This window comes from Brachybacterium zhongshanense (assembly GCF_055385755.1).
The window spans coordinates 1,525,242-1,581,800 of sequence record NZ_AP043790.1; the positions used below are offsets into that span (position 1 = coordinate 1,525,242).

Annotated in this window: 51 protein-coding genes (2 of these 51 running past the window's edge); 8 read left to right on the forward strand and 43 right to left on the reverse strand. The window is 70.3% G+C overall.

Going from position 1 to position 56,559, the window contains the following annotated elements; translation table 11 throughout:
• The 28 genes from pyk to ACZ5AJ_RS07065 form a co-directional block, all read right to left on the reverse strand.
• Positions 1–831, reverse strand: partial view of a pyruvate kinase gene (pyk, locus tag ACZ5AJ_RS06930; protein ID WP_464138286.1) — the 5' portion only. Its footprint begins 639 nt before the window's first position; the window shows 831 of its 1,470 coding nt (coding positions 1–831); it begins with the start codon at positions 829–831; its stop codon lies off the left edge, out of view.
• A gap of 120 nt (positions 832–951) precedes the next feature.
• Positions 952–2,430, reverse strand: coding sequence for a glutamate synthase subunit beta (locus tag ACZ5AJ_RS06935; RefSeq protein WP_464138287.1), 1,479 nt, complete (start codon positions 2,428–2,430; stop codon positions 952–954).
• The gene (gene gltB, locus ACZ5AJ_RS06940) at positions 2,423–7,003 is read right to left on the reverse strand and encodes a glutamate synthase large subunit (protein ID WP_464138289.1); all 4,581 of its coding nucleotides are present in this window, start codon (positions 7,001–7,003) and stop codon (positions 2,423–2,425) included. The genes ACZ5AJ_RS06935 and gltB overlap by 8 nt, the downstream gene beginning before the upstream one ends.
• Before the next feature lie 120 nt (positions 7,004–7,123).
• Complete coding sequence (gene lgt, locus ACZ5AJ_RS06945; protein WP_464138290.1) at positions 7,124–8,053, reverse strand: prolipoprotein diacylglyceryl transferase; 930 nt, start codon at positions 8,051–8,053, stop codon at positions 7,124–7,126.
• A gap of 5 nt (positions 8,054–8,058) precedes the next feature.
• Complete coding sequence (trpA, locus tag ACZ5AJ_RS06950) at positions 8,059–8,883, reverse strand: tryptophan synthase subunit alpha (RefSeq protein ID WP_464138291.1); 825 nt, start codon at positions 8,881–8,883, stop codon at positions 8,059–8,061.
• Positions 8,880–10,241 (reverse strand): tryptophan synthase subunit beta, encoded by a 1,362-nt coding sequence (gene trpB / locus ACZ5AJ_RS06955; protein ID WP_464138708.1) that lies wholly within the window; start codon positions 10,239–10,241, stop codon positions 8,880–8,882. Before trpB ends, trpA begins: the two co-directional genes overlap by 4 nt.
• A 41-nt stretch (positions 10,242–10,282) precedes the next feature.
• Entirely contained in the window at positions 10,283–11,113 is an 831-nt protein-coding gene (gene trpC / locus ACZ5AJ_RS06960) for an indole-3-glycerol phosphate synthase TrpC (RefSeq protein ID WP_464138293.1), read from the reverse strand.
• Positions 11,114–11,153: 40 nt separating this feature from the next.
• Positions 11,154–11,549 carry a DUF2752 domain-containing protein gene (locus tag ACZ5AJ_RS06965; protein ID WP_464138295.1) on the reverse strand — a complete coding sequence of 132 codons (396 nt, stop codon included), beginning with the start codon at positions 11,547–11,549 and terminating at the stop codon, positions 11,154–11,156.
• A gap of 68 nt (positions 11,550–11,617) precedes the next feature.
• Positions 11,618–11,857, reverse strand: a complete 240-nt coding sequence (locus ACZ5AJ_RS06970; protein WP_464138298.1) for an HGxxPAAW family protein — start codon at positions 11,855–11,857, stop codon at positions 11,618–11,620.
• Positions 11,858–12,007: 150 nt separating this feature from the next.
• Positions 12,008–12,700 (reverse strand): Trp biosynthesis-associated membrane protein, encoded by a 693-nt coding sequence (locus ACZ5AJ_RS06975; protein WP_464138300.1) that lies wholly within the window; start codon positions 12,698–12,700, stop codon positions 12,008–12,010.
• Positions 12,697–14,304, reverse strand: a complete 1,608-nt coding sequence (locus ACZ5AJ_RS06980; protein WP_464138301.1) for an anthranilate synthase component I — start codon at positions 14,302–14,304, stop codon at positions 12,697–12,699. Before ACZ5AJ_RS06980 ends, ACZ5AJ_RS06975 begins: the two co-directional genes overlap by 4 nt.
• Positions 14,304–14,681 (reverse strand): phosphoribosyl-AMP cyclohydrolase, encoded by a 378-nt coding sequence (gene hisI / locus ACZ5AJ_RS06985; protein ID WP_464138302.1) that lies wholly within the window; start codon positions 14,679–14,681, stop codon positions 14,304–14,306. Before hisI ends, ACZ5AJ_RS06980 begins: the two co-directional genes overlap by 1 nt.
• Positions 14,678–15,886 carry a methionine adenosyltransferase gene (gene metK, locus ACZ5AJ_RS06990; protein WP_464138304.1) on the reverse strand — a complete coding sequence of 403 codons (1,209 nt, stop codon included), beginning with the start codon at positions 15,884–15,886 and terminating at the stop codon, positions 14,678–14,680. Before metK ends, hisI begins: the two co-directional genes overlap by 4 nt.
• On the reverse strand, positions 15,883–17,157 hold the full coding sequence (gene coaBC / locus ACZ5AJ_RS06995) for a bifunctional phosphopantothenoylcysteine decarboxylase/phosphopantothenate--cysteine ligase CoaBC (protein WP_464138305.1): 1,275 nt from the start codon (positions 17,155–17,157) through the stop codon (positions 15,883–15,885). The genes metK and coaBC overlap by 4 nt, the downstream gene beginning before the upstream one ends.
• Before the next feature lie 28 nt (positions 17,158–17,185).
• Entirely contained in the window at positions 17,186–17,548 is a 363-nt protein-coding gene (gene rpoZ, locus ACZ5AJ_RS07000) for a DNA-directed RNA polymerase subunit omega (RefSeq protein WP_464138306.1), read from the reverse strand.
• An 83-nt stretch (positions 17,549–17,631) separates the two neighbouring features.
• On the reverse strand, positions 17,632–18,237 hold the full coding sequence (gene gmk / locus ACZ5AJ_RS07005; RefSeq protein ID WP_464138308.1) for a guanylate kinase: 606 nt from the start codon (positions 18,235–18,237) through the stop codon (positions 17,632–17,634).
• Complete coding sequence (gene mihF / locus ACZ5AJ_RS07010) at positions 18,234–18,560, reverse strand: integration host factor, actinobacterial type (protein WP_464138309.1); 327 nt, start codon at positions 18,558–18,560, stop codon at positions 18,234–18,236. Before mihF ends, gmk begins: the two co-directional genes overlap by 4 nt.
• 214 nt (positions 18,561–18,774) lie before the next feature.
• On the reverse strand, positions 18,775–19,620 hold the full coding sequence (gene pyrF / locus ACZ5AJ_RS07015) for an orotidine-5'-phosphate decarboxylase (RefSeq protein WP_464138311.1): 846 nt from the start codon (positions 19,618–19,620) through the stop codon (positions 18,775–18,777).
• Positions 19,617–22,976, reverse strand: coding sequence for a carbamoyl-phosphate synthase large subunit (gene carB, locus ACZ5AJ_RS07020; protein ID WP_464138313.1), 3,360 nt, complete (start codon positions 22,974–22,976; stop codon positions 19,617–19,619). Before carB ends, pyrF begins: the two co-directional genes overlap by 4 nt.
• Complete coding sequence (carA, locus tag ACZ5AJ_RS07025) at positions 22,976–24,157, reverse strand: glutamine-hydrolyzing carbamoyl-phosphate synthase small subunit (protein ID WP_464138315.1); 1,182 nt, start codon at positions 24,155–24,157, stop codon at positions 22,976–22,978. The genes carB and carA overlap by 1 nt, the downstream gene beginning before the upstream one ends.
• Positions 24,154–24,669 carry a PH-like domain-containing protein gene (locus ACZ5AJ_RS07030; protein ID WP_464138317.1) on the reverse strand — a complete coding sequence of 172 codons (516 nt, stop codon included), beginning with the start codon at positions 24,667–24,669 and terminating at the stop codon, positions 24,154–24,156. The genes carA and ACZ5AJ_RS07030 overlap by 4 nt, the downstream gene beginning before the upstream one ends.
• Complete coding sequence (locus ACZ5AJ_RS07035) at positions 24,669–25,997, reverse strand: dihydroorotase (protein ID WP_464138319.1); 1,329 nt, start codon at positions 25,995–25,997, stop codon at positions 24,669–24,671. The genes ACZ5AJ_RS07030 and ACZ5AJ_RS07035 overlap by 1 nt, the downstream gene beginning before the upstream one ends.
• On the reverse strand, positions 25,994–26,950 hold the full coding sequence (locus ACZ5AJ_RS07040; RefSeq protein ID WP_464138321.1) for an aspartate carbamoyltransferase catalytic subunit: 957 nt from the start codon (positions 26,948–26,950) through the stop codon (positions 25,994–25,996). The genes ACZ5AJ_RS07035 and ACZ5AJ_RS07040 overlap by 4 nt, the downstream gene beginning before the upstream one ends.
• The gene (gene pyrR / locus ACZ5AJ_RS07045) at positions 26,947–27,543 is read right to left on the reverse strand and encodes a bifunctional pyr operon transcriptional regulator/uracil phosphoribosyltransferase PyrR (RefSeq protein WP_464138323.1); all 597 of its coding nucleotides are present in this window, start codon (positions 27,541–27,543) and stop codon (positions 26,947–26,949) included. The genes ACZ5AJ_RS07040 and pyrR overlap by 4 nt, the downstream gene beginning before the upstream one ends.
• Positions 27,544–27,728: 185 nt before the next feature.
• Positions 27,729–28,265: a transcription antitermination factor NusB gene (nusB, locus tag ACZ5AJ_RS07050; protein WP_464138325.1), complete on the reverse strand. Its 537-nt coding sequence runs from the start codon at positions 28,263–28,265 to the stop codon at positions 27,729–27,731.
• 1 nt (position 28,266) lies between these two features.
• On the reverse strand, positions 28,267–28,824 hold the full coding sequence (efp, locus tag ACZ5AJ_RS07055) for an elongation factor P (protein ID WP_464138328.1): 558 nt from the start codon (positions 28,822–28,824) through the stop codon (positions 28,267–28,269).
• A 154-nt stretch (positions 28,825–28,978) separates the two neighbouring features.
• Positions 28,979–29,590 (reverse strand): MarR family transcriptional regulator, encoded by a 612-nt coding sequence (locus tag ACZ5AJ_RS07060; RefSeq protein WP_464138329.1) that lies wholly within the window; start codon positions 29,588–29,590, stop codon positions 28,979–28,981.
• Positions 29,591–29,704: 114 nt separating this feature from the next.
• A complete protein-coding gene (locus tag ACZ5AJ_RS07065; protein WP_464138331.1) occupies positions 29,705–31,309 on the reverse strand; it encodes an ABC-F family ATP-binding cassette domain-containing protein in 1,605 nt (534 codons plus the stop codon).
• Between the two features lie 191 nt (positions 31,310–31,500).
• Between ACZ5AJ_RS07065 and ald the strand changes: the two genes are divergently transcribed.
• Entirely contained in the window at positions 31,501–32,631 is a 1,131-nt protein-coding gene (ald, locus tag ACZ5AJ_RS07070; RefSeq protein WP_464138333.1) for an alanine dehydrogenase, read from the forward strand.
• A gap of 82 nt (positions 32,632–32,713) precedes the next feature.
• On the opposite strand, the gene ACZ5AJ_RS07075 is transcribed toward ald, so the two are convergent.
• From ACZ5AJ_RS07075 to ACZ5AJ_RS07100, 6 genes are read right to left on the reverse strand one after another with little or no spacing between them, the layout of a single operon-like run.
• Positions 32,714–33,043 carry a metal-sulfur cluster assembly factor gene (locus ACZ5AJ_RS07075; protein ID WP_464138334.1) on the reverse strand — a complete coding sequence of 110 codons (330 nt, stop codon included), beginning with the start codon at positions 33,041–33,043 and terminating at the stop codon, positions 32,714–32,716.
• A gap of 31 nt (positions 33,044–33,074) precedes the next feature.
• Positions 33,075–33,833 (reverse strand): Fe-S cluster assembly ATPase SufC, encoded by a 759-nt coding sequence (gene sufC / locus ACZ5AJ_RS07080; RefSeq protein WP_464138336.1) that lies wholly within the window; start codon positions 33,831–33,833, stop codon positions 33,075–33,077.
• 49 nt (positions 33,834–33,882) lie between these two features.
• Positions 33,883–34,224, reverse strand: coding sequence for a non-heme iron oxygenase ferredoxin subunit (locus ACZ5AJ_RS07085; protein ID WP_464138337.1), 342 nt, complete (start codon positions 34,222–34,224; stop codon positions 33,883–33,885).
• Positions 34,224–35,540: a Fe-S cluster assembly protein SufD gene (gene sufD / locus ACZ5AJ_RS07090; RefSeq protein ID WP_464138339.1), complete on the reverse strand. Its 1,317-nt coding sequence runs from the start codon at positions 35,538–35,540 to the stop codon at positions 34,224–34,226. The genes ACZ5AJ_RS07085 and sufD overlap by 1 nt, the downstream gene beginning before the upstream one ends.
• Entirely contained in the window at positions 35,540–36,967 is a 1,428-nt protein-coding gene (sufB, locus tag ACZ5AJ_RS07095; RefSeq protein ID WP_464138340.1) for a Fe-S cluster assembly protein SufB, read from the reverse strand. The genes sufD and sufB overlap by 1 nt, the downstream gene beginning before the upstream one ends.
• Positions 36,964–37,728 (reverse strand): helix-turn-helix transcriptional regulator, encoded by a 765-nt coding sequence (locus tag ACZ5AJ_RS07100; protein WP_464138342.1) that lies wholly within the window; start codon positions 37,726–37,728, stop codon positions 36,964–36,966. The genes sufB and ACZ5AJ_RS07100 overlap by 4 nt, the downstream gene beginning before the upstream one ends.
• Before the next feature lie 369 nt (positions 37,729–38,097).
• On the opposite strand from ACZ5AJ_RS07100, the gene ACZ5AJ_RS07105 reads away from it, so the two are divergent.
• From ACZ5AJ_RS07105 to map, 5 genes are all read left to right on the forward strand, one after another.
• Complete coding sequence (locus ACZ5AJ_RS07105) at positions 38,098–39,144, forward strand: glutathione S-transferase family protein (RefSeq protein ID WP_464138343.1); 1,047 nt, start codon at positions 38,098–38,100, stop codon at positions 39,142–39,144.
• Between the two features lie 67 nt (positions 39,145–39,211).
• The gene (locus tag ACZ5AJ_RS07110; RefSeq protein WP_464138345.1) at positions 39,212–40,144 is read left to right on the forward strand and encodes an ABC transporter ATP-binding protein; all 933 of its coding nucleotides are present in this window, start codon (positions 39,212–39,214) and stop codon (positions 40,142–40,144) included.
• Entirely contained in the window at positions 40,141–40,935 is a 795-nt protein-coding gene (locus tag ACZ5AJ_RS07115; RefSeq protein ID WP_464138347.1) for an ABC transporter permease, read from the forward strand. Before ACZ5AJ_RS07110 ends, ACZ5AJ_RS07115 begins: the two co-directional genes overlap by 4 nt.
• A 160-nt stretch (positions 40,936–41,095) precedes the next feature.
• Positions 41,096–42,169, forward strand: a complete 1,074-nt coding sequence (locus ACZ5AJ_RS07120) for a COX15/CtaA family protein (protein ID WP_464138348.1) — start codon at positions 41,096–41,098, stop codon at positions 42,167–42,169.
• Entirely contained in the window at positions 42,166–42,987 is an 822-nt protein-coding gene (gene map, locus ACZ5AJ_RS07125) for a type I methionyl aminopeptidase (RefSeq protein WP_464138349.1), read from the forward strand. Before ACZ5AJ_RS07120 ends, map begins: the two co-directional genes overlap by 4 nt.
• Before the next feature lie 117 nt (positions 42,988–43,104).
• Here map and ACZ5AJ_RS07130 read toward each other — a convergent pair whose 3' ends face one another.
• The 6 genes from ACZ5AJ_RS07130 to dut all read right to left on the reverse strand — a co-directional run bounded on the left by ACZ5AJ_RS07130 (position 43,105) and on the right by dut (position 52,160).
• The gene (locus ACZ5AJ_RS07130; protein ID WP_464138351.1) at positions 43,105–44,964 is read right to left on the reverse strand and encodes a 1-deoxy-D-xylulose-5-phosphate synthase; all 1,860 of its coding nucleotides are present in this window, start codon (positions 44,962–44,964) and stop codon (positions 43,105–43,107) included.
• A 319-nt stretch (positions 44,965–45,283) separates the two neighbouring features.
• Positions 45,284–48,088: an aconitate hydratase AcnA gene (gene acnA / locus ACZ5AJ_RS07135; RefSeq protein WP_464138353.1), complete on the reverse strand. Its 2,805-nt coding sequence runs from the start codon at positions 48,086–48,088 to the stop codon at positions 45,284–45,286.
• 396 nt (positions 48,089–48,484) lie between these two features.
• The gene (locus ACZ5AJ_RS07140; RefSeq protein ID WP_464138354.1) at positions 48,485–49,807 is read right to left on the reverse strand and encodes a class I SAM-dependent RNA methyltransferase; all 1,323 of its coding nucleotides are present in this window, start codon (positions 49,805–49,807) and stop codon (positions 48,485–48,487) included.
• 209 nt (positions 49,808–50,016) lie between these two features.
• Complete coding sequence (locus ACZ5AJ_RS07145; protein WP_464138356.1) at positions 50,017–50,808, reverse strand: DUF3159 domain-containing protein; 792 nt, start codon at positions 50,806–50,808, stop codon at positions 50,017–50,019.
• On the reverse strand, positions 50,805–51,623 hold the full coding sequence (locus ACZ5AJ_RS07150; RefSeq protein ID WP_464138357.1) for a DUF3710 domain-containing protein: 819 nt from the start codon (positions 51,621–51,623) through the stop codon (positions 50,805–50,807). Before ACZ5AJ_RS07150 ends, ACZ5AJ_RS07145 begins: the two co-directional genes overlap by 4 nt.
• A 3-nt stretch (positions 51,624–51,626) precedes the next feature.
• Positions 51,627–52,160, reverse strand: a complete 534-nt coding sequence (gene dut / locus ACZ5AJ_RS07155; protein ID WP_464138358.1) for a dUTP diphosphatase — start codon at positions 52,158–52,160, stop codon at positions 51,627–51,629.
• Positions 52,161–52,232: 72 nt separating this feature from the next.
• Here dut and ACZ5AJ_RS07160 point away from each other — a divergent pair, with 72 nt between their 5' ends.
• A complete protein-coding gene (locus tag ACZ5AJ_RS07160; protein WP_464138359.1) occupies positions 52,233–52,907 on the forward strand; it encodes a DUF3093 domain-containing protein in 675 nt (224 codons plus the stop codon).
• A gap of 115 nt (positions 52,908–53,022) precedes the next feature.
• On the opposite strand, the gene ACZ5AJ_RS07165 is transcribed toward ACZ5AJ_RS07160, so the two are convergent.
• Positions 53,023–53,322 carry a DUF4193 domain-containing protein gene (locus tag ACZ5AJ_RS07165; RefSeq protein ID WP_464138361.1) on the reverse strand — a complete coding sequence of 100 codons (300 nt, stop codon included), beginning with the start codon at positions 53,320–53,322 and terminating at the stop codon, positions 53,023–53,025.
• A gap of 285 nt (positions 53,323–53,607) precedes the next feature.
• Between ACZ5AJ_RS07165 and sepH the strand changes: the two genes are divergently transcribed.
• A complete protein-coding gene (gene sepH, locus ACZ5AJ_RS07170; protein ID WP_464138362.1) occupies positions 53,608–54,969 on the forward strand; it encodes a septation protein SepH in 1,362 nt (453 codons plus the stop codon).
• A 45-nt stretch (positions 54,970–55,014) separates the two neighbouring features.
• Here the strand turns inward: sepH and ACZ5AJ_RS07175 are convergent, their stop codons facing one another.
• Together ACZ5AJ_RS07175 and ACZ5AJ_RS07180 are read right to left on the reverse strand one after the other, a co-directional pair.
• On the reverse strand, positions 55,015–56,157 hold the full coding sequence (locus ACZ5AJ_RS07175; RefSeq protein WP_464138363.1) for an alkaline phosphatase family protein: 1,143 nt from the start codon (positions 56,155–56,157) through the stop codon (positions 55,015–55,017).
• Between the two features lie 6 nt (positions 56,158–56,163).
• A protein-coding gene (locus tag ACZ5AJ_RS07180) for a DUF5998 family protein (RefSeq protein WP_464138365.1) crosses the window boundary here: on the reverse strand, positions 56,164–56,559 show its 3' portion. It continues 186 nt past the right edge of the window; the window shows 396 of its 582 coding nt (coding positions 187–582); its start codon lies off the right edge, out of view; the stop codon is at positions 56,164–56,166.

Below are 56,559 nucleotides of genomic sequence, written 5' to 3' on the forward strand. Positions count from 1 at the left end.
CACCTGGGTCGCGACGATGACCGGCTTGGCATTGCGGCGGGCGAGCTCGATCGCGCGCTTCTGCACCAGCGGGACCTGCTCGAGCGGCAGCTCGACGCCCAGGTCGCCTCGCGCCACCATGATGCCGTCGAAGGCGCCGACGATGGACCGCAGGGCACGCACCGCCTGCGGCTTCTCGATCTTGGCGATGACGGGGACGCGACGTCCCTCCTCCTGCATGATGCTGAGGATGTCGTCCATGTCGTGGGCGTCGCGCACGAAGGACAGCGCGATCAGATCCGCACCGAGGCGCAGGCCCCAGCGCAGGTCGTCGATGTCCTTCTCGCTCATGGCGGGGACGGACACGGCGACACCGGGCAGATTGATGCCCTTGTTGTTGGAGACCGGGCCGGGGACCTCGACGACCGTGGTGACCTCCGTGCCGGACACGTCCGTCACGCGCACGGAGACCTTGCCGTCGTCGATCAGGAGCACGTCACCGGGACGGCAGTCTCCCGGCAGGCCCTTGAAGGTCGTCGAGACGCGCTCGCGGGTGCCGACGATGTCCTCGGTGGTGATCACGAAGGTGTCGCCGACCTCGAGCTGATGCGGACCGTTCTCGAACCTTCCGAGGCGGATCTTCGGGCCCTGCAGATCCACGAGGATCGCGACGTTCCTGCCCAGGTCCTCCGCCGCCCGGCGGATGTTCGCATACACCTGCTCGTGGTCCTCGTGCGAGCCGTGGCTCAGGTTCATCCGAGCGACGTTCATCCCCGAGTCGATCAGCGTGCGGATCTGCTCGTAGGTGTTCGTCGCGGGACCGAGAGTGCAGACGATCTTCGCTTTGCGCATGTCAACCCATCTGTAAATAGTGCGTGCTTCGTGCGGACAGGGGCCGCGGCTCCCCCGAAGGGGCACGGCGAGCGGGCCCTTCCAGGGGGACGCGGCGTCGCGTGTTCAGGACACAGTCTTTCACACTGTGAGGGCATGATCACCCGAGCGCACGGGCGCCGGGAGCGATGTGCCGCCCATCAGGTGGGCGTCCACGGCGGCGGCGCAGGAGCGCCCCTCCGCGATCGCCCACACGATCAGGCTCTGACCTCGGGCGCAGTCGCCGGCGGTGAAGACCCCGTCCACGTTCGTCGCCCAGTTCCCGTCGTGCTCGATGTTGCCGCGGGATGTCATCGTCACGCCCAGCCTCTCGAGCAGGCCGCCCTGCTCGGGACCGGTGAAGCCCATCGCCATGAGCACCAGCTGAGCGGGGATCACCGTCTCGGTCCCCGGGGTGGGGAGGCGGCGGCCGTCCTTGTACTGGGTGCGAGCGACCTTCAGCCCGTTGACCCTGCCCGCCTCATCGATCTCGAACCCGGTGGTCGACGCGAGGTACGACCTCTCGCCCCCCTCCTCATGGGCCGTGGAGATCTCGAACAGCACCGGGTGCGTGGGCCAGGGCTGGCTCTCGTCGCGCTCGCTGGGAGGCTGGGTGCCGATCGCGAGGGTGGTGACGGAGCGCGCTCCCTGGCGCAGCGCGGTCCCCAGGCAGTCAGCGCCCGTGTCACCGCCTCCGATGATGACGACGTCCTTGCCCGCCGCGTCGATGGCATCCTCCAGGACGTCGCCCTCGACCAGGCGGTTGGCCTGGGTGAGGTACTCCATCGCGGGATGGATGCCCTCCGCGTCGCGTCCGGGCACGGGGAGGTCGCGCGGCATGGTCGAACCGGTGGCCAGGACGACCGCGTCGTAGCGCGAGCGCAGCTCCTCCACGCTCACCGCTCCCTCGCCGCTCCCTCCGACGTCGACCCCCGTACGGAAGCGGGTGCCCTCGGCACGCATCTGCTCCAGGCGTCGATCGACATGGCGCTTCTCGAGCTTGAACTCGGGGATGCCGTAGCGCAGGAGACCGCCGAGACGGTCGTCGCGCTCGAGCACGACCACCGAGTGCCCCGCCCGGGTCAGCTGCTGGGCGGCGGCGAGCCCGGCAGGGCCGGAGCCGACGACGGCCACCGAGCGGCCGGTCTGGCGAGTCGCCTCGACCGGCTCCACCCACCCCTCCTCGAAGGCCCGATCGACGATCGAGACCTCGATGTTCTTGATGGTCACGGGCGGCTGGTTGATGCCGAGCACGCAGCTCGACTCGCACGGCGCGGGGCATGCGCGGCCGGTGAACTCCGGGAAGTTGTTCGTCGCATGGAGCCGCTCGCTGGCCTCCCGCCAGTCGTCGCGGTACACCAGGTCGTTCCACTCCGGGATCAGGTTGCCCAGCGGACAGCCCTGATGGCAGAACGGGATGCCGCAGTTCATGCAGCGTCCGGCCTGGCGCGACACCACGCTCAGGGTGCCCTTCTCCCGAGCTTCGTAGACCTCGCGCCAGTCCATGAGGCGCACCGGCACGGGGCGGCGCTGAGGGAGCTCGCGCTCGCGGTAGCGGAGGAATCCGCGGGGATCAGCCATGGGTGGCCTCCATGATGGTGTTCCAGATCTCGTTCGAGTTGGGGTCGATGCCGTCCGCGAGCGCCTGCTCGCGGATGCCGGTGATGCGCAGGAACGCGCGGGGGACGATCTGGCTCAGGCGTGCGAACAGCTCGTCCTCGTCGGCCAGCAGCGCCGCGGCGCGGTCCGACCCGGTGCGGCGGGCATGGTCGCGGATCGCCTCCAGCACGAAGCCGCGGTGCTCCTCCCTCACGGGGGTGATGTCGAAGGTGGCCGCGTCGTTCGCATTCAGTCGCGAGCGATCGAGGTCGAGGACGAACAGGGTGCCTCCGCTCATACCGGCGCCGAGGTTGCGTCCCGTCGGACCGAGGATGACGATCGCCCCTCCCGTCATGTACTCCGCGCCGTGGTCGCCGATGCCCTCGACGACCAGGGTCGCGCCGGAGTTGCGCACACCGAACCTCTCCCCTGCCCGGCCCGCCAGCAGCAGGCGGCCGCTGGTGGCGCCGTAGGCGCAGGTGTTGCCGGCGATGGTCGCAGAGGCGAGCGATGCGGCGCTGCCGGCGCCGTGGCCGATCGCCACGATGCCGCCCGACAGGCCCTTGCCGACGTAGTCGTTGGCGTCGCCCGTCAGATGCATGCTCACGCCCGCCGGCAGGAACGCGCCGAAGGACTGGCCGCCGGTGCCCTCGAGGTCCACGACGATCGTGTCCTCGGCGAGCCCCGCTCCGTCGGTGCGGCGGGTGACCTCGTGACCGAGCAGCGTGCCGGAGCTGCGCTGGACGTTTCTCACCGTGCCGGTGATCCGCACCGAGTCCTCACGGCCCGAGAGCACCGCATCGGCCTCGGCGATCCACGGGTGATCGGCCGCAAGGTCCAGGTGATGGTCCTGGCCGCGCAGGCGACGCACGTGGTCGCCCTCCTTGATCTCGGGGGCGGCGAGGATCGCGGCGAGGTCCAGGCCGTCCCGCTTGGCCGCGGCCAGCGCGCTGACCGCCTCCGAGCTCTCGGCGAGACCCAGCAGATCCGTCCTGCCCACCGCCTCGTCGATCGAGCGCAGTCCGAGTGCGGCGAGGTGCTCGCGCACCTGCTGAGCGATGAACTGGAAGAAGTTCACCACGTGATCGGCATGGCCCGTGAAGCGAGCGCGCAGCTCCGGGTTCTGAGTGGCCACGCCCACCGGGCAGGTGTCCAGGTGGCAGACGCGCATCATGACGCAGCCCGTGACCACGAGCGGTGCTGTGGCGAAGCCGAACTCCTCCGCGCCCAGCAGGGCGGCGATCACGACGTCCCGACCGGTCTTCATCTGCCCGTCGACCTGGACGGTGATGCGATCGCGCAGACCGTTCAGCAGCAGCGTCTGCTGGGTCTCCGCCAGCCCGATCTCCCACGGAGTGCCGGCGTGCTTGAGGGAGTTCAGCGGACTGGCTCCGGTTCCGCCGTCGTGCCCCGAGATGAGCACGACGTCGGCATGCGCCTTGGAGACGCCGGTGGCGACCGTCCCCACACCGAAGCGCGAGACCAGCTTCACGTGCACGCGAGCCGCGGGATTCGCGGACTTCGCGTCATGGATCAGCTGGGCGAGGTCCTCGATGGAATAGATGTCGTGATGCGGCGGCGGCGAGATCAGTCCGATGCCCGGGGTCGAGTGCCGGGTGCGCGCGATCCACGGGTACACCTTCTCCGGGGGCAGCTGACCGCCCTCCCCGGGCTTGGCGCCCTGCGCGATCTTGATCTGGATGTCCTTCGCGAAGGTGAGGTACTCGCTGGTCACACCGAAGCGACCGGAGGCGATCTGCTTGATCGCGCTCGAGCGCTCGGGGTCGTGCAGGCGCTCGGGATCCTCCCCGCCCTCGCCGCTGTTGGACATGCCGCCGAGGCGGTTCATGGCGATGGCGAGCGTCTCGTGGGCCTCCTGCGAGATCGATCCGTAGCTCATGGCGCCGGTCATGAAGCGCCGGGTGATCGCCTCGACCGACTCGACCTCGTCGATGGGGATCGGCTGGGTCGCGTCGGTGCGCAGGCGCAGCAGGCCGCGGATCGTCATCAGCCGCTGCGACTGGTCGTCGACCTCGTCGGTGTAGCGGCGGAACTCGTCGTACTGGCGGTTGCGGGTGGAATGCTGCAGCCGGAAGATCGCCTCCGGGGTGAACAGGTGCGGCGGACCCTCTCGACGCCACTGGTACTCCCCGCCGACGGGGAGCCGACGATGCGGCAGGCGCACGCCCTCGACGGGATAGGCGACAGCGTGGCGGGCTGCGTTCTCCGCGGCGATGACCTCCAGATCGATGCCTCCGATGCGGGTGTCGGTGCCGGGGAACCAGGTGTCCACGAGCTCCTGCGACAGACCGACGGCCTCGAAGATCTGCGCACCCCGGTAAGAGGCGACGGTCGCGATGCCCATCTTGGACATGATCTTCAGGACACCCTTGCCGAGCGCGTAGTTGAGGTTGCGCACCGCCGTGGCCTCGTCCACGTCGCTGATCACTCCGCGACGCACGAGCTCCTCGACGCTCTCCATCGCCAGGTACGGGTTGATGGCGCTCGCGCCGTAGCCGATCAGCAGCGCGGCGTGGTGGACCTCGCGGACATCCCCGGCCTCCACCACCAGCGCCGCCCGCGTGCGCAGGCCCGCCCGCACCAGGTGGTGCTGGACGGCGCTGGTCATGAGCAGCGAGGGGATGGGGGCCAGCAGCTGGTTGGCGTCGCGATCGGAGAGCACGAGGAATGTCGCCCCGTCCTCGATCGCGGCGACGGCCTCCTCACAGATCTCCTGCAGACGCTCCTCGAGGGCACGGGCGCCGCCGACCACCTGATACAGGCCCCTCAGCCGGACCGTGCGGAAGTCGGTGGTGCGCTCATGGGACCGCACGTCGATGATCGCCGCCAGCTGATCGTTGTCGATGATCGGGAAGTCCAGCGACAGCTGGCGCGCATGCTCAGGAGTCTCCGTGAGCAGGTTCCGCGACGGACCGATCGCCACCCCCAGGGACGTCACGATCTCCTCGCGCAGGGAGTCGAGAGGCGGGTTCGTCACCTGCGCGAACATCTGGGTGAAGTAGTCGAACAGCAGACGCGGACGATCGGACAGCACCGCGATCGGGGTGTCCGTGCCCATCGCGCCGATCGGTTCGGCTCCCTTGGAGGCCATGGGCGCCAGCAGCACGCGCAGCTCCTCCTCCGTGTAGCCGAAGGTCTGCTGCCGGCGCACTACGGACGAGCGCGAATGCGTGATGTGCTCGCGGGCGGGCAGCTCCGAGAGCGGAATCTTCTGCTCGGCGATCCACTGCCCGTAGGGCTGCGCGACCGCGATCTCGTGCTTGACCTCGTCGCTCGGGACGACCTCACCCCGGTCGAGGTCGACCAGGAAGATCTCCCCGGGGGCGACACGGCCGGTGTGGGCGAGACGGGAGTGCGGGATGTCCAGCAGCCCCGCCTCCGAGCCGAGCACGACCAGGTCGTCCTCGGTGATCCAGTAGCGCAGCGGACGCAGGCCGTTGCGGTCCAGGCGCGCTCCGACCAGGCGACCGTCGGTGAAGACGATCGACGCGGGCCCGTCCCACGGCTCCTGGAGGGAGGAGTGGTACTCGTAGAAGGCTCTGAGGTCGGGGTCCATGGTGGGATCGTTCTCCCACGCCTCGGGCACGAGCATCATCAGGGCGTGGGGCAGGGAGCGACCGGACAGCAGCAGCAGCTCCAGCAGCTCGTCCAGGCTCGCCGAGTCGGAGGCGCCCTCGGAGTTCACCGGGAGCAGGCGTCCGAAGTCCTCGCCGAACGCATCGGTGTCCATGGACCCCTCAGCGGCTCGCACCCGATTGCGGTTCCCGATCACCGTGTTGATCTCACCGTTGTGTGCGAGCACGCGGAACGGGTGCGCGAGCGGCCAGGCCGGGAAGGTGTTGGTGGAGAAGCGCGAGTGCACGATCGCGAGCTCGGTGGTCATGCGCTCATCCCGCAGGTCCGGGAAGAACTCGTCGAGCTGCAGAGGCGTGAGCATGCCCTTGTACACCATCACCCGCGTGGACAGGGAGGGGAAGTACGCCTCGGTGGCGTGCTCCACCCGTCGGCGGACGGCGAAGGCGGCGCGCTCGAGCGCGATCCCCTCGCGCTCCCCGGCGGCGTCGACCAGGACGATCTGCTCGAAGTGCGGCTGGACCTCCCGGGCCGAAGGGCCCACGAGGCCGTCGACGACGGGCACCTCGCGGCGACCGAGCACCGTCAGCCCCTCATCCGCCGCGATCTCCTCGAGCACGGCGAGGGTGCGCTCGCGCTCATCGCGCTCCCTCGGCAGGAAGGCGATGCCGCAGGCATAGGAGCCGAGGGCCGGCAGCTGGAGGCCGGTGACGGCGCGCAGGAAGGCGTCGGGCATCTGCAGGAGGATGCCGGTGCCGTCGCCGGTGTTCTCCTCGGCGCCGACGGCGCCGCGGTGGTCGAGATTGCGCAGCGCGGTCAGCGCGTGCTCGACGATGTCGTGACCGGGCTCCCCGCGCAGCGTGGTGACCATGCCCACGCCGCACGAGTCGAGTTCGCTCTCGGGCCGGTAGAGGCCCTGCGCAGGAGGGAAGGCGGAGAATCGGGAATTGAGGGGGATCATGCGGTGGCCCTTCCGGGGACGGCCGAGGAGCAGGACTGCGCTCTTCGGGTTCGACGAGGATCCGGGGACCGGCCTCGGTCGCCGTCCTGCGACGTCGTGCGTCGCGGAAGGGCGCCGGGCTCAGCCGCCGGCAGGGGGTGCGTCGTCCTGGGAGGGCGGGGTGCCCGACTTCTCGACCTCGTCCTCGTCAGGGCCGTTGCCCTCGGTCTGGGCGGGCAGCTCGAACGAGCCGTCCGCCGCGACGGCCTCTCCGCCGCGGCGACGGCGGCGCAGGGTCAGATGGATCAGCATGGCGATGGCGACCAGCGCCATCGCCAGGGCGACCACGGTATGGATGCGCAGCGGCCCGATCATCAGGACGGGCTCGGTGCGGATCGCGTCGACCATCGCCCTGCCGGTGGAGTAGATGGCGACGTAGAGCCAGAAGACGCGACCGCCGCCGAGCCGGAGGCGTCGGCTGATCAGGAGCAGCGCCACGACTCCCAGCAGGTTCCAGATCTGCTCGTACAGGAACGTCGGATGGTAGGTGCCCGGGACGCAGCCGGAGATCCTCTCCCCGTTGGTCACGCAGGTGATGTCCCAGGCCCACCATGCATCGAGCTCAGGTCCGTACAGCTCCTGGTTGAACCAGTTGCCGAAACGTCCGATGGCCTGGGCGACCAGAAGGGTCGGGGCGATGGTGTCGGCGAGAGCGGCGAAGGAGACCTTCTTGATCCGCGACATGATCAGGACGGCCAGGGCACCGCCGGCGACGCCGCCGTAGATCGCGAGTCCGCCCTGCCAGATGTACAGCATGGCGACGGGGTTGCCGCCTTCGCCGAAGAACGGCTCGGGAGAGGTCAGCACATGCCAGATCCGTGCGCCGACGATGCCGGCGATGATCGCGACGAAGCCGATGTCGAAGAGGTCGTCGGCGTCGCCTCCCCGAGCTGTCCAGCGCGAAGTCGCCCACTTCAGGGCCACGCCCATGCCGATCAGGATGCAGATCGCATAGAAGTGCACCGTGAGCGGTCCGAACGAGACCGAGGAGTAGGCGGGGCTGGGGATCATGGCGCTCAGACTCCGCTCCGGGAGCGCTCCACGCCGGAGCGCAGGTCGTCGGCGACGCGCGCCAGCGCAGTGTGGTCCCCCCGGTCGGAGTCCAGGAGCGTGCGCACGAAGGCGGAGCCGACGATGACTCCGTCGGCGTACGCCCCGACCTCGGCAGCCTGGGCACCGGTGGAGACGCCGAGCCCGACGCAGACGTTCTGCGCTCCCGCCTCACGGGTGCGCGCGACCAGACCCTCGGTGGCGCTGGAGACGCTCGCGCGGGTTCCGGTCACTCCCATGGTGCTCGCGGCGTACACGAACCCGCGGGTGTGGGAGACGACGTGCTCGAGCCGCTCGCGCGGCGAGCTCGGGGCGACGAGGAAGATCCTGTCGACGCCATGCTCCTCGCTCGCGCGGATCCACTCCTCCCCCTCGTCGGGGATGAGGTCGGGCGTGATGACGCCCGCCCCTCCTGCGGAGGCGAGGTCCCGGGCGAAGGCGTCGGGACCGTAGGAGAGGATCGGGTTCCAGTACGACATGACGAGGATCGCCGCTCCGCGGCCGGACAGCGCCTCGACGGCGGTGATGACGTCCCGGGTGCGCACGCCGCCGGCCAGGGCCGCGCTCGCGGCGCGTTGGATGACGGGTCCGTCCATGACGGGGTCCGAGTAGGGAAGGCCGAGCTCGATCATGTCGGCGCCGTGGTCGATCAGCACGGACGCGGCGTCGATCGACCCCTGCAGGTCGGGGAAGCCGACGGGCAGGTATCCGATCAGCGCGGAGCGGCCCTCGGCACGGGCGACGTCGAGCGCGTCACCAGCGCGCATGCGCGCGATGTCGGTCGCGGTCATCGCTGGGCCTCCTGATCGGCGGTGGTGCGGGCGAGCGCCCGCAGGGCGGCGAGGTCAGCGCGAGGGGCGACTCGCCCGGCGCTCCCGCCGTCGGCCTCTGTCTCGACGGCGGTGCTCTCCTCGCCGGTCTCGTCATCGAGCAGACCGAACCAGCGGGAGGCGGTGTCGACGTCCTTGTCGCCGCGGCCGGAGAGGCTCACGACGATCACGGCGCCCTCGCCCAGCTCGCGCCCGAGCTCCAGGGCTCCGGCCAGCGCGTGGGCGGACTCGATGGCCGGCATGATGCCTTCGGTCATCGACAGCAGGGCGAAGGCCTCCATCGCGGGGCCGTCGTCGATGGCACGATACTCGGCGCGGCCGATCGAGGCCAGCCAGGCGTGCTCCGGTCCGACGCTCGGATAGTCCAGCCCTGCGGAGATCGAGTGGGAGGGGATCGTCTGGCCGTCCTCGTCCTGCATGATGAAGCTGCGCGCCCCATGCAGGACCCCCGGCGTGCCTCCGCCGATGGTGGCGCTGTGACGACCCGAGGCGATGCCGTCTCCCCCGGCCTCGCACCCGACCAGCCGCACCAGCGGATCCGTGTCGTCGAGGAAGGCGTGGAAGATGCCCATCGCATTGGACCCTCCGCCGACGCAGGCCACCACCGCATCCGGCAGCCCACCTGTGCGATCGAGGACCTGTGCACGGGCCTCTTCACCGATGATGCGATGGAAGTCGCGCACCATGACCGGGAACGGGTGGGGTCCGGCCACCGTCCCGAGCAGGTAGTGCGTGGTCTCCACGTTGGCGACCCAGTCACGGAAGGCTTCGTTGATCGCGTCCTTGAGCGTCCGCGACCCCTGCTTCACCGCCACCACATCGGCTCCCAGCAGACGCATCCGGGCGACGTTGAGCGCCTGACGCTCCGTGTCCTCCTCGCCCATGTAGATGGTGCACTCGAGGCCGAACAGCGCGGCCGCCGTCGCGGTGGCCACGCCGTGCTGGCCGGCCCCGGTCTCGGCGATCAGCCGCTTCTTGCCCATGCGGACGGTCAGCAGGGCCTGTCCGAGCACGTTGTTGATCTTGTGGCTGCCGGTGTGGTTGAGGTCCTCGCGCTTGAGCAGGATCCGGGCGCCCCCGGCGAGCTTCGAGAAGCGCGGTGCCTCGCTCAGCAGCGAGGGACGGCCGGTGTAGTCCGCGGCGAGCCGTCGCAGCTCCGCGAGGAACTCCGGATCCACGATCGCCTTCTCGTACACCTCGGTGAGCTCGTCGAGGGCCGGCACCAGGGCCTCGGGCAGGAACCTGCCGCCGAAGCCTCCGAAGTACGGGCCCGCCTCGGCGCGCAGGGCGCCGAGGGGACGGCTGAGATCAGGCAGCACCGGCAGGTCGGTCGAGGTCGAAGGGGTCGTCGCGTCGTTCGTCACAGGGATGCTCCTTCGGAGGGCCGGCCGCGTCGGGCGACAGCGCGGTAGTCGGCGACGGCCACGGCCGGGTCGCCGGAGGTCACGAGCGCCTCGCCGACCAGCACGGCATCGGCGCCCGCACGGGCATAGGCCTCGACATCGGCGACGGAGGCGACGGCGGACTCCCCGATCGCCAGCGGGCCGGCAGGGATCGCGCCCAGCAGCTCAGCCGCGCGGGAGAGGTCCACGTCCAGGGTCTTGAGGTTGCGGGCGTTGACGCCGATGATGTCCGCGCGCAGCGCGAGAGCCCGCTCGAGCTCCTCGGCGGTGTGCGTCTCCACGAGCGCCTGCATGCCCAGAGAGAGGATCTGCTCGTGCAGCTCGGCGAGCTGGGAGTCCTCGAGAGCGGCCACGATCAGCAGGACCAGATCCGCACCATGGGCGCGAGCCTCATCGACCTGGTAGGGATCGACGACGAAGTCCTTGCGCAGGACCGGCACGTCGACCTGGGCGCGCACCGCATCGAGATCTGCCAGGGTGCCGCGGAAGCGGCGCTGCTCGGTGAGGACGCTGATCGCGCTCGCTCCGCTGTCGGCGTAGATGCCCGCCAAGGACGCGGGCTCCGGGATCGACGCCAGATCACCCTTGGAGGGGCTCGCACGCTTGACCTCAGCGATCAGGCCCATCGTGGCACCGTCCCCCACCAGAGCGGCATGGGCGTCCCGCGCCGGTGCGGCATCTGCCGCCGCCTCCCGCACGGCGGATGCGGGCACGGCGGCTCGACGGGAGGCGAGGTCCTCCCGCACGCCGACGATGATGTCGTCGAGGACGGTTCCGGTGAGGGTCACGAGCGGCTCCTGCGGCGGGGCCCGAGCGGCTTGCGGCCGGTCAGGCGCCCACGAGGGACGTAGGGGCGATGAACCAGAAGGCCGGGAGGTTGCGCAGAGCGCCGAACACCACGACCAGCGCGACGAGCACGAGGACCGCCGCCCGCGAAGGCATCAGGTCGGTCGTGCGCCCCTGCACCCGTCGCACTGCCCACCATACGAGACCCAGCGAGACGAGCGGCAGGGCGACCACGATGAGGACATTGTTCTGAGCGGCGAGCAGCAGGTCGCCGTCGATGGCGGCGTGGACAGCGCGCGTCGCACCGCACCCCGGGCAGTACAGGCCGGTGAGGTGGTAGACGGGGCAGAGCGGGATGTCCTGACGGAAGGGGTCGAACACCTTCTGCACGCCGAGCGCCAGGGCACCGCCTCCGGCCAGCAGACCGAGAGGCAGCACAGCGCGGTGAGCTCCTCCGCGACGGGACCCTTCGCGGGCCCCGCCGTGCGGAGGGCGCACCGCAGAGGTCACGAGGCGGTGGCCCTGCTGCGCTTCTTGCCGAGCCCGGCAACCGAGAGGACGATGCCGAGGATGATGCCGAGCAGGATCACGGCGGCACCCACGCCGATGACGACGGTCTGGCCCAGCACCATGCCGAAGGCGACCACGATCGAGCCCAGGACGACGCCGAAGCTCAGGGTCCACGCGGCGACGGTCTTGCCCTCGTTGTGGGGCGGGGGCGGGGGCACGGTGTAGGTCTTGTTCATCGTCCTTCTCCAGCTCGGGACTCGGTCGGGGTTATTCTGCCACGTCGTCACAACGCTCCGGGCACCGAACGTCCCCGCCGCGCCGTGCTCGGCACCCGGAGGTGACGGGACTCATCCCCGCCGGCCTGCGGTCGCCGGTCCGCCGGATCCTCAGTCCCGGCCGCTCACGCCAGGATCCGCGTCCCCTGCGGAGTCCGCGGGGTCCTCGGGCTCCGGGTCGGTCGGGTCCTCACCGCGGGTGAGCGCATCCCACGCGGCCGCGGGATCCTGCTCCGGATCGGCGGCGACGCGCACTGCCGGGCTGCGATAGCGGCTCCCCCGCGGCCAGCGCCCGCCGAGCACGAGGGCCGCAGCGCCGACCACGATCACCAGCAGCGCCGGGACCAGTGCGATCCACGGCCACGGCGTGATCGAGGCGCCGATGTCGCCGCCGACCACTCCCGTCGCCTCGGAGACCCCGGAGACAGCTGCGGACGCCGGATCCTCGACCACCGAGAGGATGGAGGCGATCGCGCCGATGCCGGCGAGCACGAGAACAGGGCCGGTGACGAAGCGCACCCAGTGCGAGGACAGGGACGTGGCCGCCGCGGCGGCCACCGCGACGAGGGCGAGGGCGAGGACCGCCGGAGCCGCGTCCCCTCCCCCGATGGCGATGGACTGCGAGGATCCCGTGAGGTCTGATCCCGTCGCCTGGAGCCATGTCGAGCGCGAGGTGCCGGCGAGCGCACCGCCGGCAGCGAGGCCCGCCAGCACCACGACCCGACGCCCGGGGCCGCGGTGCCGTCCTGCGGTGCGTGCCTCCTCCGCCGCCCGGTCTCCGGACCCGTCCGCCGTCGTGCTCATGCTCGGCGCAGGGTGTCGGCGGAGGCGACCGCCCGCAGCGCGGCGGCGGCCTTGGACTGGGACTCGCGATGCTCCATCGTCGGATCGGAGTCGGCGACCACTCCGCCTCCGGCCTGGACATGAGCCGTCGCATCCTTGAGGACGGCGGTGCGGATGGCGATCGCCATGTCCATGTCGCCGGCGAAGTCGATGTATCCCACCGTCCCGCCGTAGACGCCGCGTCGCACCGGTTCGAGTCGGTCGATGATGGACATCGCCGACGGCTTGGGAGCTCCGGAGAGGGTGCCGGCGGGGAACGTCGCGCGCAGGGCGTCGTAGGCGATCGCGTCGTCCCGGATGCGCCCGGTCACCGTCGAGACGATGTGCTGGATGTGGGAGAACCGCTCGATGTGCATCAGGTCCCGCACGACCACTGTCCCCGGATCGCAGAATCGCTGCAGGTCGTTGCGCGCGAGATCGACGAGCATGAGGTGCTCCGACCGCTCCTTGGGGTCCGCCAGGAGCTCCTCCGCGAGGGCCTGGTCCTCCTCGGGCGTCTCCCCTCGAGGCCGGGAGCCTGCGATCGGATGGGTGGTCGCCGTGCGCCCGCGCACCGTGACGAGGGATTCGGGGCTCGCCCCGACCACATCGATCGGCGCCCCGTCGGCGTCGACCGTGCGCACCAGGTACATGTATGGACTCGGGTTCATGCGACGCAGGACGCGGTACACGTCCAGCGGGTCCGCAGCCGTCGGCAGCGAGAACCGCTGCGACGGGACGACCTGGAAGATCTCGCCGTCGACGATGTCCTCGACCGCTTCACGGACCGATGACTCGTACTCGAGCTGCGAGGTGCGGGACTTGGGCTCGACCTCGCGGATCGTCTCGTACACCATCGCGGAGCTGCGAAGCGGCTCGCGCAGGCGTTCCCGCATCGCCTCGAGGCGCTCGAGGGCGTCCCGGTGCGCCGCGTCCACGCCCTCCGACGTGGCGTTGAGGTTCAGGGCGTTGGCGACCAGGAGCACTGTTCCGTCGTGGGCGTCATGCACGACGACGTCCTGGGCGAGGAGCATCGAGAGGTCGGGGATGCCGATCTCGTCCGGTGGTGCGTCGGGCAGCTTCTCCCAGTGGCGCACGGCATCGTACGAGATGAAGCCGACCATCCCTCCGGTGAAGGGCGGAAGATGCGGCAGCCGCGCCGCGCGGAATGCGTCTGTCACCGCGCGCAGGGCCTCGACAGGGGATCCGTCCACCGGAACACCGGTGGGCACGTCGCCGATCCAGTGCGCGCGCCCTTCGCGCTCGGTGAGCACGGCGCGGGCCCGCGTGCCGATGATCGACCACCGGGAGTCCTCTCCCTCGCCCGCTGACTCGAGCAGGAACGTTCCGCGAGGGTCCTGTCCGTCGGTCAGCCGACGGTAGAGCGACACGGGCGTGTCCTCGTCCGCGAGGAGGCGGACGGTCACAGGGACCACCCGCTGCCGCGCGGCGAGCGCACGGAAGGTCTCGAGGTCGGGCTGGACCACGCCCAGCGCGTCGCCTTCGATGCCGCCGACGAGCTCCGGATAGGCGTCCTCGGCGGCGTCATCGGGCATCGGCCCGTCCTTCAGGGGATCGCTGCTCATCATCCTCGTTCCGTGACGTCCAGGGCGGTCGCACCGAGGTCGCCGCCGTCGAAGCAGGTATGGGTGCCGCGGTGGCAAGCCGCACCGATCTGGTCCACCTGGACCAGCAGCGCGTCGCCGTCGCAGTCCAGGGCGACCGAGCGGACCCACTGCACGTGCCCGGAGGTGTCGCCCTTGCGCCAGTACTCCTTCCGCGACCGGGACCAGAAGGTCACCCGACCGGTGGTGAGGGTGCGGCGCAGCGCCTCCTCGTCCATCCAGGCGAGCATGAGCACCTCGCGGGTGCTCTCCTCCTGGATGACGGCCGCGATCAGACCGTGCTCGTCGCGCTTGAGGCGCGCGGCGATCTCGGGCGGAAGCGAGGGGGACCCGCTCACAGGGCGCGCCCCAGATCCTCGGCACGGTCGGTGCGCTCCCAGGTGAACTCCGGCAGCTCCCGTCCGAAGTGCCCGTGGACCGCCGTCCTTGCGTAGATCGGACGCAGCAGGTCCAGCTCCTCGATGATCGCGGCGGGCCGCAGATCGAAGGTCTTCTCGATCGCGCGGGCGATCTGGCGGTCCGGGACGCGCCCGGTGCCGAAGGTCTCCACGTACAGTCCTACGGGTGCGGCCACGCCGATGGCGTACGCGACCTGCACCTCGCAGCGCTCGGCGAGACCGGCAGCGACCACGGTCTTGGCGACCCAGCGCATCGCATACGCGGCCGAGCGGTCGACCTTGCTGGGGTCCTTGCCGCTGAACGCGCCGCCGCCGTGCCGGGCCATCCCGCCGTAGGTGTCGACGATGATCTTGCGGCCGGTCAGACCGGCGTCCCCCTTGGGCCCGCCGATCACGAAGCGACCGGAGGGGTTGATGTGGAAGGTGACGTCGGAGACGTCCAGGCCGATGCCGGCGAGCTCCTCCAGGACCGGCGCCACGACGACCTGCCGGATTCCCGGGCGCAGCTGGCTGTCGACGTCGACGTCGTCGTCGTGCTGGCTGGAGACGACGACCGCCTCGACGGTCCGAGCGACGCCGTCGTCGTCGTACCCGATGGACACCTGCGTCTTGCCGTCGGGGCGCAGGTACGGCAGGACCCCGTCACGACGGGCCGCGGAGAGGTTCTCCGAGAGGCGGTGCGCGGCGTGGACCGGCAGGGGCATCAGCTCCGGGGTGTCCGAGCAGGCATAGCCGAACATGAGCCCCTGGTCTCCTGCGCCCAGGCCGGCGAGCGACTCGATCGAGCCGCCGTCGCGGTGCTCCCAGGACTCGTCCACACCAGCGGCGATGTCTGGACTCTGCGAGCCGATCGACACCTCGATGCCGCACGAGTCAGCGTCGAAGCCCTTCTCCGAGGAGTCATAGCCGATCTCGCGGATCACGTCGCGCACGATCCGCGCGACGTCGCTGTAGCCCTCCGTGCGGACCTCTCCGGCCACGTGCACGAGCCCCGTGGTCACCATCGTCTCGACGGCGACGCGGGCCGAGGTGTCCTGCCCCAGGAGGTCATCGAGGATCGCATCGGAGATCTGGTCGCAGATCTTGTCGGGGTGGCCCTCGGTCACGGACTCCGAGGTGAAGGTGCGCAGGTCGCTGGACGTCATGCGTCCCAGGGTACTGTGGCCAGCCTGGCGACGAGCGCATCGAGCACTGCATGGGCGACGGCCGCCTTGCTGCCCTCGGCTTCGGCGACGTCCTCGCCGGAGGAGTCGAGGATCCGCACGGAGTTGTCCGCTGAGCCGAAGACTCCACCCCCGACGTCGTTGAAGACGAGCAGGTCCGCGCCCTTGCGGCGAGCCTTCTCCCGAGCGAGGTCGAGAGCGCTGTGACCGTCGCCGCCGGTCTCGGCGGCGAAGCCGACGATCGCGGGGACATCGGACTCCGCCCGGGCGGTCACGCTGTGACGCAGGATGTCGCGCGTGCGGCGCAGAGCGAGCGTCGGGACCGAGTCCTCGGAGTCCTCGCTCTTCTTGATCTTGGCCCCCGACCGATCGGCGGCCGTGAAGTCCGCCACGGCGGCGGCCATCACCAGCGCGTCGCACTCCCCCAGGCCGTCCTCGACGGCCCGGGCCAGCTCAGCGGCGCTGCCCGCATCGACACGCTCCGCCCCCGGAGGGGTGTCCAGCTCGACGTTGGCCGCGAGCAGGCGCACCTCGGCGCCTCGGACGAGGGCGGCATGCGCGAGCGCCCAGCCCTGACGCCCCGAGGAGTGGTTGGCGAGGAAGCGCACCGGGTCGAGCTCCTCCCGGGTCCCGCCCGCCGTGATCAGCAGACGACGGCCGCACAGATCCTGCGCAGCACCGCCGTCCTCGGATCGGGGCGCGCTGATCGCGGAGCGCGCGGCGTCCAGCAGGGCATCGGGCTCGGGAAGCCGCCCCGGCCCGGAATCCGGGCCGGTGAGGCGGCCGACGGCGGGCTCGAGCACGATGATCCCGCGCTCCCGCAGGATCGCGACGTTCTCGCGCGTCGCCGGATGCTCCCACATCTCGGTGTGCATCGCCGGGGCGACGACCACCGGGCACCGGGCCACCAGCAGGGTGGCGGTCAGCAGGTCGTCGGCGCGGCCGACGCGCATCCGCGCCAGCAGATCCGCAGTCGCCGGGGCGATGACGACGAGGTCGGCCTCCTGGCCGATGCGCACATGCGCGACCTCGTCGACGTCCTCGAACACGCTCATCCGCACCGGGTGATGGCTGAGGGCCTCCCAGGTCGCGGCTCCCACGAACTCGAGGGAGGAGCGAGTGGGAAGGACCTGGACGTCCGCGCCCTCACCGACAAGGCCGCGCACGAGGTGCGCGGCCTTGTAGGCGGCGATGCCGCCGCCGATCCCCACCACGACGCGGGCTCCGGACAGGGTGCGCTGCACGCTCCTCATGGTTCTTCCGCGTCGGGGAGCGGAGTGATCAGAAGGAGAAGTCGGTCAGCGGCACCTCGGGGGCGTCGTCGCCGAGCTTCAGGGGCGCCGGAGCATCGGGATCGGGCTCGTTCGCCGCGGCGAACTCCTCCTCGTCGACCTCACGGACGGTCAGGAGCCCTTCGTCGATCTCGCGCAGCGCGATCGACAGGGGCTTCTCCTGGTTCTCGACGTCGACCAGCGGGCCGACGAACTCCAGCAGCCCTTCGGAGAGCTGCGAGTAGTAGGCGTTGATCTGACGAGCCCGCTGGGACGAGTACAGCACCAGGGCGTACTTGGAGTCGACGGTCTCCAGGAGACGGTCGATCGGCGGGTTCGTGATGCCTTCGGGCTGAGCGACGGTTCCGGCCACGGAAGTCCCTTCATCGAAAGTGGGCGTGCGACGGTTCAGGATACGCCCTCCGGCTGAGCAGGGCGAGGATCCGGCGCCGCGGGTCAGGTGAGGTCGCGCACGCCCATCAGCGCGGCGAGCTCATCGGTGGCGCGATCCACCTGGTCGTTGACAATGGTGACATCGAACTCGCCTTCGGCGGCGAGCTCGCGCCGAGCCGTCTCCAGCCGACGCTCGCGCTCCTCGGCGTCCTCTGTGCCCCGGCCGACGAGCCGCTCCACGAGCGTGTCCCAGTCCGGCGGGGCGAGGAAGACGAATCGTGCCTCGGGCATGGTGCGCCGCACCTGCCGCGCTCCGGCGAGATCGATCTCGAGGAGGACGGGCCTCCCTGCGGCGACGGCCTCCTGGACAGGCCCGCGCGGAGTGCCGTAGCGGTTGCGGCCGTGCACGACAGCCCACTCGAGCATCTGGTCGGCCTCTACCAGGCGGGTGAACTCGTCGTCATCCACGAAGCGATAGTGCACCCCGTCGATCTCGCCAGGGCGCGCGCTGCGCGTGGTGGCGGAGACCGACAGCCAGATCTGCGGATAGCGGGCCCTGATCGCAGCCGAGACCGTTCCCTTGCCGACGGCCGTGGGGCCCGCGAGGACCGTGACAGGGGCCGGCACCCCGGGGGTGCCGGCCCCGTCAGGAGCGGTGCGTGCGGTCACTCGGAGAAGTGCGCGACGAGCTTCTCGGCCTGGTGCGAGCCCAGACCGCGGATCTTGCGCGAGGGGGAGATGCCGATCTCCTCCATGATCTGCTGCGCCTTGACCTTGCCGACGCCCGGAAGGGCCTCCAGCAGGGCGGCGACGCGGAGGCGGCCGATGACCTCGTTGGACTCGGCCTCGTCGAGGACCTTCTTGATCTCCTCGCCGCGACGTCCGGCGCTGTCCTTGAGGCGCGCCTTGATCGCCGCGCGCTCACGACGGGCCTCGGCGGCCTTCTTCAGGGCCTCGGCCCGCTGCTCGGGGGTGAGGGGAGGGAGAGCCACTGTTCTTACCTCTTGTTCTGTCGCTGGTGGAGTGCGCGGACCGGCAGGCCCCGCGTGTGCGTAGAGCGTAACCCCAAGACCGTGGCAGAGCACACTAAAGACACGCGCAGCCCCTGGTCCGGTGCGTTTCGACACCCGCGGGCGGCGCTGCGGACCGTGGCTCCGGCAGCCCGATCCGGAGCCTCCGCTCCCGTCGGGACGCGGTGCGGATCACTCAGGAGTAGAGCTCGCGCAGCTCCCGTGCTCGGGCGGTCAGCGAGGGGATGCCAGGCCCTGCGGACAAGAGTCCTCGGGACAGCGAAACCAGCACGTGACCTGCATTGTCACCGAACACCTCCGACAGCTGGAACGGTCCCGCACCCTGCGCTCCGAATCCGGGAGCCAGGAGCGGTGCGCTCGGCGCGGCCTCCCTGAGGCCGAGCTCCTCGTAGGCTCGACCGACGGTGGCCCCGACGACCAGGCCGACACTCCCCCAGGTGGTCTCATCGCCTCCGCCGATCTCCTCGGCGTGTCGCGCCACGCCCAGCGCGACAGGAACGCCGTCGGCGCCCTGGGCGTGCTGGACCTCGGAACCGCTCGGGTTGGAGGTGAGCGCGAGCAGGAACAGGCCCTTCGCATTCTCCTGCGCCAGCTCGACAGCGGGCTCCAGGGAACCCGAGCCGAGGTACGGGCTGACGGTGATGGCATCGGCCTCGAGGGGCGCGCCGACGCGCAGATGGGCCTGGGCGTAGGCACCCATCGTGGAGCCGATGTCGCCGCGCTTGACGTCGAGGATGCTCAGCACCCCGCGGTCGCGCGCATCGGCGAGGAGCTCCTCGAGCACCGCCACGCCCGCGGAGCCGTGGCGCTCGAAGAACGCCGACTGCGGCTTGATCGCCGCGACCTGTCCGTGGACCGCCTCGAGCGAGGTGCGCGAGAACACTCGCAGGCCCTCCGGGGTGTCCGGCAGGCCCCATGCCTCGAGCAGCGCCGCGTGGGGGTCGATGCCCGCGATGACCGGGCCGTGGTCGGCGACGGAGCGCTGCAGGCGGGAGCCGAACGTCTGCGCCATGGCGCTCATGCGATCACCCCCGCTCGTGCGGCGCGCCCCTCAGCGAGGCGCCGGGTATGGTCCTGGAGGCTGATGACGTCGAAGGGCTCCACCGGGAGCGCCTCGATCGCCTGGACGGCGGCCTGGAACTCCTGGACGGTGGTGATCATCGGAACGTCCATGCTGGTCGCTGACGCTCGGATGGCGTAGCCGTCAGCTCGTGCGTCGGAGCCCGAGGGCGTGTTGAGCACGAGCGAGATGGCGCCCTGCTCGATCAGGTCGATCACCGACTGGCCCTCGCCGGACTCCGAGGCCTTGCGGAGCACGGTGCAGGGGATCCCGGAGCGGCGCAGCACACGGCCGGTCCCGGTCGTCGTCAGGATCTCGAACCCGAGGGCCGCCAGGCGCGCGACCGGCAGCACCAGGCTCCGCTTGTCGCCGTCGGCGACCGACACGAAGACGCTGCCCGAGGTGGGCAGGCCCTGGCCGGAGATCGCGAGCTGCGACTTCGCGAAGGCCAGCGGGAAGGTCGCGTCCAGGCCCATCACCTCACCGGTCGAACGCATCTCGGGACCGAGAAGGGAGTCGACCGCCCGTCCGTCGGCCGTGCGGAACCTCTTGAAGGGCAGCACTGCCTCCTTGACGGAGATCGGCGCGTCGTCGGGGAGCCGGGTGCCGTCCCCCTCCGCCGGCAGCACGCCGTCGCGGCGCAGGTCCGCGATCGAGGCGCCGGCCATGACGAGGGAGGCCGCACGGGCCAGGTGCACTCCGGTGGCCTTCGAGACGAAGGGCACGGTGCGGGAGGCCCGCGGGTTGGCCTCGAGGACGTAGAGGATGTCCTGCGACAGCGCGTACTGCACGTTGAGCAGCCCGCGCACTCCCACGCCCTCGGCGATCAGCCGGGTGGACTCGCGGATGCGCTCCAGCACCGTGTCGCCCAGCGTCACCGGAGGCAGGGTGCAGGCCGAGTCGCCGGAGTGGATGCCCGCCTCCTCGATGTGCTCCATGATGCCCCCGACGTAGAGCTCCTCGCCGTCGTACAGGGCATCGATGTCGATCTCGGTCGCGGTGTCCAGGAACCGGTCGATGAGGATCGGTGCCTCGGCGCGGCCGCCCTCCGGCAGGTTCCGGCCGACGTAGTCGACCAGCTGCGCCTCGTCGTAGACGATCTCCATGCCTCGCCCGCCGAGCACGTAGCTGGGTCGCACGAGAACCGGATAGCCCACCTCCCGCGCGACCTCCAGGGCGTCGTTCAGACCCCAGGCGGTCCCGTAGGGCGGGGCGGGCAGCTCGGCATCGGCGAGGACGGCGCCGAAGTGACCGCGGTCCTCGGCGAGGTCGATGGCTGCGGGGCTGGTGCCGATGATCGGCAGACCCTCCGCCTCGAGCCGACGGGCGAGCGAGAGCGGGGTCTGCCCGCCCAGCTGCACGATCACACCGGCGACGGGTCCGACGGCCTTCTCGGCCTCGTACACCTCGACGACGTCCTCGAAGGTGAGGGGCTCGAAGTAGAGGCGGTCGGCGATGTCGTAGTCCGTCGAGACCGTCTCCGGGTTGCAGTTGACCATGATGGTCTCGTAGCCGCCGTCCGGCAGCGAGCGATCGCCCAGGGCGAGAGCGGCGTGCACGCAGGAGTAGTCGAACTCGATGCCCTGGCCGATGCGGTTCGGACCCGAGCCCAGGATCAGGATCGCCGGACGCTCTCGCGGCTCGACCTCCGTCTCCTGGTCGTAGGTGGAGTAGTGGTACGGGGTGCGCGAGGCGAACTCCGCGGCGCAGGTGTCGACCGTCTTGTAGACGGGGTTGATCCCGAGGGCCTCGCGCACGCCCTTGACGACGTCGCCATGCTGGCCGCGGAGTGCACCGATCTGGTCGTCGGACAGTCCGTGGCGCTTGGCGTCGCGCAGCAGCTCGGCGTCCAGGACGTCGGCCCCGCGCACGTCGGCCGCGACCTCGGCGACCAGCAGCAGCTGGTCGAGGAACCAGCGGTCGATCGCGGTCGCCTCGTAGAGGCGCTCGATCGTCTCCGCGGGATCGACGACCCCCTCGGCCGCCGCCCACAGGACGCGGGAGATGGCGACCAGACGGGTGTCGGTGGGAACGCGGGAGGCGTCGATCAGCTCGGAGACCTCGGACGGCGTCGGCGGCTCGCCCGCGTAGGAGGGCACGGCGCCCTTGACGTCGAGGGAGCGCTGGGCCTTCCCGAGCGCCTCGGTGAAGCTGCGACCCATCGCCATCGCCTCGCCGACGCTCTTCATCGTCGTGGTCAGGGTCGGATCCGCCGCCGGGAACTTCTCGAAGGCGAAGCGGGGCACCTTCACGACGATGTAGTCGAGCGTGGGCTCGAAGCTCGCCGGCGTGGTGCCCGTGATGTCGTTGCGGATCTCGTCGAGGGTGTAGCCGATCGCCAGGCGCGCGGCGATCTTCGCGATGGGGAAGCCGGTGGCCTTGGAGGCGAGCGCCGAGGAGCGGGACACCCGAGGGTTCATCTCGATGACCACGACCCGGCCGGTCTCGGGGTGGACCGCGAACTGCACATTGCAGCCGCCCGTGTCGACACCGACCTCGCGGATGATGCCGATGCCGAGATCGCGCAGGTGCTGCAGCTCGACGTCGGTCAGGGTCAGCGCGGGCGCGACCGTGACGGAGTCGCCGGTGTGCACGCCGACGGGGTCGACGTTCTCGATCGAGCAGACGACGACGCAGTTGTCGCTGCGGTCGCGCATGAGCTCCAGCTCGTACTCCTTCCAGCCGAGGATGGACTCCTCGAGGAGCACCTCGGTCGTCGGAGAGTAGTGCAGGCCGTCACCGCCGATGCGGCGCAGGTCCGCCTCGTCGTACGCCATGCCCGATCCGAGCCCGCCCATGGTGAAGCTGGGACGGACCACCATCGGGTAGCCGAGCTCGTCTGCGGCGGCCAGCAGCTCGTCCATCGAGTGGCAGATGACCGAGCGCGCTGACTCGCCGCCGACGCGGTCGACGACCTCCTTGAACAGCTGGCGGTCCTCCGCCTTCTGGATGGCGTCGAGGCTGGCGCCGATCATCTCGACGCCGAACTCCTCGAGCGTCCCGTTCTCAGAGAGGGCTACGGCGGCGTTCAGAGCGGTCTGGCCGCCGAGCGTCGGAAGGATCGCGTCGGGGCGCTCGGCGGCGATGATCGACCGGATGACGTCGGGATCGATCGGCTCGACGTAGGTGGCGTCGGCGATGTCCGGGTCGGTCATGATGGTCGCCGGATTGGAGTTGACCAGGATGACGCGCAGGCCCTCCTCGCGCAGCACGCGGCAAGCCTGTGTGCCGGAGTAGTCGAACTCGGCGGCCTGGCCGATGACGATCGGTCCGGACCCGATGACGAGGACGGAGGAGATGTCGGAGCGACGGGGCATCAGGACTCCTTGGAGACGGCGCGCTCGCGGACGAGCTCAGCCAGACGGTCGAAGAGGTACGAGGCGTCGTGCGGTCCGCCCGCGGCCTCGGGGTGGTACTGGACGGAGAAGGCGGGCAGGTCCAGGCAGCGGATGCCCTCGACCACATCGTCGTTCAGGCCGACGTGGGAGACGACCGCACGGCCGTAGCGTCCGCCGTCATGGGGGGCCATGTGCTCCCCCTCGATCGGCACGTCGACGGCGAAGCCGTGGTTGTGCGCGGTGATCTCGACCTTGCCGGTCTCCTTGTCCAGGACGGGCTGGTTGATCCCGCGGTGACCGTACTTCAGCTTGTACGTGTCGAAGCCGAGCGCACGCCCCAGCAGCTGGTTGCCGAAGCAGATCCCGAAGAACGGGACCCCGGCGTCGAGAACGCCGCGCAGCAGCTCCACCTGCGCGGTGGCGGTCGCGGGATCACCGGGCCCGTTGGAGAAGAACACCGCATCGGGCGAGATGGCCAGGAGCTCCTCGAGGGTCGTCGTCGCCGGCAGCAGATGCACGCGCATCCCGCGGGCGAGCAGGTGGCGGGGCGTGGCGCCCTTGATTCCGAGATCGACGGCCGCGACGGTGCCGATCGCCTCGCCCTCCGGTTCGAGGACGACGGGCTGGGCGAGGGTGACCTCGTCGACGAAGCTGGACCCGCTCATGGCGGGCTGCTCGCGCACCTCGGCGAGCAGCGCGTCCTGTCCCTGGCTCAGGGCGTCGCCGGAGAAGATGCCTCCCCGCAGCGAGCCCTGCTCACGGAGGATCCGGGTGAGCATCCTGGTGTCGATGCCGGAGATGCCCACGACATCCTCGCTGCTCAGCAGATCGTCGAGGCTCTGCTCAGAGCGCCAGTTGGAGGCGATGCGGCTGGCTTCGCGCACGGCATAGCCGCGCACCCAGACCCGCCGGGACTCCATGTCCTGGGCGTTCGCACCGGTGTTGCCGATGTGCGGGGCGGTCTGGACGACGATCTGGCCCGCATAGGAGGGATCGGAGAGGGTCTCCTGGTAGCCGGTCATGCCGGTGGAGAAGACGACCTCGCCCAGGCGTGCTCCGCGCGCACCGTAGGCCTCGCCTCGCAGGACGGTCCCGTCCTCGAGGACCAGCAGTGCAGGGTCCGCCTGGCGCCGGCGGCGCGGGGTGGTGGTGGCGGTCATGGGTGCTCCTTCCGGGGCAGCGTGGTCGAGCTGAGAAGTCTGTCGTGGTCGGCGCGATGGTCCAGGCGCAGACCGGTGTCCAGCAGCTGGTCCCCCAGCCGCCAGCGGATCACCAGGAGTCCGTCGCCCCCGATCCATTTGCCGGCCATGCCGGGGGCGGAGTCGAGCTCCTCGATCGCCGCGGAGGGGATCAGGAGGTCCCGCGAGCCCTGACGCCGGATGACCCAGGCGTCGCGGTCCTCCGCGGCATCGTGGCCGATCTCGATCCGGGCCCTCGCGCGGGTCCCCAGACCGTGGGCGGCGACGCGGTCCAGCGGGCTCCCGGCCAGGACCGTGCTGACGTAGATGCCGTCGGCCGTGTCCGTGGCGCTCCACACCGCGGCGGGGACCGGAGACTCTGGAGCAGGCAGTCCCGACTGCCGGCGTTCCCGCGCCGTCCATCCCCACCGCATCAGGACGAGTGCGATCAGGAACAGCGCGATCAGGATCAGGACGGGGGCGAGCTGGTCCATCAGATCCCCGCCAGTGCGCCGTCGCGCACCGTGACGCGCCCGCGGTGGACGGTCAGGCGGTTGGCTCCGGGCAGCTCCCTGCCGACGAAGGGACTGTTGCGGCTGCGCGACCCGTGCCGCGCCGGGTCGACGGTCCGCACCGGGCGCGGATCCCAGACCAGGAGGTTCGCGACCTCGCCGGCTGCGAGCGGTCGGCCCTGATCCTCGTCGCGGCCGATCCGGGCCGGGGCCTCGGACATCACGCGGGAGACGTCGCGCCAGGTGATCGCGCCGGTGTCGACCATGGTCGCCTGCACCGTGGACAGGGCGGTCTCGAGGCCGGTCATCCCCATGGCCGCCTGGTCCCACTCGCGATCCTTCGCGTCGCGCGGGTGCGGCGCGTGATCGGTGGCCACGATGTCGATCGTGCCGTCGGCCAGTCCCCGTCGGACTGCCTCGACATCCTCCTGCGTGCGCAAGGGCGGGTTGACCTTGTAGCGGGCGTCGAACCCGCGCACGTTCTCATCGGTCAGCAGCAGATGGTGAGGGGTGACCTCCGCCGTCACGTCGATGCCCCGCTCCTTCGCCCACCGCACGATGTCGACGCTGCCGGCGGTCGACAGGTGGCAGACGTGAAGGCGCGAGCCGACATGCTGGGCCAGGAGCACGTCGCGCGCGATGATCGACTCCTCGGCGACGGCCGGCCAGCCCGCCAGTCCCAGCTCCGCCGAGACGACGCCCTCGTGCATCTGCGCGCCCTCGGTGAGCTTCGGGTCCTGAGCGTGCTGCGCGATGACGCCGTCGAAGGTCTTGACGTACTCGAGCGCGCGGCGCATGAGAACCGGATCGTGGACGCACTTCCCGTCGTCGCTGAACATCCGCACCCGGGCGCGGGAGCTGGCCATGGCGTCGAGCTCCGCCAGGCGCTCCCCCGCCAGTCCCACGGTGACCGCGCCGACGGGACGGACGGTGCACCAGCCCGCGGCCTCGCCGCGGCGGGCGACCTGCTCCACCACGCCGGCGGTGTCCGCCGTCGGCGTCGTGTTGGCCATCGCATGCACGGCGGTGAAGCCGCCGAGCGCCGCCGCCCGAGTGCCGGTGTCGACCGTCTCGGCCTCCTCGCCGCCGGGCTCCCGCAGATGCGTGTGCAGGTCCACGAGCCCCGGCAGCACGATGCATCCCTCGGCATCGATGATCTCCGCCCCCTCGGGTGCATCGAGGCCGACGCCGATCCGGCGGATGACGCCGTCCTGGACCAGCACGTCCTGGACGGTCTCGCCGTAGAGGCTCCCTCCCCGGACGAGCAGGGCGGGCTCCTGGACGACTGATGCGTTCTCTGTGCTGGTCATCGGGCATCCTCCCGGTCAACGGTGGCGAGCAGGTGATACAGGACGGCCATGCGCACGAACACGCCGGAAGCGACCTGCTCGACGATCACGCTGCGCTCGGAGTCGGCGACGTCGCCCGCGATCTCGAATCCGCGGTTCATCGGTCCCGGATGCATGACTATGGCGTGCGCCGGCAGGGCGGCGGCCCGGGCCGAGGTCAGTCCGTAGCGTCGGGCGTACTCCCCCTCAGTGGGGAAGAAGCCGCCTCCGGTCATGCGCTCGCGCTGCACGCGCAGCATCATCACGGCATCGGGTCCTGCGGCGAGCGCCACGTCGAGGTCGTAGAGGATCTCGCAGGGCCAGGCGGAGGCGCCGACGGGGACCAGCGCAGGCGGTGCGACGAGCGTGACCCTCGCACCCAGCAGGGTCAGCAGCAGCACGTTGGAGCGCGCGACGCGGGAGTGCAGGATGTCCCCGACGATCACGACGTGCAGACCGTCCAGGCCGGCGTCAGGATCCTGCGGGCGCAGGTGACGGCGCAGGGTGAAGGCATCGAGCATCGCCTGGGTGGGGTGCTCGTGGGCGCCGTCTCCGGCGTTGATGATCGGCTGGTCGATCCATCCGGCATGCGCGAGCAGATGCGCGGCGCCCGAGGAGGAGGATCGGACGACGACGGCATCCGCCCCCATGGCCTGGAGGGTCAGCGCGGTGTCCTTGAGCGACTCCCCCTTGGAGACGCTCGATCCCTTGGCCGAGAAGTTGATGACGTCGGCCGAGAGTCGCTTGGCAGCGGCCTCGAAGCTGATGCGGGTGCGGGTGGAGTCCTCGAAGAAGAGGTTCACCACGGTCGAACCGACCAGGGTGGGCAGCTTGCGGATGCTGCGCGACTGGGTCTGCGCCATGTGCTCGGCAGTGGCGAGCACGGTGATCGCCTCGGCGCGCGAGAGGTCTGCGATGGAGATGAAGTGCCTCATGCCTCCGCACCCTCCCGCCCGGTCTCGCCGTCACGGATGGGCCGGACGATGTCCACCGCGTCCTCGCCGTCGGTCTCGACCAGACGCACGTGCACCCGCTCCTCGCGGGAGGTCGGGAGGTTCTTGCCGACGTGGTCGGCGCGGATCGGCAGCTCACGATGCCCGCGGTCCACCAGCACCGCCAGGCGCACGGCGGAGGGGCGGCCGATCGCGCTGAGCGCGTCGAGCGCGGCGCGGACGGTGCGTCCGGAGAACAGGACGTCATCGACGAGGACGACGGTGCGGCCGTCGATGCCGTCGCGCGGGATCGCGGTCGGGCCCGGCTCGCGCGTGGGGTTCCGTCGCAGGTCGTCCCGGTACAGCGTGATGTCGAGGGATCCTGCGAGGTCCTCGATGGGCCGCTCGAGGCCCTCTGCGGCCAGGATGTGGCCGGCCAGGCGACGGGCGAGGGGCACCCCTCGATGCGGGATGCCCAGCAGCACGAGGTCGTCGGCACCATGACCGCTCTCGAGGATCTCGTGCGCGATGCGCACGAGCGCTCGGCGGATCTCGTCCTCGCCGAGGATGCGCGTGCGGTCTTCGGAGTCGTTCATCTGTCTCTCCCTTCCACGCCTCACAGGACGTGTCGTTAAAGGGTTGCGGCCCGGTCGGGCTCGCTCGAGTGTAAGCCGCCGACGGGGGCGTCCGGGCTCGCGCCCGCCCTTCGGACCGCAGGAGTGCGCAAGAGCACCCCCGCGGCCCGTCGGCCGCAGAGCCGCACCAGGCCGCGCCGAGCGCGTCAGCCGAGCAGGCCGCGCAGGTCCAGCAGGCGCTGCAGCAGGCCGTTGACGAAGCGCGGCGAGTCGTCCGTGGACAGCGCCTCCGCGATCTTCGTGTACTCGCCGATCACCGCGCCGCGCTCGGACTCCGCGGCGTCGAACAGCACCTCAGCGGCGCCCAGGCGCAGGATCGCGCGGTCCACCGCGGGCATGCGGTGCAGCGGCCAGTCGCGCGAATGGGTCTCGATCTGCTCGTCGATCTCCTCCGCGTGCGGGGCGTACACGGCGACCAGCTCACGCGCCCTCATCGGCAGAGGGGTCTGCGCCGCAGTGCGCACGATCCGCTCGTCGAGCACCTCGGTCACCGGCAGGCTCCGGGCGTCGGCCTCGAAGAGGACGTCGAGGGCGCGGATCCGCTCGCGAGTGCGCGAGTGCAGGCGATCCGTGCGAGCGGGAACCGTCCGCTCGAACTCGACCTCCTCGCCCTCGCGGCCGGGGATCGGCAGACCGGGTCCCCTGGCGGGGCGCGCCGCCTCGGGGTCGGGAGCGTCAGTCACCTCAGGCACGACCCAGGTAGTCGCCGGACCGGGTGTCGACCTTGACCTTCGTACCGGTCTCGAGGAAGAGCGGGACCTGGATCTCGCGCCCCGTCTCGAGGGTCGCCGGCTTGGTGCCACCGGACGAGCGGTCGCCCTGCAGACCGGGCTCGGTATGGGAGATCTCCAGGACGACGCTCGCCGGCAGCTCGACGTAGAGGACCTGGCCCTCGTTGAAGGCGACGACGACGTCCTGGCCCTCCAGGAGGAAGTCCTTCGCATCGCCGACGAGGTCCGCCGCGACGTTGGTCTGCTCCCAGGTGGAGGTGTCCATGAAGACGAACAGGTCGCCGTCGAGGTACGAGTACTGCATGTCGCGCTTGTCGACCGTGGCGGTCTCGACCTTGACACCGGCGTTGAAGGTCTTGTCGACCGTCTTGCCCGACAGGACGTTCTTGATCTTGGTGCGCACGAAGGCGGGGCCCTTGCCCGGCTTCACGTGCTGGAACTCGACGACCTGCCAGAGGTTGCCGTCGATCTTCAGCACCATGCCGTTCTTGAGGTCGTTCGTCGTCGCCATGGGTCTCCTCGGGGTATCCGCCGGGGCATGGGACGGCCCAGGGCGGTGTGCTCGGTGTGCTGTGCAGATGATGCGCCGCACGCAGACGGCGCGCGGACCAGGATAGCGCGCGCGGCGGCCCCTCCCCCGCTGCAGGCACGAGCCGCGCCGCGGATCACGGCCGGGAGGTGAGGTCGATCATGGACAGCAGCCTCACCACGAGCGGGACCGCGGCGCTCTCCTCGCGCCAGCCGCTGGTCTTGATCGCTCGCGACACCGTCTGCTGGGTGATGCCGAGATGCTCGGCGAGCTCCTGCTGCGTGGCCTCCGGGTGATCGCGCAGAGCGTGGACCGCTCGCCACTGGCCCCGATTCCGGGTCGCGATCATCCAGCCGATCAGCCGCAGGACGCCCTCGGCATCCGCGGCGGTGCTGGAATGGCGCTCGTCGGATGCCCGCACCGAGAGCGGGACCTGGCTCGTGACCCTCGCCTCCCGCAGAGCGGCGGCCGATGCCCGTGCTCCCCCGCCGACGACGGCCCGGGTCTCCTCGGGCAGCGGCTGGTCGAGCGGTCCGACGCCGATCCCGACGCACCATCCGCCCAGCTCGGCCGCAGCGCGGACGGCGTCCATGGCGATCTCGGCGCGGTCCGCGAGAGCGATGGCGTCGCTGCCCAGCGTCCGCTCCGGGGGACGCCGCAGCTCGAACGGTGCGAGCGCCTCGACCAGTGCGGGGAGAGGGTCCGCCCCTCGGCGGCTGCGGTGCGGCGCGAACGACAGGACGAACATGGACAGATGATATCAGCGGTCATCTGTCGAACAGGTCTATTCGCCTGTCGTCTCCTGCAGTCGCCTCTCGGCGCTCGGGCGCCGACGCTGGGACCACGCGAGGACGCGCCGGGCTCACGCGAGCTGGATGAGCTCCTCGTAGGACGAGTTCCACAGGTCCTCGACGGCATCAGGCATGAGCAGCACTCGCTCCGGGGACAGTGCTCGGACTGCACCCGGGTCGTGGGAGACGAGCACGACGGCACCCTCGAAGGCTGCGAGCGCACCGAGGATCTCCTCCCGGCTGGCCGGGTCGAGATTGTTGGTGGGCTCGTCAAGCAGCAGGACGTTGGCGCTCGAGACCACCAGGGTGGCCAGCGCCAGACGGGTCTTCTCCCCACCGGAGAGGACCCCTGCCGGCTTGTGGACGTCATCCCCGGTGAACAGGAACGAGCCCAGGATCTTCCTGGCCTCGACCTCGGGCAGCTCGACGGCGGCGCTCATCATGTTCTCCAGGACGGTGCGATCGCCGTCGAGCGTCTCGTGCTCCTGGGCGTAGTAGCCGATGCGCAGACCGTGACCGGGGACGATGCCGCCGGTGTCCGGCTGGTCGGCACCGGCGAGGATGCGCAGCAGCGTCGTCTTGCCCGCACCGTTCAGCCCCAGGATGACCACCCGGGATCCGCGGTCGATGGCCAGGTCGACGCCGGTGAAGATCTCCAGGCTCCCGTAGGACTTCGACAGGTCCTCTGCCATGAGCGGCGTCTTCCCGCACGCGGCCGGCTTGGGGAAGCGCAGGGACGCGACCCTGTCCTTCTGCCGCTCCCCCTCGGTGGAGTCGAGCATGCGCTCTGCGCGTCGCAGCATGTTCTGCGCGGCGACAGCCTTGGTCGCCTTTGCACGCATCTTCTCCGCCTGGGCCGTCAGCGCGCTGGCCTTCTTCTCGGCGTTCTGCCGCTCACGCCTCCTGCGCTTCTCATCGTCCTCCCGCTGGCGCAGATACTGCTTCCAGCCCATGTTGTAGACATCGATCTCGCAGCGGTTGGCATCGAGATAGAAGACCTTGTTGACGACCTGCTCCACCAGCTGCACGTCGTGGCTGATCACGATGAGCGCACCGCGATAGGTCATGAGGTAGTCGCGCAGCCAGATCACGGAATCGGCGTCGAGATGGTTGGTGGGCTCGTCGAGGATCATCGTCTCGGCCTGCGAGAACAGGATCCGGGAGAGCTCGACCCGTCGCCGCTGGCCGCCCGAGAGCGTCCCCAGCTCCTGCTCGAGCAGACGGTTCGGCAGCCCCAGGTTCGCCGCCATGCGCTTGGCCTCGGCCTCGGCGGCGTACCCGCCGCGGGCGTCGAGCTCCGCCTCGAGCAGCGGGTAGCGATTCATCGCCTTCTCGCGCTTGCTCTCCGACAGGCTCATGTCCCCCATCTCCTCCTCGGCGCGACGCAGCCTGGCGAGCACGTCATCGAGGCCGCGGGCGGAGAGGATGCGGGAGAGCACCGTCTCGGAGTCGTCGCCGCTGTGGGTGTCCTGGGGGAGGTAGCCGAGCTCCCCGGTCACCTCGACGCTCCCCTCCGTGGCGGGCAGCGTGCCGGAGAGCACCTTGGTCAGCGTCGTCTTGCCGGCGCCGTTGCGTCCCACCAGTCCGACCCTGTCGCCCGGCGTGACCTGGAAGCTGACCTCGCTCATCAGGAGTCGGGCTCCGACACGGATGGCGAGGTCTCGCACGGTGATCACGGAAGTGGTGCTCCTAATCCGGAAGAGGGGCGGAAGACGGGCCCGAGGGCCCCTGGAAGTCTAGGTCCGCACCTGCGATCAGGTCGTGCGGATATCGGCTCCGGTGCCCAGCGCCACACCGTGACCGCCCGTGCGATGCTGGCACCGAGCCGTCAGCGTCGACGGACCCGACAGGATCGGAGGACAGAGAGATGCGCATCGGAGTTCCCCGCGAGATCAAGGACAGCGAGTACCGGGTGGGCCTGACCGCCGCCGGCGTGCATGAGCTGGTGTCGCGCGGCCACGAGGTCCTCGTCGAGTCAGGAGCAGGTGCGGGTGCACGGATACCCGACGAGGACTACTCGGGCGCCGGTGCGCACGTGCTCGACTCGGCAAAGGCGGTGTGGCAGAGATCGGAGATGATCGTCAAGGTCAAGGAGCCGCAGCCGGCAGAGCACGATCTGCTGCGCGAGGGCCAGGTGCTCATGACCTATCTCCATCTCGCCGCAGACCGCGAGCTGACCAAGGCGCTGATCAGCTCCGGGACCACCGCGATCGCCTATGAGACGGTGCAGCTGCCGGACCGCTCCCTGCCCCTGCTCGCACCCATGAGCGCGATCGCGGGGCGCCTGGCCGCGCAGGTCGCCGCCTACCATCTGATGGCACCGCTGGGCGGATCGGGGATGCTGATGGGCGGCGTCCCGGGCACAGACGAGGCCGACGTGCTCGTGATCGGCGGCGGCGTCGTCGGCGAGCAGGCGGCGATGATGGCGCTGGGCCTGCATGCCGAGGTCACCGTGATGGACGTGAACCTCACCAGGCTCTCGGAGATCGCCGCGATGCATCACGGAGGAATCCATACCCGCTACTCCACGGCGTGGGACCTGCGCGAGCAGATCGCGCGGGCCGATGTGGTGATCGGCTCGGTCCTGATCCCCGGACGGCGCGCGCCCAAGCTGGTCACGGACGACATGGTCGCGACGATGAAGCCGGGTGCCGTGCTCGTCGACGTCGCGATCGACCAGGGAGGCTGCTTCGAGGGGTCGCGCCCGACGACGCACTCGGACCCCACCTTCCGCGTGCACGACGCCGTCTACTACTGCGTGGCGAACATGCCCGGCTCGGTGCCGGTCACCGCCACGACGGCCCTGACCAATGCGACGCTCCCCTATGTGCTGAGAGTCGCGGACCGCGGCTGGCGCGCCGCGCTGCAGGAGGATTCCGCCCTCGCAGCCGGGCTCAGCACTCACGCCGGCGCACTCGTCCAGGAGGGCGTCGCCGAGGCCCATGGCATGACCGCCGCGCCGCGCGAGGAGGTGCTCGGAGTCCGCGAGGGACGCTGAGGGAGAGCCGTCCTCGGCGGACCCGATCAGCACGACACCCCTGGCCGGCACGGATGCCGGTCAGGGGTGTCGTGGACGGCGGTCAGAGGTTGAAGCCGATGGCCCGCAGCTGCTCGCGCCCGTCCTCGGTGATCTTCTCCATGCCCCACGGGGGCATCCACACCCAGTTGATGCGATGGGACTCCGTGATGGGGTCCAATGCGGCGAAGGTCTGCTCCTCGAGCAGGTCGGTCAGCGGACACGCCGCCGAGGTGAGGGTCATGTCGATCACGGCATTGCCGTCCTCGACCGTGATCCCGTAGACGAGGCCGAGATCGACGACATTGATCCCGAGCTCGGGATCGATGACGTCCTTCATCGCCTCGGTGACCTCCTCGACGGTGACGGTCGCCGCCGGAGTGGTGTCGGTCATGGGAACCTCCTAGTCCGGTGCGATGCCGCCGTCAGCTGGCGGCGGCGAGGAAGCGGTCGTAGCCCTCGTTCTCGAGACGCTCGGCGAGCTCCGGACCGCCCTGCTCAGCGATGCGCCCGTTGACGAAGACATGCACGAAGTCGGGCTTCACGTAGTTCAGGATACGGGTGTAGTGGGTGATCAGCATGATGCCCACGTCCGTGCTCTCCTTCGCCCGGTTCACGCCCTCGGAGACGATGCGCAGCGCATCGACGTCCAGACCCGAGTCGGTCTCGTCGAGGATCGCGATGGAGGGCTTGAGCAGCTGCATCTGCAGGATCTCGTGGCGCTTCTTCTCACCGCCGGAGAAGCCCTCGTTGACGTTGCGCTCGGCGAAGACGGGATCCATCTTCAGATCGTCCATCGCGGTCTTCACGTCCTTGACCCAGGTCCTCAGCGAGGGGGCCTGGCCGTCGACCGCGGTCTTGGCGGTGCGCAGGAAGTTGGACACCGTCACTCCCGGGACCTCGACGGGGTACTGCATGGCGAGGAAGACGCCGGCGCGAGCGCGCTCGTCGACGCTCATCTCCAGCACGTCCTCACCGTCGAGGGTGACGGACCCCTCGGTGATCTCGTACTTGGGGTGACCCGCGAGGGCGTAGGCGAGCGTCGACTTGCCCGATCCGTTGGGGCCCATGATCGCGTGGGTCTCGCCGCCCTTGATGGTGAGGTCGACGCCCTTGAGGATCTCCTTGGTCCCTTCGGGGGTCTCGACGGTGGCGTGGAGGTTCTTGATCTCCAGGACAGACATGGATGGTTCTCCTTGACCAGAGGTACTGGTGAAAACGTGTGGCTTGATGTCAGGCGGAGGCGATGACTGCGGTGGGATCCACGAGGATCCGTCCGCTGCCCTCCTCGATGCGCACGGGGAACACCCTCACGGGCAGCACCGCGGGCAGCTGAAGCGGGCGACCGGTGCGGAGGTCGAACTGGCTGCCGTGCTTCCAGCACTCGAGGGTGCAGCCGTCGACATCCCCGTCGGACAGGGCGATGTCGTCATGGCTGCAGCGGTCCTCGATCGCATGGACGCCTCCGTCCTCGTCGCGCGCGAGCGCGATCTCGATCCCGCCGACGAGGACGTCCACGACCTCGCCCGGGGCGAGATCGGACAGGTCCGCGACGTGGACGAAGGCGTCAGGCATCAGTTCATGCTCCGCGAGAGCTCGGTCTCGATGGAGGCGAACAGGTGCTCGCGGATCTCCGGGACGTCGATCTTCTGGATCAGCTCGGCGAAGAATCCCCGGACGACCAGGCGACGGGCCTCGATCTCGGGGATGCCGCGAGCACGCAGGTAGAACAGCTGCTCGTCGTCGAAGCGACCGGTGGCGGCGGCGTGGCCGGCGCCCTCGATCTCACCGGTCTCGATCTCGAGGTTCGGGACCGAGTCGGCCCGGGCTCCCTCGGTGAGCACCAGGTTGCGGTTGAGCTCGTAGGTGCTGGTGCCCTCGGCCTGCTTCCTGATGAGCACGTCACCGACCCAGACCGACCGCGCCTTCTGCCCCTGCAGCGCGCCCTTGTAGGCGACGTCGGAGGTGCATCGGGGAGCGGCATGGTCGACGAACAGGCGGTGCTCGAGGAACTGGTCGGCGTCGGAGAAGTACAGCCCGAGGTTCTCGATCTCCGCTCCGGGGGCGGAGAACTCGCCGATCACGTTGGCGCGCACGGCGGAACCGCCGAGGGAGACCACGATGTGCTTGAGCTTCGCGTCCCGGCCCAGCCGGGCATGATGCGTGACGATGTGGAGGGCGTCATCGTCCCAGTCCTGCAGGGCGATGACCGTCATCTCCGAGTTGTCTCCGACGACCATCTCCACGTTCTGCGCATACTGCGCCGACCCGGTGTGGTTCAGCACGAAGGTCGCGGAGGAGGACTCCCGGGTCTCCAGCACGATGTGGCCGTTGGCGCGTCGATCCGCACCGTGCCCCTGCGCGAGCACCTGGAAGGGCTGCTCGTAGGCGGCATTCCTCTCCGCGACCAGGTGCAGTGCCTGCTCGGTGCGGGCCGAGGCGATCGCGGAGGGGAGGTCCTCGGGCACCAGCGCGGTGCCGCGCGGCGCCTGGCCGGGAGCGAGCGTCGATGCCTCAGGAGCGCCGGAGGGCACCTGGACCCGGTACTCGACAGCGGGGTCGCCCTCGCGGTCGTCGGTGGCGACGTTCTCGAACAGGGGCTGGAGGCGCCGCAGCGGGGTGAAGCGCCACTCCTCGATCTTGCTGACCGGCACGGGGTGCGCGGCCACGTCGAACGAGCGCAGACGATCGGCCCGGCTGGGCTCGCCCTTCTTCTTCTCGCCGGGAAGGGCGATGCCCTCCTCCTCGAGCTGCGGGGCGGCGGGCGCCTCCGCGAGAAGCGTCGCGGTCGCGGCCGTCGGCGCCGCGCCGGCGGCGTTCCCTGCGCTCTCGCTCACGCCGTCGTCCGCGATCGCGGGACCCTTCGCATCAAACGTGTCAGAGGCTGTCATCAGCCGACTGCTCCTTCCATCTGCAGCTCGATCAGGCGGTTCAGCTCGAGGGCGTACTCCATGGGCAGCTCCCGGGCGATGGGCTCGATGAAGCCGCGCACGATCATCGCCATGGCCTCGGTCTCCTCCATGCCGCGGCTCATCAGGTAGAAGAGCTGCTCCTCGGAGACCTTGGAGACGGTGGCCTCGTGGCCCATCTGGACGTCGTCGACGCGGACGTCGACGTACGGGTAGGTGTCGGTCCGCGAGATCTGGTCGACCAGCAGCGCGTCGCACAGCACGGTCGAGGCGGAGTGCTCGGCACCCGGCATGACCTGGACCAGGCCCCGGTAGGAGCTGCGACCGCCTCCGCGGGAGACCGACTTCGAGACGATGGAGCTCGAGGTGTGCGGGGCCATGTGGACCATCTTCGACCCGGTGTCCTGGTGCTGCCCCTCGCCCGCGAACGCGATCGAGAGCGTCTCGCCGCGGGCATGCTCGCCCATCAGCCAGACCGCCGGGTACTTCATGGTGACCTTGGATCCGATGTTGCCGTCGACCCACTCCATGGTGCCGCCCTGCTCCACCGTGGTGCGCTTGGTGACCAGGTTGTACACGTTGTTCGACCAGTTCTGGATGGTCGTGTACCGCACGCGGGCGTCCTTCTTCACCACGATCTCGACGACCGCCGAGTGCAGCGAGTCGGACTGGTAGATCGGAGCGGTGCAGCCCTCGACGTAGTGGACGTAGGAGCCCTCGTCGGCGATGATCAGCGTCCGCTCGAACTGTCCCATGTTCTCGGTGTTGATGCGGAAGTACGCCTGGAGCGGGATCTCCACGTGCACGCCCTTGGGGACATACACGAAGGAGCCGCCGGACCACACCGCGGTGTTCAGGGCGGAGAACTTGTTGTCGCCGGCCGGGATGACGGTGCCGAAGTACTCCTCGAAGAGCTCGGGGTAGTCGCGGAGGCCCGTGTCCGTGTCCACGAAGATGACGCCCTGCGCCTCGAGGTCCTCGCGGATCTGGTGGTAGACCACCTCGGACTCGTACTGCGCGGCCACTCCGGCGACAAGGCGCTGCTTCTCGGCCTCGGGGATGCCGAGACGGTCGTAGGTCTCCCGGATGTCCTCGGGCAGCTCCTCCCAGGAGCTCGCCTGCTTCTCCGTGGAGCGGACGAAGTACTTGATGGAGTCGAAGTCGATCCCCGAGAGGTCGGCTCCCCAGGTCGGCATCGGCTTCTTCTCGAACAGCCGAAGAGCCTTCAGACGGCGCTCGAGCATCCATTCCGGCTCGTTCTTCTTGGCCGAGATGTCGCGGACGACCTCGTCGTCCAGACCGCGGCGGGCCGAGGCCCCTGCGGAGTCGTCGTCGTGCCACCCGTAGGCGTACTGGCCCACGGAGTCGATGATCTCGTCCTGTGTGAGCTTCTCTGGTGCGCTCGTCATGGTGTCCTTCCCTCAGTGAGCGGAATGTGAGTCGTGCAGGCGTGCGCGCCCTGTGCCAGGGTGGCCAGGCGCTGCACGGGTGCCCCGATGATGCGCGCGATGACGCGGGTCTCCGCCTCGCACAGCTCGGGGTGGTCTGCAGCCACGTCCAGGACGGGACAGTGGCCGTGGCACAGCTGAGCAGTCACCAGCGTCCGGGTCCCTCCGCGTCGGGAGCCGGAGGTCGGCAGAGGAACGCTCAGAGGACGGATGGTGGTCGCGTAGCCGCGGGAGGTGAGCAGATCCGCCAGGAGCTCGATGCGCCGGGACAGCGTCACCTTCTCCCCCGCCGCCTCGCGCTCGGCGACCTTCTCGGCCACCAGGCGCTGCCAGTCCTCGACACGTCGGTCGGCCAGACGGCGGACCGCCTCATCGCCTCCGATGCGGGCGAGCTCCTCGATTGCCATCACCGCGAGCTCGTCATAGCCACCGGGCAGCTCCTCATGAGCGGACTTGGACAGCACGAAGGCCTTGCTGGGACGTCCTCGCCCGCGGTGCGCGACAGGGACCTCGTGCTCGGCGATGACGCCGTCCGCCTCGAGCACCGCCAGGTGCCGTCGCACGGCGGCGCTGGTGAGCCCGAAGCTCTCGGCGAGACGCCGGGCGGTGATCGGCCCGTGCGCGGAGATGGCCTCGATGAGGCGGTCGCGGGTATCCCTCGCCTCTGTTCCGCGGGCGACGTCGCCTTCAGCCGGCGCGACGGCGTCGACAGCCTGGTCCATGACACCCTCCTTCCCTGCGGTCGTCATGCCGGACGCCCCGGGACGGCACCTCACGGCGCATCGTCCCCTCAGATCAGCATCCGGTCCATGATTTTACAATGTCCAGGTTGCGAATAAACGGGCCGCCTCGTCGAACATGACGAGCGTCACCGCGCCGCCGCCGGGCGCGATCCTCAGGGGTGACCGCCGCCTGCATCACCCCCAAGCATCCCCCGATCTGCGCAGGATGCAACCAAGGCAGACCTTCCCTCGACACCCGCCCCCACCCTGCCTTCACTACCCCCCTTGCGATATAGTTTGGATTTCAACTAGTCTGTCCGAGTCGGCGGCAGTCGTCGGCCGACGACGACAGAGGGAGATGAGAGGACCATGGCCGATCCCCACGATCAGACAGGCAGCTATGTCCGCAGGGGCGAGCCCTTCGACAGGGACATGAACTACATCGACGACAGGATCACCCGGGACGGACGCGACGGCTGGCCCGTCGAGTCCCACCGATACCGGCTTGCGGTCTCGCGCGCCTGCCCCTGGGCGAACCGGACGATCATCTCCCGTCGGCTGCTCGGTCTCGAGGACGCGATCTCCATGGCCATCGCGGGACCTACCCACGATCGGCGCTCATGGACCTTCGACCTCGACGAGGGCGGGCGGGATCCCGTGCTCGGCATCGAGCGGCTCCAGGAGGCCTACTTCGCGCGCTTCCCCGAGTATCCCCGCGGCATCACCGTGCCTGCGATCGTGGACATCCCCAGCGGCGCGGTCGTGACCAACGACTTCCAGAGGATCACCCTGGACTTCGCGACCGAATGGAGCGATCTCCACCGCGATGGAGCTCCTGACCTCTATCCGGAGGCTCAGCGCGAAGAGATCGACGCGCTGAACCGGTGGATGCTGCATCGTGTCAACAACGGCGTGTACAAGACCGGGTTCGCCGGCACCCAGGCGGCCTACGAGAAGGAGTACCGGGCCCTGTGGGCGGCCCTCGACGAGCTCGAGGAGCGGCTCTCGCGCTCCCGCTATCTGATGGGCGCCTCGATCACCGAGGCAGACGTCCGCCTGTTCCCGACTCTCGTCCGGTTCGACCCCGTGTACTTCTCCCACTTCAAGGCCAACCGGCAGCCGCTGGCGACGATGCCCAACCTGTGGGGGTACACGAAGGACCTCTTCCAGACACCGGGCTTCGGCGACACCGTCGACTTCCAGCACGTCAAGGAGCACTACTACGCGGTGCAGACGGACATCAACCCGACCCAGGTGGTGCCGCTCGGGCCCGATGTCTCGGGCTTCCTCGATCCACACGACCGGGATCGCTTCGCCACCGACACCTGGGGCCCCGGAGGGACGGCGCCGGAGCCGCCGCGCCGCGACGAGGTGGTCGACCCGGCCCACACTCCGCTGCACGTGACCGGCCGCTGAGTCCGCGGCACGTGCGTCGGCGCGCGTCCAGTCCCCCACCGGGAACCGGGCCTACCATGGGCCAGCCATGACTGACATCTCCCCCGCGCCCGCCCCCGAAGCCCTGCTCGTCGAGGACCTGACCCTGTCGTACGGGCCCGTCCGCGCGCTCGACGGCCTCCGCCTGTGCGCCGAGCGCGGAGCGGTGACCGCGCTGCTGGGGCCCAACGGCGCCGGCAAGACCACTGCGATCTCCTGCGCCACCGGACTGCTGCGCCCGGACGGCGGGACGGTCCGCGTCCTCGGCACCGACCCCTGGCGGGCGGGACCGGAGCATCGTGCTCGGGTCGGCGTCATGATCCAGGACGGGGGGCTCGTCTCCGGGGCCCAGGCGATGCAGCTGCTGCGATACGCCGCGGCGCTGCACGCCGATCCCCTGGACGTCGACGAGGTCGCCGACTATCTGGGCATCGACGGCTTCGCCCGCACTCTCGTGCGGCGCCTGTCGGGCGGGCAGAGGCAGCGTCTCGCGCTCGCACTCGCGATCGTCGGCCGCCCTGAGCTGGTGTTCCTCGACGAGCCCACCGCCGGAATGGATCCGGCCATCCGTCGTCGGGTGCGTCGTCTGGTGCGCAGCCTCGCCGAGACCGGGACCGCCATCGTGCTGACCACGCACCTGATGGATGATGTCGTCGGCCTCGCCGACGAGGTCTGCGTGATCGGGGCCGGACGCGATCTCGCATCCGGCAGGGTGCAGGACGTGGTCGCCGCCCATCAGAGCGCGGGAGGTGCCATGTCGCTGAGCGCGACCGCCACCGGCTTCGCACCGTCCGCGCGCGACGCCCTCGAACGCGATCTGCGCGAGGCCGCGGCCCGCCACGGGGCTCACCTCGAGCTCGCGTCGGGCGTCGCCGCCGATCTCGAGGCCGTCCTCCTTGATCTCATGGACGAGCAGGCATCGGGATCCACGGCACCCACCGGTGCAGACGCCCCGGCCGACAGGCAGGAGGACGCCCGATGACCCCGCCTTCCACCGGTGCGCCCGGCCGCGCGGACCGCCCCGGTCCCGCTCCGGCCCCGGCACTCCGCCGCGTCCTCGCCCATGCCCGGCTCGAGGCTCGCACGATGCTGGCGAACGGCGAGCAGCTGATGGTCGCCATCGCCTTGCCCGCGATGGTGCTCATCGCTCTGCGCCTCCTGCCGATCGGCAGGCTCGAAGGATCCGCACCGATCCAGACGGCGGTCGCAGCGACCCTCGCCACCGCGCTCGTGTCCACCTCCTTCACCTCGCAGGCGATCCAGACCGGCTTCGACCGCCGCAACGGCGTGCTGCGCTGGGTGGCCACCACGCCGCTGGGCCGTGACGGCTATCTGGCGGGCAAGGTGCTGGCGACCCTCTGCATCCACGTGCTGCAGGTGCTCGTGCTGGGACTGCTGGGGCTTGCGCTCGGCTGGCGACCCGAGATCACCTCACTGCTGACCGCCATCCCTGTGTGGATCCTCGGCACAGTGGCCTTCGGCTCGCTCGGGCTGCTGGTCGCCGGCACCCTGCGCAGCGAGGCGGTGCTCGCCGTCTCCAACCTCGTCTTCGTGCTGTTCGTCGGTGTCGGCGGCATCGCCTTCCCCACCACCTCGATGCCCCGGTTCCTCGGAGGGCTGGTGGATCTGCTCCCCTCCGGGGCCCTGGGCGAGCTGATGCGCGCCTGCCTCGCCGGCGGGCACTTCTCCGTCGGCTCCGCCGTGGTGCTGTCGCTGTGGGCGGTCCTCGGCGCGCTCGCCGTGGTGCGCTGGTTCCGCTGGACAGACTCCTGAGGACGGGATCGCGGACGCACGGTCCTCCCGGTGCGCGGCGGCCACGGACACCCCGCAGCCGCCGGTCGGAGGCGAATGCGGCGCGGCGGGCGGCGCGGCCGGATGTGATCGCTCTCGCCGCGAGGGCGGGAAGCACAGCTCCGCTTCCTACAATCAGCCCATGACCCCTTCTCCGTCCACCGCCGACGAGCTCTCTGCCTCCACCGCTCCCCCCGTGCGCATCGGACGGATCACCCTCTCGGGACACCGCACGTTCGGCCTGTCGCCGGCGGCTCGAGCACGGATCGCGGCGTTCGTCTTCTGGGGCAATCTGGTCTGCCAGATCGGCATCATCGTCACCGGGGGCGTCGTGCGGCTGACCGCCAGCGGCCTCGGCTGCTCGAGCTGGCCCAACTGCGAGCCCGGCGAGTTCACACCTCAGCTGACTCTCGAAGCCGGGATCCATCCGTTCATCGAGTTCGGCAACCGGACCCTGACCGGCGTCCTCTGCGTCTTCGCCGTCGCACTGCTCGCGGTCACCGTGCTGTGGCTGCGCCACAAGGGCCGCAGCATGCTGTGGTTCGCGCTGACGCCGCTGATCGGCACGGCCGTGCAGGCCATCGTGGGGATGGTGGTGGTGTATGCGGATCTCCACCCGGGAGTCGTCAGCCCCCATTTCCTGATCTCTCCGATACTCGTCGCCCTCTCGACGATCCTCGTGCACCGGCTGTACGACGGCGACGCGGATCGCCGCCGGTCCCTCGTCCCCGCAGCACTGCACTGGATGACCTGGGTGATGGCGGTCATCGGCTTCGCGATCCTGGTGCTCGGCACGCTCGTGACCGGAACCGGTCCGCACTCGGGAGACGATGTCGCTCCTGAGCGCCTGCCGTTCGACGCCCGCACGATCTCGTGGATCCATGCCGACTCCGTGATGCTCTTCTGCGGTCTGCTGATCGGTCTGCTGATCGCCCTGCATCTGGTCCGTGTCCAGCGGATCGCCCGCACCGCCGCCTGGACCCTCGTGATCATCACGGCGCTGCAGGCGATCATCGGCTACGCCCAGTACTTCACGGGCCTGCCGGAGGTCCTCGTCGGACTCCATATGCTGGGTGCAGGGCTGTTCTCCGCCGGTATCGCCTGGGGATCGGTCTCGCTCTACAGCTGGCGCTCGGCCGACGACGAGACGCTCGGCGATGCTCATGGCGCCGAGATCGCCGAGCATGGTGGCGCCTCCCCGGAGGCAGCACGATGATCCTCGGACGGCGACGCCGCGAGACAGCCCGCGACCTGCCCACCCTCGCGCAGGCGAAGCCCGCTGGGGAGTTCGTGTCCGGCGTGCTGTCCCACCTGCGGGAGGTCGTGGACGTCGGATGGAACCTCCTGGACATCGACGCCGAGACGCATCGGCTGATCCGCGAGGCCGGCGCCACCAGCTGCTACATCGACTACCACCCGGTCTTCGGTGCCTCCCCGTTCGGACGGGTCATCTGCACCTCCGTCAACGAGGGCGTCCTGCATGGGCGTCCGCGCGATCGGGTCCTGGTCGACGGGGACCTGCTGTCCCTGGACTTCGCCGTCGAGGTCGAGGGGTGGGTCGCCGACTCCTGCCTGTCGATCGTGGTGGGGAGGCCGAGGGACGAGGACCTGCAGCTCATCCGGGATACGGAGCAGGTGATGTGGGCGGGCATCGACCAGGTGCGCGCTGGCCGCACGGTCGGCGACATCGGCCACGCGGTCATGAGCGAGGCGCATCGCCTGGGCTACACGATCAACGACCGGTTCGGCGGCCACGGGGTCGGTCGCACGATGCATGAGGCTCCGTTCGTCCCCAACCACGGCACTCCCGGTGCAGGCGCCGAGCTGGTCGCAGGACAGCTGCTCACCGTCGAGCCGTTCCTCATGCCCACCACGTCGGATCTCGTCGTGGATCCTGCAGACGGATGGACGCAGCTGTCTGCGGACGGCTCCCGCGGTGCGCATGCCGAGCACACCCTGTATGTCACCGACGGCGATCCGATCGTGCTGACCGCGCGCGCGGACGACCCCTCGCCCCGCAGCTCGCTGCGCTGAGGCTTCATGCCCGGGCGCCCCACGGCCCAGCGCGGCCTGCGCTCCTCGGCGGTCCGGCACGGCCGCCCGGCCACCGATCTCAGCGCACGGGCCTGAGCGCGCGGAAGCGCACGGATCTCAGCGCAGGACGTCCTCGACGGCCCGGGCGATGCCGTCGACGTCGAGCCCCTGCGCCGCGAGGATCGCATCGCGCTTGGCATGCGGGATGAACGTCTGCGCCACACCGAGGTTCCGCATCGCGGGGATCGGCCTCGAGGTGCTCGCGGACTGCATGATCCGCACCGCCAGGGCTGAGCCGATGCCGCGCTCTGCGACACCGTCCTCGAGCGTCACGACGGCCCGAGCGGTCGATGCGAGGGCCACGAGCTCCTCGGACAGCGGCAGCGCCTGCACAGGATCGATCACCGCGATCCGAAGACCCGGGCGCCTGTCGCGTGAGATCCGGGCGGCGGCGATCGCACGATCGGCGAGCGCCCCGATGCTGACGATCAGCACGTCGAGATCCTCCACGGCGTCCGTCGTGATCTCCTCGGCCCCGAGGAGGATCTCACCCGCCGGGTGCGCTGCGACCGCCGGGATCGGTGACGGGCAGGCGCCCTTGGGGAAGCGGACGATGCTCGGACCGTCCACGGCGAGCGCCGACGGCACCGCATCGTCCAGCCGCTCTCCGTCCCTCGGTGCCCAGAGCGCGACTCCGGGCACCTGGCATGCCAGGGCGAGGTCCCAGATGCCATGGTGGCTGGGCCCGTCGTCCCCGGTCACGCCGGCGCGGTCGAGGGTGAGGGTGACGTCCTCCCCGTGGAGTGCGACGTCCAGCAGCAGCTGGTCGACCGCACGGTTCAGGAAGGTCGCATAGAGAGCGACCAGCGGCTTGGCGCCCCCTCGGGAGAGCCCTGCAGCAGTATCCAGGGCCAGCTGCTCGGCGATGCCGACGTCGATCACGCGCTCGGGCATCTCCCGCTGCATGGGTGTGAGACCGACGGGATCGATCATGGCTGCGCTGATCGCGAGCAGCCGGGGATCCTTCCGTGCGGCGCTGACGACGGCCGCTCCCAGCCGCGCCGTCCAGGTGGAGGCCGGTGCGGGTGCGTCCACGGGAGGGAACACCTCGGCCTGCGTCGGCGGCTCGATCTCGAAAGGACCGGTGGAGTGCCAGTGGTCGATCTCGTCGGTCTCGGCGGGGTCGAAGCCAGCACCCTTGCGGGTGAGCACGTGGACGATGACGCCTGCGCTGCGGGGATCCTCAGCCGCCGCGCGGGCGCGTGCGAGCACTCGCGCGAGAGCGAGCAGGTCGTGCCCGTCGACAGGACCGAGGTAGGTCAGACCGAGCGCGCTGAAGAGATCCTGTCCGGGCGGGACCTCGCCGTCGCGGAGGGCGCTCAGGTGCGAGGAGAGACCGCCCACCGTCGGAGCGTAGGAGCGGGTGTTGTCGTTGACGACGACGATGGTGCGGCTGCCGATGTCGCTGGCCAGCGCATTGAGCGCTTCGAGGCCGACACCGCCGGTCAGCGCGCCGTCACCGATCACCGCGACGGAGACCGCGGGGTCGCCGACCATGCGATGCGCTCGATCGATGCCGTGCGCCCAGGCGATGGATCCGGAGGCATGGGAGTTCTCCACGACGTCGTGCTCGGACTCCCGACGATCTGGATACCCCGACAGACCTCCCTCGTGCCGCAGCCCGAGCAGGTCGGCACGTCCGGTGAGCATCTTGTGCACGTACGCCTGGTGGCCGGTGTCGAACACGATCGACTCCCGCGGGGAGCGGAACTCGCGGTGGAGGGCGATCGTGAGCTCGACGACGCCCAGGTTCGGCCCCAGGTGCCCTCCGGTGCGGGAGGTGACCTCGACCAGTCTGCGGCGCAGCAGCTCGGCGAGGGCGGGGAGCTCCCCGGCGTCGAGGGCGCGCAGCGCATCGGGGTCCGAGGGGATCATCGCGGCGCGATCGGCGCGCACGCGGTCCTTGAGCGTGGACACGGTCAGGCCTCCGTCGCTGCGGGGATCAGGGACGGGTTCACCCTACGTCGCGGTGACCTGTGGCGACGGCCCGTATGGTCACATCTGTGCACATCTTCACCGGGGTTTCACGGGCGCACTCCACCATGTGCAACGCAGTGCAGACCGGCCGCGCAGGGGTGCACCGGATCGATGCCAGGTCTGCAGCACCGGATCCTCTCGGCCGCCGAGCAGCGCACGCGCCCCGCCAGGCCTGAGCCTGACGGGGCGTGCGAGATGGACTGTCCAGGACCTGCCCGAGAGCGTCAGCTGCCGGTGTCCTGCCGTCGAGCCGTAGGGCTCAGGCGGCGACCAGGGAGCGCAGGACGTACTGGAGGATGCCGCCGTTGCGGAAGTAGTCCGCCTCTCCGGGGGTGTCGATGCGCACGACCGCATCGAAGTCGACCGTCGAGCCGTCCTCCTTCTCGGCGACGACCTTCACGCTCTTCGGCGTCGTGCCCTCATTGAGGGCCGTGATGCCGGTGAACGAGTAGGTCTCCGTGCCGTCCAGGCCCAGCGACGCGGCGTTCTCGCCGTCGGGGAACTGCAGGGGAAGGACGCCCATGCCGATGAGGTTCGAGCGGTGGATGCGCTCGAAGCTCTCGGCGATGACGACCTTGACGCCCAGGAGCTTGGTCCCCTTGGCGGCCCAGTCGCGGGACGAGCCCGTGCCGTACTCCTTGCCGGCGAGCACCACCAGCGGGATGTCCTTCTCCGCATAGGCCTGGGCGGCGTCGTAGATGAACTCCTGCTCGCCGGTCAGGAAGTTCTTCGTGTACCCGCCCTCGACGCCGTCGAGGAGCTGGTTCTTGATGCGGATGTTCGCGAACGTGCCGCGGATCATCACCTCATGGTTGCCGCGGCGGGAGCCGTAGGAGTTGAAGTCCTTGCGCTCCACGCCGTGCTCGCGGAGGTAGCGCCCTGCCGGCGAGTCCGCCTTGATCGCGCCTGCCGGGGAGATGTGGTCCGTGGTGGTCGAGTCACCGAGCTTGGCGAGGACGCGCGCACCCTCGATGTCCTCGACCGCCTCCGGCTCGGCTCCCATGCCCTCGAAGTACGGGGGCTTGCGCACATAGGTGGACTCGTCGTCCCACGCGAAGGTCGCCCCTTCGGGAGTCTCCAGGCCCTGCCAGCGCTCGTCGCCGGAGAAGACGTCCTTGTAGTCCTCGGAGAACATCTCCTGGGTGATGTTCTCGCCGATGACCTGCTCGACCTCGGTCGGGCTCGGCCAGATGTCGCTGAGGTAGACCTCCTGGCCGTCCTCGTCCGTGCCCAGCGGGTCGTTCTCGAAGTCGAAGTCCATCGTGCCCGCGAGCGCGTAGGCGATGACCAGCGGCGGGGAGGCCAGGTAGTTCATCTTCACGTCAGGGTTGATGCGACCCTCGAAGTTGCGGTTGCCCGAGAGCACTGCGGTCACCGCGAGATCGTTCTCCGCGATGGCCTCGGAGATCTCCGGCGCGAGAGGTCCGGAGTTGCCGATGCAGGTGGTGCATCCGTATCCGACGAGATGGAAGCCGAGCTGCTCGAGGTCGGGCCAGAGCCCCGCCTTCGTGTAGTAGTTGGTGACGACCTGGGAGCCGGGGGCCATGGAGGTCTTCACCCACGGCTTGGTGCTCAGACCGCGCTTGACGGCGTTGCGCGCGAGCAGGCCCGCGGCCATCATCACCGAGGGGTTCGAGGTGTTGGTGCAGGAGGTGATCGAGGCGATCGAGACGATGCCGTGGTCGATCGAGAAGTCCTGGCCCTTCACCGCGGTCGGCTGCGAGGCGCGGCCGCGGACGGCGGAGTGCTCGACGGCGCGGCCGCCGCTGTCGTTGTCCGAGTCCTGAGCAGCGGGATCCGAGGCGGGGAAGGTCCCGGCGACATCGCCGCTGTCGGCGGTGCGCTCCGGATGGCCCGCGTAGGCCGGCAGAACCTCCCGGAACGACTCCTTCGCCTCGGTCAGGATGATGCGGTCCTGGGGACGCTTCGGACCGGCGATCGAGGGGACGACGGTGGAGAGGTCCAGCTCGAGGTACTCGGAGTACTGGGCCTCCTTCGAGGGGTCGTGCCACAGACCCTGGCGCTTGGCGTACGCCTCGACCAGTGCGAGCTGCTCGTCGGACCGGCCGGTCAGGCGCAGGTAGTCGACCGTGACCTCGTCGATCGGGAAGATCGCGCAGGTCGATCCGAACTCCGGGCTCATGTTGCCGATCGTGGCGCGGTTGGCCAGCGGCACCTGGCCGACGCCTTCGCCGTAGAACTCGACGAACTTGCCGACCGCACCGTGCTCGCGCAGCATCTCGGTGATCGTCAGCACCACGTCCGTCGCGGTGGCGGCTGCGGGGATCTGACCGGTGAGCTTGAAGCCCACCACGCGCGGGATCAGCATGGAGACCGGCTGGCCGAGCATCGCGGCCTCGGCCTCGATGCCGCCGACGCCCCAGCCCAGCACGCCCAGGCCGTTGACCATCGTGGTGTGCGAATCGGTGCCGACGCAGGAGTCCGGGTACGCGCGCAGCACGGTCCCCTCGCCGTCGGCCGACGGAACCTCGCGAGTCATGACCGTGCGAGCGAGGTACTCGATGTTGACCTGGTGGACGATCCCGGTGCCCGGGGGGACGACCTTGAAGTCGTCGAAGGCGGTCTGGCCCCAGCGCAGGAACTGGTAGCGCTCACGATTGCGCTCGTACTCGAGCTCCATGTTCCGCTCGAGCGCATCGAGCCTGCCCGCGACGTCGATCATCACCGAGTGGTCGATGACCATCTCCGCGGGAGCCAGCGGGTTGATGCGACTGGGATCCCCTCCGAGATCCTGCACTGCCTCGCGCATGGTGGCCAGGTCGACGACGCAGGGGACGCCCGTGAAGTCCTGCATGATCACGCGCGCCGGGGTGAACTGGATCTCGACCGACGGATCCGCCGTCGGGTCCCAGCCGGCCAGGGCCCGCACGTGCTCCTCCGTGATGTTCGCACCGTCCTCGGTGCGCAGCAGGTTCTCGAGCAGGATCTTCAGGCTGTACGGAAGCTTCTCGGCGCCCTCGACGGCATCGAGCGCATAGATCTCGTAGTCGGTCCCTCCGACGCTGAGCTCCTGCTTCGCGGAGAATGAGTCGACTGTGCTCACTGGGCACGCTCCTTCTATGGATTGGCGAACTCGTCCATGGTAATCGGCTTCACAGCTGCCGTGGCCGCCACATCGCGACGACCGGCCCGCAGCCGGTCGTGACCTGGGCGCATTCTTCGAGGCGCGCCGCCGATCCGGTATCTTGACGTCAAGATAACCATAGCACGCCACCCACTGGCGCAATCCTCAGAGCGCTGGCCACTTCCGTGAGATGCAACTCCCGGGAAGGTATGCCTCAGTATTTTTCGAACATCCGCTTCTTCCAATTTCCGTCCGCGTGATCGCATGCCCTGCGTGACCGCACACCGTGGATCCGCCCCACCGGCCATCGCTCGAGGTGGGGACCTCCGAGCGCTCCGCAGGCGCCTCGGTCCCTGCGGAGGCTCGAGCGCCACGTCAGGACCGGGCGCGCTCCAGGACGGTCACGGACTCCACGTGATGCGTGTGCGGGAACAGGTCGAAGGCGCGCAGATCCACGATCTGCCAGCCCGACTTCTCGGCGACCGCGAGATCGCGCGCAAGCGTCGCGGGCTCGCACGACACGTACACGATCCGCTGACGGACCGCGGAGCAGAGCAGCTCCATGAGCTCAGGACCCGCGCCTGCACGCGGCGGATCGAGGACCACCGCATCCACACCGCCCCGGCGAGCGCGCACCCAGTCGGTGACATCGGCGGTGGCGGTGGAGACCTGCGGAAGATCCTCGAGGTTGGCTGCGGCATGCGCCGAGGCGCGCCGGTTCCCCTCCACCGTGATCACACTGCCCTCGACACCGACCTGCTCGGCCGCGGCGGCGGCGAACAGGCCCACTCCGCCGTAGAGATCCCAGACGCTCCCGCCCCGCGGTGCCTGAAGGTCCGCCGAGACGACCTCCGTCAGCAGCTCGGCGGCACGGCGATGGACCTGCCAGAAGCCCGTCGCCCCGACTTCGAAGAGCCGATCGCCGACACGCTCGCGCACGATCCCGTCCCCGCGCACCGGGACCATGCCGCGTCCGGTGCGCACCGCGACATCGGCCTCTCCCCAGCTCTCGGGGATGTCGAGGGCTTCGGGGTCGAGGTCCCGGCCGATGACGACGACGGATGCCGGCCCGGTGGACGGGGCGACCGCATCGATGGCCTCGGTCCCCTCGGGCGCCGTCCACTCCCCCAGGCGCAGGTCCCGGATCGCCTGCGCGGCCAACGGATTCTCTCCGACGTCGCGCACGTCGTGCGAACGCCATCCCCGCATGCCGACCCTGCCGTCGGCGTCGACCGCGAAGCGCACTCGCGTGCGCCACCCCAGTCCGTCGACGTCGTGCGGAGCGGGCTCGACCTGGACATGGTCCAAGGGGTAGCTGCTCACCCCGGCTCGCCCCAGCAGCTCCTGCATGACCTCCGAGGCGATGCGGCGCTGGGCGGGCAGGGCGATGTGCGCCCACTCGGCCCCGCCGACGCCGTCGCCTCCGGCCTCCGGCCAGATCGTGGGCACGCGATCGACACCGGCCTCGAGGACCTCGACGACCTCGGCACGCCAGTAGCGGGCAGAGGCCTGTGACTCGGGGTCGTCCAGGAGACGGACGGTCACCGTCTCCTTGGGGGCTGCACCGCGCACGAAGACCACGCGCCCCTCATGGCGGGCGACGAAGGTGCCTCCTGCGGCCGGAGGTCCCACCGTCAGGGTGAGGAGTCGACCGTCGGCGGGGGCTCCGCTCATCGTCCCGTCAGCTTCGGGGCTCATGTCCCGCTCCCTTCCTCCGCGACGCGGTGTCGCGGACTGCGCACTGTCGGCGATCAGTGTCGCAGACGGACGACCGCATGGCGGACAGCGGTGGCACCCGGGCCTCGGATCGGCATCGAATCGCGACCCTCTGCGCCGCTCAGCGGCCCACCATGCGGTCCTGGAGGCCGACGACCGGGCGGAGGAGGCATCGCACAGATGCCGGAGGCTCAGTCCCGGGGGGCGTCCCCGGCCTCGTCCCGCTCGGCACGTCGGGCGATCAGCGCTCGATGCATGAGCCATACGAGATAGGCGAGCAGTGCGAACGCGGGCAGGCCCATCACCAGCTTCGCGACCCCCAGCGCGGCCACCCGGCCGGTCAGCAGCAGCGGCACCTGGACCAGCAGCTTGGACGCATAGAGCCCGGCGAACAGCAGCGTCGCACGGGTGTACACCCGCCGCGCATCGGCATCCTCCTGCCAGTCCTCCATCCGCGGATCGAGGACGCCGACCAGCAGACCCACGAGCGGGCGACGAGCCAGCAGCGACACCGTGATCAGGGCGAGCGCCACCGCGTTGATGACGATGCCGGGCGCATAGAAGTCCGTCCCGTCCCCCGAGCGGATCGCCAGCACGGCGCCCAGGACGACACCGATCAGGCCTCCCAGCACTCCCGTGGGGCTCTGGCGCTGGACCAGTCGCAGCAGCAGGGCTAGCGCGACCACCGCCACCGCGGCGATCGCGGCGACGGTGATCGATCGGGTCGTCACGAACAGGACGATGAACAGCAGGGTCGGGATGACGGACTCGGCGATGCCGCGGGGCCCGCCCACGGCGTCCGAGACCGAGAACTCCTCCTGCCGGAGGACTCCTCCGAGCCCTCCCTGAGAGCTCGTGCCCGGCTCCGCACCGGAGGTCGTGCCCTCGTCGGCGCCGCGACCGTCGCCGATGCCGGAGTCACCACGAGGGATCGGCGCCTCGTGCGGATCGCGTGCGCCGGGCGCACCGGATGGCGCGCTCATCCGATCTCGGTGATCTCGGGGCCCCGCTCGAGGGGGTCGAGCGACTGTGCGCGCTGCGGGATGAGACCCGGTCGCTTCCCCGGAAGGTGCATCGGTATCAGCTCCTGCGGCGCCATCGCCTCCCCGCCCCGCACGACGACCAGGCGCGAGAGGAGCGTCTCGAAGCGCTGGGACTGGTCCTTGTCGCCGAGCGCCTTGCCCGTGAGGATCGCGCGGAGGAACCAGCGAGGACCGTCCACCCCGATGAACCGCGCGGGCCGATAGCCGGTGCGACCGTCCGCGCGCTTCACCGGCAGCCGGGTGATCAGCTCCTTGCCGAACACCCCGTCCCGCGTCTCTGCCGTGCCTCCCTGCTTGACCACGGAATCGCGCAGGGAGGTGCGCACCTCGTCCCACAGTCCGCGTGACTTCGGGGCGGCGAACGCCTGGACCTGCATCGATGATCCGTCCAGGACGAGATTCGCCCCCGTGACGGCGCTCGTGCGCTGGTCCACCTCCATGCGCAGCTCGAGTCCGTCGACCGTCGGGACCTGGAGCGCTCCCAGGTCGATGCGATCCTCCTCGGGAGCGTCGTGCTCGTCGTACGGCCCTCCCTCGAGATGGCCGGCCCGCTGACCTGCAGAGGAGCTCTTCGATCCTCCCGACGGCGATGCTGCTCCGCGAGGATCCTGCGCACTCTCGCGGCCGTCCTCGACCGCGGATTCCGCATCGGGCGCCGAGTCCGGCGGAGCGCTGCCGTCGCCGGCCTCCTCGCCGGACCTGCCAGCCCTGCCATCGATGCCGGCCCTGCCGGCCTTGCGCGAGAAGAGACCCATCCCTCATGCCTCCTGTTCCGTAGCGGGCCCGAGGCCCGTCGTCCGCCCGGCGAAGCCGCCGGAGGAGCCGAAGCCGGAATCGGCCCGCTCGGTCGCGTCGAGCTCGTCGACCACCTGCAGCGCCGGTGCCAGGAACGGGACGATAACGAGCTGAGCGATCCGATCCCCGCGGCGCAGGGTGAAGGACTCCTCGAGATCGGTGTTGTGCAGCGGGACCCTGATCGTTCCCCGATAGCCGGCATCCACGACGCCGGGCCCGTTGAGGACCGTGACGCCGTGCGCGACGGCGAGTCCTGAGCGCGGACAGACCAGCCCGACGGTGCCCGGGGGAAGAGCCGCAGACATGCCGGTGTCGATCAGTGCGCGACCTCCGGGGGCGATCACGGCGTCCTCGGCGCTGACGAGGTCGAGCCCCGCGTCGTCGGCGTGGGCGCGGGCCGGGAGCGGAGCACCCGGTTCGAGCCGGATGCGCAGGTCGGGCACTGGGTGCGGGGAGCACTCGCTCGGAGCGGATCCCTTCGGGGTCACAGCAGACATGGCCCCAGAGTAGGCGCTCTGCCGCGATGGCGGCCCATCGGGCGTCCAGGCTGTGCATGAGACGATGTGGGCATGTCCGCAGCTGCCGGAGGCGACCCCCTGGCCTCCTCCCCCGAGTCGTCCCCCGAACCGTTCCCCGAGTCCGCCTCGTCCGCGGCTGGGACCACCGATTCCTCGCCGTCGACAGCACCGCCCGGGCCCGCCGGCTCCCGTGACGCCTCTGCCGATTCCCGTGAGGTCTCGGGCGGTGACCCTCGCTCCGCGGAGCGCTCGACCGCCCTCGCGTCCGTCCCCGCCTATCGTGAGCGCCTGACGCCCGGCATCGGCACCTGGATCGTGCTCATCGTGTTCGGCGCCCTGTTCGGCGTGGTGATCGTCCCGCTGTCCTACGTCGCCTCGGCGATCGTCGGCGTCGTCGGGATCGCTGCGATGATCGCCGTCGGCGTGGGCTCGAGCCCGCTCCTCCAGGTCGAGGGGACGCGCTTCTCCGCAGGTCGGGCGAGCATCGACGTCTCCTACCTCGGAGAGCCGGAGACCGTCGAGGGCCAGGACTGGGACACCATCATGAGCACGGGATTCGACCCCCTCGCCCATCACTGCACCCGGGGCTGGGTGCACGGCGGCATCCGGACCGAGGTCCGTGACGACGAGGATCCGACGACCGCCTGGGTCATCTCCTCCCGCCGGCCGGCGGATCTCGCCCTCGCGCTGCGCGCCGCTCAGGAGCGCGCCCGCATCGCCGGCTGAGCACGCTCCCGGGCCCTGGACGCGGAGGGGCCGGACGCGGAGGGCCCCGCACAGCGATCGGCGCCCGCCCCCAGCAGAGGGGGCGGGCGCCGATCGTGACGGCGGACGGACGGGCTCAGGCCGCGCATTCCTTGCAGATGATGAGCGTGCCCTCGACGTGGTCGATCTGGCTGCGGTGCTTCACGAGGAAGCAGCTGGCGCAGGTGAACTCGTCAGCCTGGCGCGGAAGGACCCGCACCGAGAGCTCCTCGCCGGAGAGATCCGCGCCCGGCAGCTCGTACGAGTCCGCGGCCTCCGCCTCGTCCTCGTCGACCGCGGGAGTGGCGGCCTCGTTCCGTCGGCCCTTCAGCTCCTCGATCGAGTCGTCGTTCGACTCGTCGTCGTTCTTGCGCGGGGCGTCGTAATCAGTGGCCATCTACGGTCCGTTCCTGGTTGTCCATGAGGTCGTCCGACCTGGTGCGAGGGGCAGTCCTGCGCGAAGGAGGCGCCTTCTCCCTAGCCGGGCCGGTTCGCATCGCAACGCCGAATGCGGCGGCATTATTGCAGAACCGCATGGGTCCCACAACACAGGATCCTCCATGGGGGCCTGGAGCTCCGGCACGTCGTCCGCCGCCTCCCACGAGCACGGAGGACGGCGCGCTAGTGTCGGTCCCCAGACGCCGCGGGCGTACCCGAGCCGGCTCCGACCGAGAGGACCACGATGCGAGAGCTCGAACTCGACGGGATCCACGACGACGGGATGCATGTCGTCGTGATCGACTCCGACGGCGAGCGGTACACCCTGCCCATCGACGAGGCGCTGCGCGCTGCGGTCCGGCGCGACCGCCCCTCTCTGGCCGCGGTCCGCACGGGTGAGCCGGCACCGCTGAGGCCGCGGGAGATCCAGACCATGCTGCGCTCTGGACGCAGCGCCGAGGACATCGCCGAGGCCCATGAGGTCCCGGTCGAGCATGTGCGGCGGTATGAGGGACCTGTGCTCGCCGAGCGCGAATGGACCGCCCAGCGGGCCAGGACGTTCCCCGTCGGCCGTGGGGGTCCCGCCCTCGCCGAAGTCGTCGCCGAGCGCCTGACCGCGCGCCAGGCCTCGCAGGACGTCGCCTGGGACGCCTGGCGCCGGGCCGACGGCACCTGGACCCTCGAGCTCAGCTTTGCCGCCGCAGGCCGCACCAGGCAGGCGCACTGGGTCGCGGATCTCGACGCGCGATCCATCTCGCCCGTCGACGACGAGGCGCGCTGGATCAGCGACGAGGACGGGCCGCCGGAGCCGGTCAGGGGCCGCGCACGGCTGATGGCTGTCAAGAGCTCCGTGTACGACGTCGAGGCCGACGGGGAGTTCGACGGCGGCTCTCCGCGCCGCCGCACGGGGGGTCGCCCGTCGAGCCGGCCGTCGACCGCTCCGGCGCCGTCGAGGAGCTTCTCCGAGAACGATCTCGACGCGCTCAACGCCCGCCGCGGGCTGCGATCCGTGCCGCCGCCGGAGGACGAGGACCCCGTCGCCGTCTGGTCCACCCTCGAGGACGACGCGGAGGAGGCGGAGGATGCGGTCCCCACCGCTCCCCTGGCCCCGGGCTCCGCCGACGGCTCGGACGACGACAGGCGAGACGCCGCCGTCGGCACGGGCCCGCTGTCCGCAGGAAGCGCCTCCGAGACGCTGGACGAGGGCATCGACCCGACGGAGGATCTCGGCTCCGAGGAGTCATCGGGACCTGCCGCCGGCACACGATCCGCCCGCACCTCGATGTCCGCGGAATCGGCGCTGCCCTCGGCCTCTGCGGCCTCTGCGGAAGCATCACCCCTCCCCGCCAGGTCGCCCTCCTCCGACGAGCCGGAGGAGGGGAACGCTCCCTCCTCCCTGCACCATCAGGACACTGTGGACCTCACCGCGCTCCCGGGCTTCGAGGATCCCGGGACCGGTCGGGGTGACGGCGGCACGGGCTCGGGCGAGGACCCCACGGAGGACGGCCAGCAGAGCGCGTCGGCGCGCAAGCCCGCGAAGTCCCGTTCGAAGCGCGCGTCCATTCCCAGCTGGGACGAGATCGTCTTCGGATCGAAGCACGACTGACCCTCGCAGGGCTTCCCTGCCCTCGTGCTCTCTGCCTCTCTGCCTTCAGACTCCCGTGCGGACGAGCGGGACCAGCGACTCCGCCCTCGTCAATGAGCCGTGCACCCCGACGAGTCGGCGAGCGGCCTCAGGCCGGCGGGAGAAGTCGTCGACGATCCAGCGTCCGCGGGAGATCACCATCACGTCGGGGATGCGTCCGGCGACGTCCGGATCCGGATCCATGCCCGCGGGACCGAGCAGTCCCAGCTCGAGCATCTGTCGACGGCGCAGGACGAGCGCCCGCTCCCCCAGCAGCTCGACGAGACCGGAGGCCAGACGGTCCTCGTCCGCCTCATCGCGCGTGCCCAGCGCAAGGGCCCGCGACTCCCCCGCGACCGTCCCTGCGAGCGACCGGAGCAGCGGGTGGTCCGTCAGGTCGACCGTGTGCGCGACGTCGGTGTCGACCATGCCGTGATCTGCCGTGACGTGGAGACGGGTACCCGCGGGCAGCCGACGCAGCAGCGTGCCGACCAGGGCGTCGACCTCCGCGAGAGCGGTGCGCCACTCCTCGCTGTCCACACCGTGCGCATGCCCGGCATGGTCGACATCGTCGACATGCAGATGGACCAGCCCATCCGGCCCCGCTCTCCGTGCGGCGATCACCGTCGCATCGGCGCGGTCGTGGGCGCCATGTCCGATGAAGTCCCATCCGCGATAGGCGACGCGACTGAGATGGGAGCCCCGGTGCTTCGCGGGGGCCACCTGGACCGCTCTGCGTCCGGATTCCTCCACCGGCGTGACCAGCGGCATCCACCGCACCGGGTCGACGGCGCGGTCCCCGCGGATCTGGTTCACCGCCAGCCCCGTCACCGGGTCGTGGGTCACCCAGCCGATCACGCCGTGCTCGATAGGCGGGCGCGCGGTGTGCATGGTCACCAGGGCTGTCGCCGTGGTGGAGGGGAAGACGGTGCGCACGTACCGGGTCTCCGCCTCCAGGCGTCGCAGGACCGGGGTGAGCGCCCTGTGCTCGGAGAGGAGCTGTGCGCCGACGCCGTCCAGCAGCACCACGACATCCCGGCCGACGGTCTCCGCCGGGGCGAGCGGGGCGATGATGTCGAGCTGCTCGGGCCGTCCTCCACCTGCGAACGGCGGTGGGAGGAGATCAGCGGGCCAGCCCACGGGGGCATCGGATCCGGTCGCGGAGGACATGCCCGGTCAGCGGGACAGATCGAGCTCGTCGACGGTGTCGACGAGACGGGCGTGGAACGCGAGAGCCTCCCGGACTGCATCAGGGCCGTCGGCCAGCGCGCTCACCCGCAATGCGAGGTCCGACGGAGCGATGGTGCCGGTGTAGCCGTGATCCACCTGGCACGAGGGGTCCTCGCACACGGCCCGCTCCAGATCGATGCGACGAGTCCCGTCCCAGGTCAGACCGATGGTGATCTCAGCCTCCTCCCCCGGGACGCGGGCCCCGTCGGTGTCGAACACCTGGGAGAGGCCGGTGCCGGTGATCCTCTGCAGCCGGATCCTCTCGGTGGTGGAGACCACCTGGCTCGGGTTGAGCGCGTCGGCCGGGTCGTCATCGAGGTGGGTGACCAGCAGGTGCGTCGC

What these genes read in the sequence shown, in the direction of transcription:
- ACZ5AJ_RS07085 (WP_464138337.1), bottom strand. Translation starts at nt 34,224, where the DNA reads ATGCCTGACGCCTTCGTCCACGTCGCGGACCTGTCCGATCTCGCCCCG.
- sufB (WP_464138340.1), bottom strand. Translation starts at nt 36,967, where the DNA reads ATGACGAGCGCACCAGAGAAGCTCACACAGGACGAGATCATCGACTCC.
- ACZ5AJ_RS07165 (WP_464138361.1), bottom strand. Translation starts at nt 53,322, where the DNA reads ATGGCCACTGATTACGACGCCCCGCGCAAGAACGACGACGAGTCGAAC.
- ACZ5AJ_RS07160 (WP_464138359.1), top strand. Translation starts at nt 52,233, where the DNA reads ATGTCCGCAGCTGCCGGAGGCGACCCCCTGGCCTCCTCCCCCGAGTCG.
- ACZ5AJ_RS07150 (WP_464138357.1), bottom strand. Translation starts at nt 51,623, where the DNA reads ATGGGTCTCTTCTCGCGCAAGGCCGGCAGGGCCGGCATCGATGGCAGG.
- ACZ5AJ_RS07145 (WP_464138356.1), bottom strand. Translation starts at nt 50,808, where the DNA reads ATGAGCGCGCCATCCGGTGCGCCCGGCGCACGCGATCCGCACGAGGCG.
- sufC (WP_464138336.1), bottom strand. Translation starts at nt 33,833, where the DNA reads ATGTCTGTCCTGGAGATCAAGAACCTCCACGCCACCGTCGAGACCCCC.
- ACZ5AJ_RS06970 (WP_464138298.1), bottom strand. Translation starts at nt 11,857, where the DNA reads ATGAACAAGACCTACACCGTGCCCCCGCCCCCGCCCCACAACGAGGGC.
- ACZ5AJ_RS07140 (WP_464138354.1), bottom strand. Translation starts at nt 49,807, where the DNA reads ATGAGCCCCGAAGCTGACGGGACGATGAGCGGAGCCCCCGCCGACGGT.
- carA (WP_464138315.1), bottom strand. Translation starts at nt 24,157, where the DNA reads ATGACCGCCACCACCACCCCGCGCCGCCGGCGCCAGGCGGACCCTGCA.
- ACZ5AJ_RS07120 (WP_464138348.1), top strand. Translation starts at nt 41,096, where the DNA reads ATGACCCCTTCTCCGTCCACCGCCGACGAGCTCTCTGCCTCCACCGCT.
- ACZ5AJ_RS07075 (WP_464138334.1), bottom strand. Translation starts at nt 33,043, where the DNA reads ATGACCGACACCACTCCGGCGGCGACCGTCACCGTCGAGGAGGTCACC.
- lgt (WP_464138290.1), bottom strand. Translation starts at nt 8,053, where the DNA reads ATGATCCCCAGCCCCGCCTACTCCTCGGTCTCGTTCGGACCGCTCACG.
- ACZ5AJ_RS07110 (WP_464138345.1), top strand. Translation starts at nt 39,212, where the DNA reads ATGACTGACATCTCCCCCGCGCCCGCCCCCGAAGCCCTGCTCGTCGAG.
- pyrR (WP_464138323.1), bottom strand. Translation starts at nt 27,543, where the DNA reads ATGAACGACTCCGAAGACCGCACGCGCATCCTCGGCGAGGACGAGATC.
- ACZ5AJ_RS07060 (WP_464138329.1), bottom strand. Translation starts at nt 29,590, where the DNA reads ATGTTCGTCCTGTCGTTCGCGCCGCACCGCAGCCGCCGAGGGGCGGAC.
- ACZ5AJ_RS06980 (WP_464138301.1), bottom strand. Translation starts at nt 14,304, where the DNA reads ATGAGCAGCGATCCCCTGAAGGACGGGCCGATGCCCGATGACGCCGCC.
- ACZ5AJ_RS06935 (WP_464138287.1), bottom strand. Translation starts at nt 2,430, where the DNA reads ATGGCTGATCCCCGCGGATTCCTCCGCTACCGCGAGCGCGAGCTCCCT.
- ACZ5AJ_RS07100 (WP_464138342.1), bottom strand. Translation starts at nt 37,728, where the DNA reads ATGGACCAGGCTGTCGACGCCGTCGCGCCGGCTGAAGGCGACGTCGCC.
- ACZ5AJ_RS07175 (WP_464138363.1), bottom strand. Translation starts at nt 56,157, where the DNA reads ATGTCCTCCGCGACCGGATCCGATGCCCCCGTGGGCTGGCCCGCTGAT.
- carB (WP_464138313.1), bottom strand. Translation starts at nt 22,976, where the DNA reads ATGCCCCGTCGCTCCGACATCTCCTCCGTCCTCGTCATCGGGTCCGGA.
- dut (WP_464138358.1), bottom strand. Translation starts at nt 52,160, where the DNA reads ATGTCTGCTGTGACCCCGAAGGGATCCGCTCCGAGCGAGTGCTCCCCG.
- sepH (WP_464138362.1), top strand. Translation starts at nt 53,608, where the DNA reads ATGCGAGAGCTCGAACTCGACGGGATCCACGACGACGGGATGCATGTC.
- pyrF (WP_464138311.1), bottom strand. Translation starts at nt 19,620, where the DNA reads ATGAGCGCCATGGCGCAGACGTTCGGCTCCCGCCTGCAGCGCTCCGTC.
- ACZ5AJ_RS07105 (WP_464138343.1), top strand. Translation starts at nt 38,098, where the DNA reads ATGGCCGATCCCCACGATCAGACAGGCAGCTATGTCCGCAGGGGCGAG.
- coaBC (WP_464138305.1), bottom strand. Translation starts at nt 17,157, where the DNA reads ATGAGGAGCGTGCAGCGCACCCTGTCCGGAGCCCGCGTCGTGGTGGGG.
- ACZ5AJ_RS07115 (WP_464138347.1), top strand. Translation starts at nt 40,141, where the DNA reads ATGACCCCGCCTTCCACCGGTGCGCCCGGCCGCGCGGACCGCCCCGGT.
- ald (WP_464138333.1), top strand. Translation starts at nt 31,501, where the DNA reads ATGCGCATCGGAGTTCCCCGCGAGATCAAGGACAGCGAGTACCGGGTG.
- efp (WP_464138328.1), bottom strand. Translation starts at nt 28,824, where the DNA reads ATGGCGACGACGAACGACCTCAAGAACGGCATGGTGCTGAAGATCGAC.
- map (WP_464138349.1), top strand. Translation starts at nt 42,166, where the DNA reads ATGATCCTCGGACGGCGACGCCGCGAGACAGCCCGCGACCTGCCCACC.
- ACZ5AJ_RS07040 (WP_464138321.1), bottom strand. Translation starts at nt 26,950, where the DNA reads ATGAGGCACTTCATCTCCATCGCAGACCTCTCGCGCGCCGAGGCGATC.
- trpA (WP_464138291.1), bottom strand. Translation starts at nt 8,883, where the DNA reads ATGACCGCGACCGACATCGCGCGCATGCGCGCTGGTGACGCGCTCGAC.
- sufD (WP_464138339.1), bottom strand. Translation starts at nt 35,540, where the DNA reads ATGACAGCCTCTGACACGTTTGATGCGAAGGGTCCCGCGATCGCGGAC.
- ACZ5AJ_RS06975 (WP_464138300.1), bottom strand. Translation starts at nt 12,700, where the DNA reads ATGAGCACGACGGCGGACGGGTCCGGAGACCGGGCGGCGGAGGAGGCA.
- ACZ5AJ_RS07030 (WP_464138317.1), bottom strand. Translation starts at nt 24,669, where the DNA reads ATGGACCAGCTCGCCCCCGTCCTGATCCTGATCGCGCTGTTCCTGATC.
- metK (WP_464138304.1), bottom strand. Translation starts at nt 15,886, where the DNA reads ATGACGTCCAGCGACCTGCGCACCTTCACCTCGGAGTCCGTGACCGAG.
- ACZ5AJ_RS07035 (WP_464138319.1), bottom strand. Translation starts at nt 25,997, where the DNA reads ATGACCAGCACAGAGAACGCATCAGTCGTCCAGGAGCCCGCCCTGCTC.
- gltB (WP_464138289.1), bottom strand. Translation starts at nt 7,003, where the DNA reads ATGATCCCCCTCAATTCCCGATTCTCCGCCTTCCCTCCTGCGCAGGGC.